Consider the following 44,710-nt stretch of genomic DNA (forward strand, 5'->3'; position numbering starts at 1 on the left):
GAAACCAATATCTCAAGCAACTCGCTAAACGCCCCTGAAAGCAAAACTTTCATTCAACACATCCAAACTTGCCAGTCCGGTGTCAAGCAGCCTTTCCCCATGAAATGCGAAGAACCAAAAAAAAGCCGGGCAGGGCCCGGCCGTACGGATTCAGCCTGTCAGGCGTGAGCGAAGCTTGCGGGGTAGGCGAGAGACGCCTGGGCATTCTGTATGTCGCTGAGCGCCTGTCGAACGACCTGCTTGGCGACGCAAGCGCATTTTCCGCATTGACTGGCCACGCCGGTCGTTTCACGGACTTCACGGTAGCTGCAGCAGCTTCATAGATGGCCTCGCGGAGCTGACCGTCGGTGACGCCCTGGCAAAGACAGACGTACATAAGCACTACCCGTTGAGTTCTTTGATGTTTTGGATGCTAATCTGAATGAGAATAATTGTCAAAGATACTTCGTCGGGTCGCGCGGCATATTCCCTAGATGGCTAGCGGTGATGGCATGTGGCCATAATTCACGCGTAAACTGTGCGCTCTTTTCTTCTCCCAATAGAGCTGCGTCATGCAGTTGAGCATTCCTACCCTGACGCTGGTGGATATCTACGTGCTGCTCTTGCTCGGCACGCTGATGTTCTTTGCCTGGCGTAGCGGGCGACGGGACCCGACGCTCGGCTATACCTCCTTGATGCTGCTGCTCGGTGGTATCTCGACGGTGCTGGGGTGTCTGCGTGGCATGGGAATCGATGCCGTGCCCATCGTTCTCGGCAATGTCGCCCTGCAACTCGCCCTGGCCATGAACTGGACGGCGATGCGGGTGTTCGCCGGGCGGCCTGCTCATTTGCCTGGGATCGTTGCCGGCGCGCTGCTGTGGAGCGCCCTGTGCCTGGTGCCATGGTTCTATCAGTCGTTACCGGCCCGGTTGCTGCTCGCGTCGGCGCTGACGATCGGCTACACCGCGCTGGCCGTTTTCGAGTTGTGGCGAAGCCGGCATCTGATAGCCGTGTCACTGCGCCCGGCGTTGGTGCTGATGCTGTTCCATATGGGGTTCTACCTGCTGCGCATGGCGGTGGATCGCGGCCAGCCTTTCGCCGATCCGGAGCAGATGAGCTTCTTCGCGTTCTTGATCTTCGAGACCTTGCTCTACGCCATTGGCATCTCCTTCGTCACCCTGGCCATGGTCCGCGAACGCGCCGAGCTGCAGTATCGACAGGCCTCTCTCAGCGATCCGCTCACCGGTATCGGCAACCGGCGCTCGTTCATCGAGGCGGGGCAGGCGCTGCTGCGGCGCTCCGATGCCGGCGGCCAGCCGGTGACCCTGCTGCTGTGCGATCTGGACTTCTTCAAGCGGCTCAACGACACCTTCGGTCACCAGGCCGGCGACCGCGCGCTGGTCGGCTTCGGCCAGGTGATCGCGCAGCGGATGCGCCGCCGGGACGTCTTCGGGCGGATCGGTGGCGAAGAATTCGCCTGCCTGCTGGCCGATGCCGATGCGGCGATTGGTCTGGATGTGGCCGAGCGCATCCGTGGCGAATGTGCGGCGGTGCCTTTCGTCGAGCAGGGGCGGCTGAGCGTCAGCATCGGCGTGGCGACCACTGCCTCGGCGGGCTACGACCTCGACGAGCTGCTGGCCCAGGCGGATCGGGCGTTGTATGCCGCCAAGGCGGCCGGCCGCGACTGTACGCGGGTGGTCGACGGCGGTGGCGAGGTGCATGCCAGGGCCTGTTGAGTTTCACCTCGGTCGCGCCCGGGCCCGTGCTTTGCGTTAGACTGCCTGCCTTTTTTCGACCAAGAAGCCCGCCCATGGCCCTGCAAGCCACACCGTACAAAGTCGAACTCAATCTCACCGATCTGGATCGCGGGGTCTACGACAACCTGCGCTTCACCGTGGCCCGTCATCCCTCCGAGACCGAGGAACGGCTGGGCGTGCGGCTGATCGCCTATGCGCTCTGGTACAGCGAGCAGCTGGCTTTCGGTCGCGGCCTGTCGGACGTCGACGAGCCGGCGCTGTGGGAAAAGAGCCTGGACGGCCGCGTCCTGCACTGGATCGAGGTCGGCCAGCCGGACGCCGAGCGCCTGACCTGGTGCTCGCGGCGTGCCGAACGCGTCAGCCTGCTGGCCTACGGCAATCTGCGGGTCTGGCAGGGCAAGGTGGTGGAGGCGGTGAAGGGGTTGAAGAACCTTTCCATCGCCGCCGTCGACTCCGAGTCCCTGGCCGCGCTGGTCAAGGACCTGCCGCGCAGCCTGCAATGGGGCGTGATGATCAGCGACGGTACGCTGTTCATCACCGACGAACGCGGCCAGTTCGAGGTTTCCCTGCAGTGGCTGCTCGGCGAACGCTGAGTTCCATTTCATCCGATTTGCCGGCCGAGTGAACATGCGCATAGAACCCCGTCCATTGCCTGCGACACTGCCCGACCTGGGCGATCTGCCGCCGCTGCTCACGCGCCTGTACGCCGCCCGTGGCGTGCTCTCGGCGGCCGAGCTGGACAAGGGCCTGGCGCGGCTGATCCCCTACGACCGGCTCAAGGGCATCGATACCGCGGTGGCGCTGCTGGTCGAGGCGCTGGAGAAGCGCCAGCGCATCCTCTTCGTCGGCGATTTCGATGCCGATGGCGCCACGGCGAGCACGGTCGGCGTGCTTGGCCTGCGCCAGCTGGGTGCGGCGCACGTCGACTACCTGGTGCCCAACCGTTTCGAATACGGCTACGGGCTGACCCCGGAAATCGTCGCCGTGGCGCTGCAGCGCGAGCCCGACCTGCTGGTTACCGTGGACAACGGCATCTCCAGCGTCGACGGCGTGGCAGCGGCCAGGGCCGCCGGGCTCAAGGTGCTGGTAACCGACCATCACCTGCCGGGCCACGAACTGCCGGCGGCCGATACCATCGTCAACCCGAACCAGCCGGAATGCGCCTTCCCCAGCAAGTGCATCGCCGGGGTCGGGGTCATCTTCTACGTGCTGCTGGCCCTGCGCGCGCGGCTGCGCGACCTCGGCTGGTTCGCCCGTCAGGGCTGGGCCGAGCCGAATCTGGCCGAGCTGCTCGATCTGGTGGCGCTGGGCAGCGTCGCCGACGTGGTGCCGCTGGATGCCAACAACCGCATCCTCGTCCATCAGGGCCTGGCGCGGATTCGCGCGGGGCGGGCTCGGCCGGGGCTGCGGGCGATCCTCGAGGTGGCCGGGCGCGACCACCGGCGCATCACCTCCACCGACCTGGGCTTCATCCTCGGCCCGCGGCTGAACGCGGCCGGCCGGCTGGATGACATGTCGCTGGGCATCGAATGCCTGCTCTGCGAGGACGAGGCACTGGCGCGCGACATGGCGACCCAGCTCGACCAGCTCAACCAGGACCGCAAGAGCATCGAGCAGGGCATGCAGCGCGAGGCGCTGGCCCAGCTCAAGGACCTGCCGCTGGAGGACCTGCCGTTCGGCCTGTGCCTGTTCGAGCCGGACTGGCACCAGGGCGTGATCGGCATCCTCGCCTCGCGCCTCAAGGAGCGCTACCACCGCCCGACCATCGCCTTCGCCGATGCGGGCGACGGGTTGCTCAAAGGGTCGGCGCGCTCGGTGCCGGGCTTTCATATCCGCGATGCGCTGGATGCGGTCGCCGCCAAGCATCCCGGCCTGATCAGCAAGTTCGGCGGGCACGCCATGGCGGCCGGGCTGTCACTGCCCCAGGCCAACTTCGGCGCCTTCGCCGCGGCCTTCGATGCGAGGTGCGCCGCCAGCTGTGCGAGGACGACCTCACCGGGCGGCTGCTGAGCGACGGCCAGCTCAGCGTCGAGGAATTCCACCTGGAGCTGGCGCGCGCGCTGCGCAATGCCGGGCCCTGGGGCCAGCATTTCCCCGAGCCGATGTTCCATGGCGTGTTCCAGTTGGTGCAGCAGCGTATCGTCGGCGAACGCCATCTGAAGCTGGTGCTCAGGAGCGAATGCGGCTCGCTGACCCTGGACGGCATCGCCTTCAACATCGACCGCGAGATCTGGCCGAACCCGACGGTGCGCTGGGCGGAGCTGGCCTACAAGCTGGACGTCAACGAGTACCGCGGCCAGGAAAGCGTGCAGCTGATGGTGGCGCATATCGCCCCGCGCTGACCTGTTCGTGCCGGCCGACGATAGGCCGGCTGAATCGGCTGGCATTTCCCGGCGGGACGTTCGATTGTTGCCCGCCGTCGTGGCGCCTAGAGTGGCGGGACAACAACAGCGCCATGCGGGAAGCCGAAATGAGCGACACGACCGTCCATCACCGTGCCTGTCACCTGTGCGAAGCCATCTGCGGCCTGACCATCCAGACCGAAGGCGAGCGCATCCTCTCGATCAAGGGTGATCCCCTCGACCGCTTCAGCCGCGGCCATATCTGCCCGAAGGCGGTGGCTCTGCAGGACATCCAGAATGACCCCGATCGCCTGCGCCAGCCGATGCGCCGTTGCGGCGACGAATGGCAGGCGATTGGCTGGGACGAGGCCTTCGAGCTGGTTGCCGAGCGCTTGGCCGACATTCGCGAGCGCCACGGCGCCAATGCGGTGGCCATCTACCAGGGCAACCCGAGCGTGCACAACTACGCTGATGACCCATAGCAACTATTTCCTCGGGTTGCTGAAGACGCGCAATCGCTTCTCGGCCACTTCGGTCGACCAGCTGCCGCACCATCTGACCAGCCACCTGATGTACGGTCATGGCTTGCTGCTGCCGGTGCCGGACATCGATCACACCGATTTCATGTTGATCCTCGGCGGCAACCCGCTGGCCTCCAACGGCAGCATCATGACCGTGCCCGACGTGGAGAAACGGCTGAAGGCGATCCGCGCCCGCGGCGGCAGGCTGGTGGTGGTCGATCCGCGACGCAGCGAGACCGCCGCGATCGCCGATCAGCACCTGTTCGTGCGTCCCGGACAGGACGCGGCGCTGCTGTTCGGCCTGCTCAACACCCTTTTTGAAGAAGGCCTGACGCGTACCAGCGAACTGCCGCTGGACGGCATCGAGGAGGTGCGCACGGCAATCGCCGCCTTCAGCGCCGAAGCGATGAGTGCCCGCTGCGGGGTTCCGGCCGAGCAGATCCGCCAGCTGGCGCGGGATTTCGCCGCGGCGGACAAGGCCGTCTGCTACGGACGCATGGGTGTCTCGACCCAGGCCTTCGGCACGCTCTGCCAGTGGCTGGTGCAACTGATCAACCTGGTCACCGGCAATCTCGACCGGGTCGGCGGCGCGCTGTGCACCGAACCCGCGGCGGACCTGGTGGAAACCACCTCCGGCGGGCATTTCGCCGCCTGGCGCAGCGGGTATCGCAATTGCCGGAGTACGGTGGCGAACTGCCGGTGGCGGCGCTGGCCGAGGAGATGCTCGAGCCGGGAGAAGGCAGGTGCGAGCGCTGATCACCGTGGCCGGCAACCCGGTGCTGTCCACGCCCAATGGACGCAAGCTGGAGCAGGCGCTGGATGGTCTGGCGTTCATGCTCAGCGTGGACTTCTACATCAACGAGACGACCCGCTACGCCGACCTCATCCTGCCGCCGACCGCGCCGCTGGAACACGACCATTACGACGCGACGTTCAACCTGCTGGCGGTGCGCAATGTCACCCGCTTCAACCAGCCGCTGTTGCCCAAGCCCGAGGGCGCACTGCACGACTGGGAAATCTTCATCGGGCTGGCCAAGGCCTATTCGGCACGGGTCGGCGTCGAGCTCAAGCCGACCCTGCCGCCGCAGCAGATGATGGACCTGGCGCTGCGCCACGGCCCCTATGGCGAGCGCTCCGAGCGCAAGCTCAGCCTGGCGGCGCTGGAGGACTATCCGCATGGGCTGGATCTCGGGCCGCTCAAGCCTAATCTGGCGCGGCGCCTGAAGACCCCGAACAAGCGCATCCAGGCCGCGCCGGCATTGATGCTGGAAGACCTGCAGCGCTTCGCCGCCGAACCACAGGCCAAGGGCGGCGAGCTGCTGCTGATCGGTCGCCGCCACGTGCGCAGCAACAATTCCTGGATGCACAACTATCAGCGTCTGGTGAAGGGCAAGCCGCGCCATCAACTGCTGATGCACCCGGCCGACATGGCGGCGCGCGCGCTGCAGGATGGCCAGCGCGTGCGGGTGCATTCGCGGGTCGGCGTGGTCGAGGTGGAGGCGCTGGCCAGCGAGGAGATGATGCCCGGCGTGGTCAGCCTGCCGCACGGCTGGGGCCATGCCCGGCCGGGTGTGCAGCTGGATATCGCGCAGCAGCAGCCCGGCGCCAGTTGCAACGACCTGACCGACGAGCGGGCGCTGGACGTCTCCGGCAATGCCGCGCTCAACGGCGTCGCGGTGCAGGTCAGCGCCGCCTGACGCGCAACTTCGCCAATCGCGGGCTGGGCATGCGCGCGGAAACGGTCTCTACTGAAGGCTGTCCAACCCGCATTCACGACAGTAGAGGCCGTCATGTCCCAGCTCTTCCAGCCGCTCACCCTGCGCCAACTTACCTTGCCCAACCGCATCACCGTGTCGCCGATGTGCCAGTACTCGGCCAAGGCCGGCATGGCCAACGACTGGCACTTGGTGCACCTGGGCAGTCGCGCCGTCGGTGGCGCCGGGCTGGTGATCATCGAGGCGACGGCGGTCAGCCCCGATGGGCGCATCTCGCCGGAAGACCTCGGCATCTGGTCCGACGAGCATGTCGAGCCGCTGCGGCGTATCACCCGCTTCATCGAGGCGCAGGGCTCGCTCGCCGGCGTGCAGCTGGCCCATGCCGGGCGCAAGGCCAGCACCTGGCGACCTTGGCTCGGCAAGCATGGCAGCGTACCAATCGCCGCTGGCGGCTGGACGCCGGTCGGCCCGTCCGCCATTGCCTTCTCGCCGGAGCACGCGGTGCCGACGGCGCTGGACGAGGCTGGCATCGCGGCCGTGGTGCAGGCTTTCGTCGAGGCGGCCGAGCGTTCGCTGGCGGCCGGTTTCAAGATCGCCGAGGTGCATGCGGCCCACGGCTACCTGCTGCATCAGTTCCTCTCGCCGCTGTCCAACCAGCGCCAGGATCGCTACGGCGGCTCGTTCGACAATCGCATCCGCCTGCTGCTGGAGGTGACGACTGCGGTACGTGCGGTCTGGCCCGAAGAGTTGCCGCTGTTCGTCCGGCTGTCGGCCACCGACTGGGTCGAGGATGGCTGGAACGCCGACGAAACCGTCGAGCTGGCGCGCCGGCTGAAGGAGATCGGCGTCGACCTGATCGATGTGTCCTCCGGTGGCACTGCGGCCAGTGCCGAAATTCCGGTCGGGCCCGGCTATCAGACCCAGTTCGCCGAGCGTGTGCGCAAGGAGGCGGGCATCGCCACCGGCACGGTGGGCATGATCACCGAGGCGGTGCAGGCCGAGCACATCCTGCGCACCGGGCAGGCCGACCTGATCCTGCTCGCCCGCGAACTGCTGCGCGACCCGTACTGGCCGCTGCATGCCGCCGAATACCTGCGCGACAACTCCGTGCCCTGGCCGGCGCAATACGTGCGCGCCGCCCACCGCGATACGCCGATCCGCCAGGAAAGCGAGCCGCTCGACTGAGCCTCCTCCTCATCAATAGGTGCTTCGATGAAAACCAGTGGCCTTCTCGATCAATTGCTCAAGTCCGGCCAGGACCTGCTGCAAAAGCAGCCGTCGTCCACGGTCGGCGGTAAACCCTCGGCGGGTAGCTCGGCGATCTGCTTTCCGGCGCCGGCGGTGGGGTGCTCGGCAGCGCCTTGTCGGGAGCCGGGGGCAGTGCATTGGCCGCCGGCGCCATGGGCTTGCTGCTGGGCAACCGCAAGGTGCGCAAGCTCGGTGGCAAGGCGGTCACCTACGGCGGCCTGGCGGCGCTGGGTGTGCTCGCCTACAAGGCCTACAGCAACTGGCAGGCGCAGCAGGCCGATACGCCGCAACAGGCGCCGCAAACGCTCGATCGCCTGCCGCCGGCGCAGGTCGAGGAGCACAGCCAGGGCATCCTCGAGGCACTGGTGGCGGCGGCCAAGGCCGACGGCCACGTGGACGCACGCGAACGCCAGTTGATCGAGGCCGAGCTGGCCAAGCTGACCGGCGACAGCGATCTGCGGCACTGGCTGGAGGCGGAACTGAACAAGCCGCTCGATCCGGCCGAAGTGGCTGCCGCCGCGAAGACGCCGGAAATGGCCGCCGAGATGTACCTGGCCAGCGTGCTGGTAGTCGACGAGGAGCATTTCATGGAGCGCGCCTACCTCGACGAACTGGCGCGTCGGCTGGCGCTCGATCCGCAGCTCAAGGCCGAGCTGGAAAGCCAGGTACGCGGCGTGACCGGCTGAGCCTCCCGGCCAGCATGGCGATGCATCTGCGGTCCGATCGCCTGACGGCTCGTCCTGGCGGGCTGTCAGCGCGGGCTGTCAGCGCGGGCCTGCTGCGTTATAATCGCCGGCTTTTCGAATCGTCCGATTGAGAGTGCCGACCATCATGGAAATCAACCCGATCCTCAACAGCATCAAGGATCTGTCCGAACGCACCCAGTCAATTCGGGGGTATCTTTGACTACGATCAGAAGCATGATCGTCTCGTCGAAGTAAACCGCGAACTCGAAGACCCGAACGTCTGGAACAACCCTGAATACGCCCAGAACCTGGGCCGCGAGCGTGCCACCCTGGCGCAGATCGTCGAGACCCTGGACGACCTGAACGGCGGCCTCGCCGACTCCCGCGACCTGCTCGACATGGCCGTCGAAGAGAACGACGAAGGCGCTGTGAACGACGTCGTCGTCGAAGTCGAGCGCCTGCGCGAGATCCTCGAGAAGCTCGAGTTCCGCCGCATGTTCAGTGGCGAGATGGACGCCAACAACTGCTACCTGGACATCCAGGCCGGCTCCGGCGGCACCGAGGCCCAGGACTGGGCCAACATGCTGCTGCGCATGTACCTGCGCTGGGCCGACAAGCACGGTTTCGATGCCGAGATCGTCGAACTGTCCGAGGGTGAAGTCGCCGGCATCAAGGGCGCCACCATCCATATCAAGGGCGAATATGCCTTCGGCTGGCTGCGTACCGAGATCGGTGTGCACCGCCTGGTGCGCAAGAGCCCGTTCGACTCCGGCAACCGCCGCCACACCTCGTTCACCGCGGTGTTCGTCTCGCCGGAGATCGACGACAACATCGAGATCGAGATCAACCCGTCCGACCTGCGCATCGACACCTACCGCTCCTCCGGGGCCGGTGGCCAGCACGTCAACACCACCGACTCGGCGGTGCGTATCACCCACGTGCCGACCAATACCGTGGTGGCGTGCCAGAACGAGCGTTCCCAGCACGCCAACAAGGACACCGCCATGAAGATGTTGCGGGCCCGGTTGTACGAGCAGGAGATACAGAAACGCAACGCCGCCTCGCAGGCACTGGAAGACTCCAAGTCCGACATCGGCTGGGGCCACCAGATCCGCTCCTACGTGCTCGACCAGTCGCGCATCAAGGACCTGCGTACCGGCGTCGAGCGTAGCGACTGCGACAAGGTGCTGGACGGGGATCTAGACGAGTACCTCGAAGCCAGCCTCAAACAGGGACTCTGAGAGCAGCCGCAAGCCTCAAGCCGCAAGCACCCCATTGAAACGATTTGACCGGGACGACCCGCAATGAGCGAACAACCGCTGAACCAGCACGCCATCCAAGAGGAAGAAAACAAGCTGATTGCCCAGCGCAAGGAAAAGCTTGCTGCCGTGCGCGAGCAGGGCAATGCCTTCCCCAATGACTTCCGTCGCGACAGCTATGCAGGCGACCTGCAGAAACAGTACGCCGAGAAGACCAAGGAGGAGCTGGAAGCGGCCGCCATCCCGGTCAAGGTCGCCGGACGCATCATGCTCAACCGTGGCGCGTTCATGGTCATCCAGGACATGAGCGGGCGCATTCAGGTCTACGTCGATCGCAAGACCCTGCCGGCCGAGCAGCTGGAGGCGGTCAAGCACTTCGACCTGGGCGACATCATCGCCGCCGAAGGCACCCTGGCACGCTCCGGCAAGGGCGACCTGTACGTCTACATGAGCAGCGTGCGCCTGCTGACCAAGTCGCTGCGCCCGTTGCCGGACAAGTTCCACGGCCTGACCGACACCGAGCAGCGCTACCGCCAGCGTTACGTCGACCTGATCATGAACGACGAAGTGCGCGAGACCTTCCGCGTGCGTTCCCAGGTCATTGCGCACATTCGCAAGTTCCTCGCCGAGCGTGACTTCCTCGAAGTGGAAACGCCGATGCTGCAGACCATCCCCGGCGGCGCCGCGGCCAAGCCGTTCGAGACGCACCACAACGCGCTGGACATGCCGATGTTCCTGCGTATCGCGCCGGAGCTGTACTTGAAGCGCCTGGTGGTCGGCGGTTTCGAGCGGGTGTTCGAGATCAACCGCAACTTCCGCAACGAAGGCGTCTCGACCCGGCACAACCCCGAGTTCACCATGCTCGAGTTCTACCAGGCCTACGCCGACTACGAAGACAACATGGACCTCACCGAGGCGCTGTTCCGCGAGCTGGCCCAGGCCGTGCTCGGCAGCACCGACGTGCCGTATGGCGACAAGGTGTTCCACTTCGGCGAGCCGTTCGCGCGGCTGTCGGTGTTCGACTCGATCCTCGCATTCAACCCGGAGATCTCGGCCGCCGACCTCAACGACCTGGAAACGGCTCGCGCCATCGCCAGGAAGGCCGGCGCCAAGCTGCTCGGCCACGAAGGCCTGGGCAAGCTGCAGGTGATGATCTTCGAGGAACTGGTCGAGCACAAACTGGAACAGCCGACCTTCATCACCGAGTACCCGTTCGAGGTCTCGCCGCTGGCGCGGCGCAACGATCGCAACCCCAGCGTCACCGACCGTTTCGAGCTGTTCATTGGCGGCCGCGAGATCGCCAACGCCTATTCCGAGCTCAACGATGCCGAGGACCAGGCCGAACGCTTCCACGCCCAGGTGGCCGACAAGGATGCCGGCGACGACGAGGCCATGCACTTCGACGCCGACTTCGTCCGCGCGCTGGAATACGGCATGCCGCCGACTGCCGGCGAGGGCATCGGCATCGACCGCCTGGTGATGCTGCTGACCAACTCGCCGTCGATCCGCGACGTGATCCTCTTCCCGCACATGCGTCCGGAGCTGTGATCGACGCGTTGGGCTTCGCTTCGCTCGCCCCAGGTTCACCCAACCTACATGTACCGTAGGTTGGGCCGAGCAATGCGAAGCCCAACACAGGATTGGCACGGGACCCACGGTAAGCTCCGTGCACCCTGGGCAGCCCGCTGGTGTATAACCCCGAGGGGTTACGGATCATTCGTGAAGAGGGACCGATGAACACCCGCAACAACCTGGACGAATACCAGAGCACCGTGCGCGCCTTGTCCGACCGCATCGTCGAGGCGCAGACCCCGGTACGGGTGCTGGATGCGGTCAAATGGGACGAGAGCATCCGCCAGGGCTTCCTCGAAGCGAAGGGACGCAAGCTGCCGCAGGTCGATCGCAGCTACTACGAGGGCCGCCCGCTGGCCTTCGACCCCAGCGCGAAGAAGCAGGAATTCCAGGACATCGAACGCGATATCACCCGCCAGCTCGGCCAGTTCAACCCGGTCGGGCAGATCATGCGGCGCATGTGCAAGGAATACCGCATGGTCATCCGCATGCTCGAGGCGCGCGGCACGCCGGACTTCGGCATGATCTCTCAGGAGCTCTACGGCGCGGCGTCCGATGCCTTCCACGCTGGCGACCCGACCCTGGCCGACCTCGGCCTGATGCTCTCCGACTACCTGAACAACATTGCCGATCGCGGCGACCTGCGCGACGAGCCGAAGAACCTCACCGCGCCGCAGGCCGTCGAGCTGCTGCAGAAGCGCCTGGATGTGGTGTTCGGCGAAGGCGAGGGGGTGATCCGCGTCTTCGAGTCCGACGGCATCCTCGCCGATGCGGCGGCCGGCGCCGACTACATCAAGATCCGCAGCGACGCGCTGTTCAACGAACGTGACGTGCGTGCGCTGGAAGTGCACGAAGGGCTGGTGCACGTCGGCACCACGCTCAACGGGCAGAACCAGCCGATCTGCACCTTCCTCGCCAAGGGCCCGCCGTCGTCCACCGTGACCCAGGAAGGCCTGGCGATCCTGATGGAAGTGATCGCCTTCGCCTCCTATCCGACGCGCCTGCGCAAGCTGACCAACCGCACCCGCGCCATCCACATGGCCGAGGAGGGCGCCGACTTCCTCGAGGTCTTCGCCTTCTTCCGCGAGCAGGGCTACGCCGCCGACGATTGCTACAGCAACGCCAGCCGCGTGTTCCGCGGCTCGACGCCCGATGGCCTGCCCTTCACCAAGGACCTGTCCTACCTGAAGGGCTTCATCATGATCTACAACTACATCCAGCTCGCCGTGCGCAAAGGGCAGCTGGAGCAGATTCCGCTGCTGTTCTGCGGCAAGACCACGCTGGAGGACATGCGCACCCTGCGCCAGCTGGTGGACGAGGGCATGGTGGTGCCGCCCAAGTACCTGCCGCAGCAGTTCCAGGACCTCAACGCGTTGTCGGCCTGGATGTGCTTCTCCAACTTCCTCAACCATCTGAGCCTGGATCGCATCGAAGCCGACTACGCCAACATCCTCTGAGCCGACCCGGCGCAGACCACGAATCAACCATCACGCAAGGAAGCGTAACGCCATGGAAAACTCCGTCTTCGCCCGCCGGTCCAGCCCGCTGGAGCGCACCCTCTCGGCGGCTGCCTACAATCTTGTCATTGGCCTGACCCTGTGCTGGGGTTTCTGGGTCAACTGGTGGATGGTCGGCAACATCCCGGTCGAGTCCATTCGCAGCATCCATCCCTGGCTGTTCTTCGGCGGCTACTTCGCCAGTTGCCTGGCCGGCGCCTGGCTGTTCCATAGCTCGAACAAGCCCTGGGTGAGTTTCCTCGGCTACAACCTGGTGGTGGTGCCGTTCGGGCTGATCGTCAACCTGGTGGTGAGCCGCTACGACACTGCGCTGGTGCACGAGGCCATCCGCATCACCGCGCTGGTAACCCTGGGCATGATGCTGCTCGGCACGCTGTTCCCGCGCTTTTTCGCCAGTATCGCCAGTGCGCTGACGGTGGCGCTGCTGCTGGTGATCGTGGTCGAACTGGTCGAGCTGTTCATCCTCGGCATCCACCACGGTGTGATCGACTGGATCGTGGTGCTGATCTTCTGTGGCTATGTCGGCGTCGACTGGGGGCGGGCGAACCAGATTCCCAAGACCCTGGACAATGCCATCGACAGCGCCGCCGCGCTCTATATGGACATCATCAACCTGTTCCTGCGTATCCTGCGCATTCTCGGGCGCAAGTAAGCGAGGGCAGGCCGCAGCCGTCCTCGTCGCGCTGCAATCACAGGATCAGGAGTTGCCGATGCCCAGCCATCAACTCGAGTACGAAATCCTCGGCCAGTCCGCGCAGAGCGTGGAGATCATCCTCGACCCGGGCGAGACGGTGATCGCCGAGGCCGGGGCGATGAACTACATGACCGACGGCGTGCGTTTCGAGGCGCGCATGGGCGATGGCTCGGCGAGCGGGGTGCTCGGCAAGCTGTGGGGCATGGGCAAGCGGATGATCACCGGCGAGTCGCTGTTCCTCACCCACTTCAGCAATCAGGGCCGGGGCCGGGCGCGGGTCGCTTTCGCCGCGCCGTATCCCGGCACGGTGGTGCCGGTGGATCTCGCGGCGCTGGGCGGCCAGCTGATCTGCCAGAAGGACGCCTTTCTCTGCGCGGCCTACGGCACGCGCATCGGCATCAGTTTCAGCAAGCGCATCGGCGCCGGTTTCTTCGGCGGCGAGGGCTTCATCCTGCAGCACCTGGAGGGCGATGGCCTGGCCTTCGTGCATGCCGGCGGCGCGGTGATCCGCAAGGAGCTGAACGACGAGACCCTGCGCCTGGATACCGGCTGCCTGGTGGCCTTCACCCCAGGCATCGACTACGACATCCAGCTGGCGGGCGGCCTCAAGAGCATGCTGTTCGGCGGCGAAGGACTGCTGCTGACGACGCTCAAGGGCACCGGCAGCGTGTGGATCCAGAGCCTGCCGTTCTCGCGGCTGGCCGAGCGGGTCTACGAGGCGACCTACCAGGCACGGGGGGAAACCCGCGCCGGCGGCAACTGAATTCCCGCCAGGCGACCTGAAGTTGTTCAGATAAGCACGGAGAGTACTTTGTAGGAGCGCGCCATGCGCGCGAATTGCGGGCGTGGCCCGCTCCTATATCTGATCCGGCATCCAGCTTGAGTCGTCGAGTGGACAGCATTACGCCAGGCGACCCGAATTTGCCACAATGCGCTTCTTTACCCAGGCGAGATCGTCCATGTCCGAACGCAACCCCATTCCGCTGATCCTCACCGCCATCGGCAGCATCATCGGTACCGTCGCCGTGCTGAGCTATTACGGCTACGCGCACATCGCCAAGCCCGAGGATGCGTTGCTGCTGGCCGACTACACGATGCTCAAGACCATCCCCGGCGAGGATTACCGGGTCTCGCTCAAGCCCGCCGAGCAGGTCGCGCAGTGCATCGATGGCGTGGTGGTGTTGTTCGACACCCAGCAGAAGGGGCTTTCCGGCGTGCTGGTGGATAACAAGAAGCGGGCCGTACGCTGCATGGAAGAGCGCGCGCCGGCCGGCCTCTTGCAATAACGGTACGGTGCGTCGCCCCGAGTAGGCGCGCGACTCATGCCGTTGTGCTTCTCTGCTCCGCCTGGCGGGCCTGCTGGCCACTGAAGCGCTCCACCAGCGCATGCATGGCACGCGCGGTCTGGTCCAGTTCGCTGCCGGCCTGGGCGGATTCCTCGGCCAGCCCGGCGTTGACATCGGAGGCGTCGGCGATGCGGGTGATCTGCCGGGAGATGTCCTCGGCCACATGAGCCTGTTGTTCGGACGCGGCAGCCATCTGCTGGCTCATGCCGTGGATCAGTTCGATGGCATCGCCGACATGCTGCAGTGCCTGTTGGGTGCTGACGACCTGGCGCACGCCGTCCTCGGCTTCCAGCGTACCGCTGCGGGCAATCTCCACCGCATTCGCCGCTCGCGCCTGCAGCGTCTCGATGATGCCCTGGATGGTCGCGGTGGAATCGCGCGTCTTCGAGGCCAGCGCCCGTACCTCGTCCGCCACCACGGCGAAGCCGCGGCCTTGTTCGCCGGCCCGCGCCGCCTCGATGGCGGCGTTCAGGGCCAACAGGTTGGTCTGCTCGGCGATCGCGCGGATCATGTCGGCGGCCTGCTGGATGGTCTGGGTGTCCTGCGCCAGTTCTTCCACCGAGGCGCTGATGCCCGCCACGCTGTGCGCCAACCGTTCGATCACCTCGCGGGTCCTGCCGGCTTCCGTCGAGCCGCTATCGGCCAGTGCCTGATCCGGCTGGCTTCATCGGCAGTGCGCTGGATATGGCGCGTCACCTCGGCGATCGATGCGGCCATTTCGTGGATCGCGGTCGCGGTCATGTCCGCTTCCTTTCGTTGCTCCTGCAGGGAGGTTTCCGACTGGTTGGTCAGCCGGGCGCTACGCTGGGCCAGCGCCATGCTCTGGCTGGCGAAGTCGCTCAAGCGGCCCAGTAGCGTGCGTAGCCGGGCGCGTTCGCTGAGCAGGCTCATCTGCAGGCGTGCCGGCCTGCCGCTGGCAGCGGTATAGGCGCGGGCGCTGAGCGGGTCGTCGAAGGCGCCGTCGAGCCGGGCCTGCAACTGCCGCAATTGCTGCGCCTGGCGCCAGGCGTTCCAGCCCTGCAGGATCGGCAGCGCTGCCAGGGCGCAGCCGAATCCGGCCAGGGGTGAGGCGTAGCGGTAGGCTGCCAGGGCCAGCAGCGCGGCCACGGCAGGCCAGGTATAGAGCGCTGCCGTGCGCCATACGGGCTGCACCGAGGCGCCCTTCGCGGGGCCCGCGAGGAGCTGCGCATAGAGCTGGCTGGCGCGATGCACCTGCTCGCTCTGCGGCATCACGCGCACCGACTCGTAACCGCTGATGCGACCATCGACGAAGATCGGTGTCACATAGGCATCGACCCAGTAGAAGTCGCCGTTGCGACAGCGGTTCTTGACGATGCCCATCCAGGGTTTGCCGTCCTTGAGGTAGCGCCACATCTGGGCGAATACCGCTGCCGGCATGTCCGGGTGGCGCACGATGTTGTGCGGGCTGCCTACCAGTTGGGCACGCTCGAAACCACTGACCTCGACGAACTCGTCGTTGCAGTAGGTGATGATGCCGCGGGTATCGGTAACGGTGATGAGGCGTACATCAGCGGGGAAACGACGCTCCTGCTGGGTGACAGGCATGTTGAGTCGCATGGCTTTGATCCTTTCCCTGGATTGTGCACATTAAACTTAGCTAAAAGTTACAAAAGCGTATTCATTGTATTTCGCTATCACAGGCGCCCTTGTCGATGCATTTTATGGCAGATTGCCATTATCACTTCGGGCGGCACCCAGCCCGTGGTGGACGGGGATGACCTATGGGCGAGGTGGCGGGCATGCAGGGCCGCCGCTGCGTGAAGGCCCTGCATGCCCGCCACTTGCCTCGATGCAGCCTGCTAGCGCATCGACGAGCGCGGTGCCACCGGCTTGTTATCGTCCGAGATGGTGACTTCCACCCGGCGGTTCATCGCCCGCCCCGACGAGGTGGCATTGCTGGCTACCGGATATTCCTTGCCATAGCCCTGGGCGACGATACGCGCCGGGTCCACGCCCATCTTGATCAGCGCCATGCGCACGGCATCGGCGCGGCGCTCGGAGAGGCGCTGGTTGTAGTCGGCCGAGCCGGTGCTGTCGGTGTAGCCCTCGACGATCACCTTGCGCTCGGCGTTCTCGTTGAGGAAGTCGGCGAGCGTCTGCATGCTGCGCATACCGCCGGGCTTGAGCTCGGCACGGTCGTAATCGAACAGCACGTCGCCGAAGGTCACCAGCGTGCCGCGCTCGGTCTGCTTGGCCTGCATCTCCTCCTGCAGCTTGCGAATCTGTGCGTCACGGGCTTCCAGGCGTGCCTCGGCGCGCTGGGCGGAGGCCTTGTTCAGATCCTGTTCGGCCGTGCGCAGGGCGATGGTCTGTTCGGCCAGTTCGATGCGGCGCTTGGTCAGGTAGGCCAGCTGGTCCACCGTCTCTTCGTCGGCGTCGTCCAGATAGGCCTTGTTGGCCTTGTCCAGCATGTTGCTGGCATCCTGGGTTTCCAGGGCCGCGAGCTGGCTGGAGCGGGCGTCGCTCTGCAGCGCCGAGAAGCTGCTGCGCGCCTCCTCGAGATTGGGGTTGGGTTGGGATGCGCAGGCCACCAGGCCGATACTCAGGGCCAGCAGGGTGGGGAAGGTTACGAGCTTGTGCATGACGGAATCATCCTTTGGCAATGTTGGAACGACGGTCTGGGCGGGCTCACCGGACGCTGCGCATGCCTTCTTCGCGCAGTTCGCGGACGCCCTCCTGGGCGTCCTGGACGGCCTTCTGGGCCTTGGCCGCCTCGGCCTTGCGCTCGGCAACGCGGGCGTCCCACTCGGCCTGTTCGGCCAGCCTGCGGGCCTCGTCGTAGTTTTCCTTCTGCATGGCCAGCTCGGCCTGCTTCCACTTTTCTTGCGCGGCGCGCATTTCCACTGCGGCATATTCCGTACCGCCGGCACTGACGGCACTGCGCACGGCCGACTCGGTCACGGCGAACTGCTCCTTCGGCGGGTTGCCGGCGCAGGCGCTCAGCAACAGGCCGCCAAGTGCAACGGCCGCCAGCTTGGGCAGCTGAAGTCTGGATGCGGGCGTTTCGACAGCTTTGTTCATGGTCACTCTCCAGTACGAATCTGACTGACGGATACCAATGGCGTCCCGGGGCAGGCAGTGCTGCACAAGCGCGCTGTCAAGGGACATATTTTTGTGAGGACGAACGGCGCCAATCGTTCAGTCGAAATTGCCGCGCTAGAGCCTGCGACCGGGAAATGACGGGCAGCCGCGGGTGGCCGCCGGGGCTGGTGGGGAGGTTTCAGCCCGTATTGCAGGAGAGGAAAACGGCCTGTGCCGTTGCCGCGCTACCGGCCGGTCCGGATGCGCGAGCGCTATCCGCCGGCTCGATCGTACCGCTCAGGCCGTGGTGGGGGCCTTCTGCTCGTCGAGCATCCGCTGCAGATGCTGGCGCGACAGTTCGAGAAAGCGTGGCGTCGGGCCAACGTCCTCGTAGATCGGATCGCCTTGCTCGTCGGTGGCGATCACCTGCGTGCCGCGCACATAGGGCAGGCTGGTCTCGACGGCTTCGAGTGCGGCGCCGACCAGCTCGCCGAGCAGCGCCTCGGTGCTGCGCTTGGGGTACATCTCGGCCAGTGCGGCCAGGCGTGCCGCGCTCTCGACATCGAGCGGGATGGTATAGCGGGTCTGGCTCATACGGCCCTTGGCGTCCCGTTCCCAGTGGCTGACAAGCTCGGAAATTCTCATGATCGCTCCTCTGCTCGCGGTAACGAGCGCAGATGACAGGAAAAGCCCGCCGCGTCCTGGCGTTGTGCGCCGCCGCCAATGACGCCTTGTCATGGCCGAGCGCGGTGGGCACTCTGGTTGGAGGTAATTTCAGCGTAGCCGTTCAGGATTCTTTTCCCAGCGGCGCGCTTGGTCGGGATGTCCGCGGGGCGGCCGGGGCACGCTGCGCCACCGCTCGCGACGCCTGCTCGGCAGCACTGGCGGAAGGAACAGGGTCATGGCGAAAATCATCGATGCGCGCCTGCGCGACAACGTACACCTGCTGGGGGAACTGCTCGGCAACACCATCCGTGCGCAGCACGGCGATCTGTTCTTCGACAAGATCGAACGCATCCGCAAGGGTGCCAAGGCGGCGCGGCGCGGGTCCGAGGAGGGCGCGCAACTGCTGGCCGAGACGCTGGACAGCCTCGACGAGCACGAACTGCTGCCGATGACCCGTGCGTTCAACCAGTTCCTCAACCTGGCCAACATCGCCGAGCAGTACCATCAGGTTCGCCGCCGCGGTGCCGGGGAGGCCGCGCCGTTCGAGGCCGGCGTGCTTCCCGACCTGCTCGAGCGCCTCAAGGCCGCCGGGCACGACGAAGAATTCCTGGCGCGCCAGGTCGGCCGGCTGGAAATCGAGCTGGTCCTGACCGCCCACCCCACCGAGGTTTCCCGGCGCACCCTGATCCAGAAGTACGACGCCATCGCCGAGCAGTTGGCGGCGCGCGACCATACCGACCTGTCGGCGGCCGAGCGTGCCGGCATCGAGCTGCAGCTGCAGCGGCTGATCGCCGAGGTCTGGCACACCGAGGAAATCCGCCGCAACCGCCCGACCCCGGTGGAAGAGGCCAAGTGGGGCTTTGCCGCCATCGAGAACTCGCTGTGGCGAGCCGTGCCCAACGTGTTGCGCCAGGCGGATGCGACGCTCGCGCGCGCGACCGGCCTGCACCTGCCGCTGGAGGCCGCGCCGATCCGCTTCGCCTCCTGGATGGGCGGTGATCGCGATGGCAACCCGAACGTCACCGCCATGGTGTCCCGCGAGGTGCTGCTGACGGCGCGCCAGGTGGCGGCCGAGCTCTATCTCCGGGAGATCGAAGGCTGATCACCGCCTTGTCGATGAGCGCCGCCAGCGACGAGCTGCTGCAGCAGACCGGCGCGTCGGCCGAACCCTATCGGGTCCTGCTCAAGCCCTTGCGCAACCGCCTGCGCGCCACCCGCGACTGGGCGCGCGCGGCCATCGAGCACGGCCAGCCGGCGCCGGCCGAAGTGCTGCAGGAGTGCGAAGAGCTGCGCCGGCCGCTGGAGCTTTGCTACCGCTCGCTGCATGCCTGCGGCATGGACGTGATCGCCGATGGCGCGCTGCTCGATTGCCTGCGCCGGCTGGCGGTGTTCGGGCTGTTCCTGGTGCGCCTCGACATTCGCCAGGATGCCGCGCGACACGCCGCTGCGCTGGCGGAAATCACCGACTACCTCGGCCTCGGCGATTACCAGCAGTGGGACGAGCAGCGCCGGCTGGACTTCCTCCAGCACGAGCTGAACAGCCGTCGGCCGTTGCTGCCCATGCATTACCAGCCTTCGGCCGACACCGCCGAGGTGCTCGCCACCTGCGCGGTGATCGCCGAGGCGCCTGCCGCTTCGCTGGGCTCCTACGTCATCTCCATGGCCCATGCCGCATCCGATGTGCTCGCCGTGCAATTGCTGCTCAAGGAGGCTGGCCTGCAGCGGCCGATGCGCGTGGTGCCACTGTTCGAGACCCTCGACGATCTCAACAACGCGGCGCCGACCATCGAGCGCCTGCTCGCGCTGCCGGGCTATCGCCAGCGCCTGCAAGGTCCGCAGGAAGTGATGATCGGCTACTCCGACTCGGCCAAGGATGCCGGCACCACGGCCGCCGCCTGGGCCCAGTACCGCGCCCAGGAGCGCCTGGTGGAGGTGTGCCGCGCACATGGCGTCGAGTTGCTGCTGTTCCATGGCCGCGGCGGCACCGTGGGGCGTGGCGGCGGCCCGGCCCACGCGGCCATTCTCTCGCAGCCGCCGGGGTCGGTGGCGGGGCGTTTCCGCACCACCGAGCAGGGCGAGATGATCCGCTTCAAGTTCGGCCTGCCGGACATCGCCGAACAGAACCTCAACCTCTACCTGGCCGCCGTGCTCGAGGCGACGCTGCTGCCGCCGCCGATGCCCGAGCCGGACTGGCGCGAGACCATGGACCGGCTCGCCGCCGATGGCGTGGCGGCGTACCGGGGCGTGGTGCGTGAGCACCCGCAGTTCGTCGAGTATTTCCGCCAGGCGACCCCCGAACTCGAGCTGGGCCGGCTACCGCTGGGCAGCCGGCCCGCCAAGCGCCGCGAGGGTGGGGTGGAAAGCCTGCGGGCGATTCCCTGGATCTTCGCCTGGACCCAGACGCGGCTGATGCTGCCGGCCTGGCTGGGCTGGGAACAGGCCCTGCAATGCGCGCTGGCGCGCGGCGAGGGCGAACGGCTGGCGACGATGCGCGCGCACTGGCCGTTCTTCTCCACGCGCATCGACATGCTGGAAATGGTGCTGGCCAAGGCCGATGCCGACATTGCCCGGCGTTACGACGAGCGCCTGGTGCAGTCGCAACTGCTGGCGCTGGGCAGTGATCTGCGTGACCGATTGTCGCAGGTGGTCGGCGCCGTGCTGGCGCTGACCGGGCAGATCGACCTGCTGGACCACAGCCCGCACACCCAGGAAGCCTTCAGCCTGCGCAACACCTATCTCGATCCGCTGCATCTGATGCAGATCGAGCTGCTGGCGCGCTCCAGGCAGCGCCAGGGCCCGCCGGAGAGCCCTCTGGAACAGGCCTTGCTGGTCAGCGTGGCGGGCATCGCGGCGGGCCTGCGCAATACCGGCTGAGCGCGCCACGACAATATCCGCGCCGCGCGCGGCAGCCGCTCCGGCCATCGCGAGCGGCGCCGGGGCATAGGCTTCGTGAGCAGTACCGGACACATCCGGGACGGCTTGTGCCGCCCCGGTGCGCTGTGTATCGTGTTCAACCTTTTGTCGCATGGCGGCAAACCAGATTTTTTGATTCGCCAGCGATGAGCCGCAATCGGCCCGCTGGCGGATTCCCCCTATTCAAGAAACTCGAGGACTCATCCATGCGTGTGATTCTGCTGGGAGCGCCCGGTGCCGGCAAAGGTACCCAGGCTGGCTTCATTACCAAAAAATTCGGTATTCCGCAGATCTCCACTGGCGACATGCTGCGCGCAGCGGTCAAGGCCGGCACCGAGCTGGGCCTGAAAGCCAAGAGCGTGATGGATGCAGGCGGCCTGGTGTCCGATGACCTGATCATCAACCTGGTCAAGGAGCGCATCGCCCAGCCCGATTGCGCCAATGGCTTCCTCTTCGACGGCTTCCCGCGCACCATTCCCCAGGCCGAAGCCCTGAAGGACGCCGACGTGCGCATCGACCACGTGGTCGAGATCGCCGTCGACGACGAGGAAATCGTCGGCCGTATCGCCGGTCGTCGCGTGCATCCGGCTTCCGGTCGCGTCTATCACACCGAGCACAACCCGCCGCGCGTCGCCGGTAAGGACGACGAGACCGGCGAGGAACTGATCCAGCGCGAGGACGACAAGGAAGAGACCGTGCGTCGTCGCCTGGCCGTCTACCATTCGCAGACCAAGCCGCTGGTGGACTTCTACCAGAGCCTCGCGGCTGCCGAAGGCACGCCGAAGTACAGCCGTATCGAGGGCGTCGGTTCGGTGGAAGAGATCACCGCCAAGGTGTTCGCCGCGCTGAGCTGATCGATACCGCGCAGCCCCGCAGAAATGCCCGTATCGCAGGATACGGGCATTTTTTATGGCTATGTCCCCGTTAGGTGTTGCAGGGTCTTGCCGGAAGTGTCTGGCTCGGATTTCTTGCAGCAGCCGATGTTCGAGCGATCGAGCGCTCGCGGGTAGATTGGCGCTGAGCGCAGCGAAGCCCAACGGGGACCGGCACGAACCTGTTGGGCTTCGTCGCTGCGCTCCTCAACCCAACCGTACGGCGTACGGCGCCCATGCAACGCACAAGTGGGACATAGCCTTTTTTATTCGGGAGGCGCTGGGCAGGGCGGGCCGGCAATCTTCAGACTTCGGCTTTTTGGCAGGCCTGCGGCCCGCATCGCCCCGGGGTCGGGCCTCCCACAAAAGCAGCGAGCGCATACCGGACCTTGTGGGCGCGCCTTCGCGGCGATGCTTTCAAGCTTCAGGCTTCAGGTTCGCCTGCCTCGGCCCCATGCAACATCGAACCCGCCGCCTCGAATACGCTAGAATCTGCGCCTTTTGACCGACCCGGAACGACCCGATGACCACTCTGCTGGCCCTGGATACCGCCACCGAAGCCTGCTCCGTCGCCCTGCTGCATGACGGCAGGGTGCTGAGCCACTACGAGGTCATCCCGCGCCTGCATGCCCAGCGTCTGCTGCCGATGATCCAGACCCTGATCGGCGAGGCGGGCATCGCGCTGTCGGCGGTGGACGCCATCGCCTTCGGCCGTGGGCCGGGCGCGTTCACCGGCGTGCGGATCGCCGTCGGCGTGGTGCAGGGTCTGGCGTTCGCGCTGCAGCGCCCGGTATTGCCGGTTTCCACCCTGGCGACCATCGCCCAGCGCGCCTGCCGCGAGCATGGCGCCACGCAGGTGGCGGCCGCCATCGATGCGCGCATGGACGAGGTCTACTGGGGATGCTACCGCGAGCATGAGGGCGAAATGCGGCTGCTCGGCAGCGAGGCGGTACTACCGCCCGAGCAGGCCGGCCTGCCGCGGGGTGCCGACGGCGAATGGTTCGGTGCCGGTACCGGCTGGGGCTATGCCGAGCGGATTCCGCTGAGCGTAAAGGGTGCGGACGCCGGTATGCTGCCGCATGCCGAGGACCTGCTGCGGCTGGCAACGTTCGCCTGGCTGCGCGGCGAAGCGCTGGAAGCCGACCAGGCCCAGCCGGTGTATCTGCGCGACAACGTCGCCACGCCGAAAAAAGGGATCGAATGAGGCTAGCCGTTGCCAAAGCTCCGGGCGGCCGTTAGAGTCGCCAGGCTCCTGAACGAGTAACAAGATGCGCGTCGAAGGCTCCTATCCGATTCCCTATACCACCGATCGCTCCGCCCGTACCGGCAGGGCGGCGGACGGCTATGGCGAAAGCCAGCGCGTGGCCCAGGCCCAGCGCGGGATAGACAGTCGCGATGGGCAGGACTACCAGCCGCAGGCCGAACGTCCGCAGCAGCGGGTCAACGAGAGCGCCCTGGTCGAGCGCTACGCCGCGTTCCGCTATGACGATGCCCGGCCCGAGCGCTCGCTGCCCAACCATGTCGCCCAGGCGCTGGCCAGCTACACCACCACCGCGAGCTTCAGCGCCGATCTCGATGCCAACGAGGTGCTCGGCCTCGATCTCTACGCCTGAGGCCGGTCGGCCCGGTGAGCATTCCGTACTTCCTCGGTTGTCCTTCCTGGAACGAAAGCGCCTGGCTGGGTTCGTTGTACCCGCCGGGAACGCCTTCCACGCACTTCCTGGCGCAGTACTGCGCGATGTTCAACAGCGTCGAGGGCAACACCACGCTCTATGCCTGGCCCTCGGCGGAGAAGATCCAGCGCTGGGCGAGCCAGATGCCCGAGGGCTTTCGCTTCTGCGCCAAGCTGCCGCGGGAAATCAGCCAGGCCGATGACCTATATGCCGCGCTGGAGCTGGCGCTGGCCTTTCGCAAACTGCTGGCGCCGCTGGGCCAGCGGGTCACGCCGTTCTGGCTGCAGCTGCCGGCCAGCGTCGGGCCGACGCGCCTCGGCGAGCTGGCCGGGCTGATCGACGGCTTCGGCGCGCCGCTGGCGGTGGAGGTGCGACACCCGGGGTTCTTCGACAAGGGCGAAGGCGAGCGGGCGCTGAACCGCCTGCTGCTCGATCGCGGCGTCGAACGCATCTGCCTGGATTCGCGGGCACTGTTCAGCTGCCGCGCGCGCGATCCGGCACTGCTGCATGCGCAGAGCAAGAAGCCGCGGTTGCCGGTGCGCCCGGCGGCCTTCAGCGACTCGCCGCAGCTGCGTTTCATCGGCCATCCGCAGCTGGAGGCGAACGATCCGTTCATGGCGCCCTGGCTGGACAAGGTCGCCGGCTGGATCGAGGCCGGCAAGGCGCCGCACGTCTACCTGCATACGCCGGACAACCACCGCGCGCCGGAGCTGGCCCAGCGCTTCCATGCGCAACTCGCCGAGCGCCTGCCGGGGCTGCCGCCCTTGCGTCCGCTGCAGAGCGCGTCACAGCTCTCGCTGCTGGGGGATTAGCGCGGAGGCTTCTGCCCGCGATAGTTCGCGGGGCCGGGTTCGCGAGCATGGCTCGCTCCTAGCAGAAGACTCGCTGCAGCGTGGTTCGCGATGAAACGGGAACAGCCCCTAAGCAACGCTTTCTGGCCGGCCGACCAGCCTGGTAACACTTCGCGTCCAACTTCGGCGCTCCGCCGTTGCCCATAGAGCATGACCTTCGGCCGATTCATCCTGCTCGTGCTGGTGCTGCTGGCGGGTTTCGCCCTGGCAGTGCGGCAGCAGCTCGTCGAGATCCCGCCGCGCTGGAATCCCTGGGCGCCGCTGGACATCCGCGAGCCGCCGAACCTGCTCACCTCGCTCAAGCTGCGCCGGTTGCAGAATGATCGTGAGCTCTGCGAGCAGGTGCTGGCGACCGCATCGCTGCGCTACACGGCCGTGCCGGACAGCACGCCCGAACCCGGTTGCCCGGTGGAGAACAGCGTGCGCGTGCAGGGTTCTGACGTGCGCTTCAACGGCGCCTTCCTCGCCACCTGCCCGTTGGCGGCGGCCTATGCGCTGTTCGAACGCCACGGCCTGCAGCCGGCGGCGCAGGCGGTGTTCAGCCAGCCGGTGGTGCGCGTCGATCACTTCGGCAGCTTCGCCTGTCGCAATATCGCCCGCAGCAACCGGCGCAGCCAGCATGCCAGCGCCAATGCGCTGGACCTGGCCGGTTTCCATCTGCGCGACGGTACCCGCATCACCGTCGCCCGCGACTGGAAGGGCGACGGCGACAAGGCGCGCTTCCTGCGCCAGGTGCACGAGGCCGCCTGCGCGGCCTTCAACGTCACGCTCGGGCCGGAATACAACGCGGCCCATCACGATCATTTCCACGTCGACATGGGTGGCTTCGGCATGTGCCGCTGACAGGGGCGAATGTCCGCGCGCTCTGGCACAATGCGCCGTTTTCCGCCTCGCCGAGTCGTCCATGTCTGCCAGCAAGCCCAAGGTCCGGGTCGAACCGCTCGCCCCGCAATTCGCCATCGCGGCCGCCGAATGGGCCCGGCGCCTGGGGTTGCCGGAGCAGGGCGAGGATGCCGAATTCGCGTTGCAGCTCGGCGAGGGCGGCCTGCAACTGCAGTTGCTCGAGGCGCAGGCGCCCGGACCGGTACGGGTGGACTTCGTCGAAGGCGCCGCCGCGCACCGGCGACAGTTTGGCGGCGGCAGCGGGCAGATGATCGCCAAGGCCGTGGGCATCCAGCCCTGCGTCCGCCCGCAGGTGCTGGACGCCACCGCGGGGCTCGGCCGCGACGCCTTCGTGCTGGCCACGCTGGGCTGCGAAGTGCAGCTGATCGAACGCCAGCCGCTGATCGCCGCCTTGCTGGACGATGGCCTGACGCGGGCGCGTCGGGATGCGACGTGGCGGCGATCGCCGCTCGGATGACGCTGCTTCAGGGCAACGCCATCGAACTGATGGAGCGCTGGCAGGGCGAGCCGCCGCAGGTGATCTATCTCGACCCGATGTTCCCCCACCGTGACAAGAGTGCCCTGGTGAAGAAGGAGATGCGCCTGTTCCGCCCGTTCGTCGGCGACGACCTGGATGCCCCGGCGCTGCTGGCCGCCGCGCTGCGCCTGGCCAGCCACCGGGTGGTGGTCAAGCGCCCGCGCAAGGCGCCGGCCATCGAGGGCGGCAAGCCCGGCTACGGCCTGGAAGGCAAGTCCAGCCGCTACGATATCTATCCGAAGAAGAAGCTAGAAGCTAGAAGCTAGAGCGATGTTAGCGAGCCTTGGCGTCTGGCGTCTGGCGTCTGGCTTCAAGCTTCGGCAGTCCTTCGGTCTGCATCGCCGCGAGAGCGCGCCACACAGGGTTCGGTGTGCACTCTGCTGCTTTCGTGGGAGGCCCGACCTCGGGGCGATGCTTTTAGGCTTCCAGCTTCAGGCTTTCAAGGCATAGGCACGCAGAAACAGCTGTACGGCGTCCTCTACGTGGCGTTCGGCGGCCTCGTCATCCGGCGCCTCGGTGTAGCCGATCAGCAGCCGGAAATGCTGCACGCCCTTGACCAGCGAACAGAAGTGTTCCGCCGCGTGCAGCGGCTCAGCGATGTCGAGTAGACCGCGCGCGTCGGCCTGGGTGAACAGCTGTTGCAGGTCGAGCAGCAGCTGTTGGGGCCCGGCGTCGAAGAACATCCGCACCAGCGCTGGATTCTGGGTGGCCATGGCCACCATCACCCGATGCAGGCCGATGGATTCCGGGCTGTTGACCAGGGCGAGGAAGGCGCGGCCGATGGCCAGCAGCAGCTCTTCGATCCGGCAGCCGTCCTCCAGCTGGAACAGCCGACGTGGCAGGCGGGTCTCGCAGATCGCCTTCACCGCGGCGCAGAATAGCGCTTCCTTGTCCTTGAAATGGCTGTACAGCGTCAGTTTGGATACGCCGGCTTCGGTGGCGATGGCGTCCATGCTGCTGCCCTCGTAGCCGTTGCTGAGGAACAGCACCTGGGCGGCACTGAGGATCGCCTGGCGCTTGGCGGGGTCTTTCGGGCGGCCGGGACCGGGCGTCGTGGAATGATTCTCTATCATGGGTACTTAATAGTGGACTGGCTGGTACGCTATTTTTACTATACCCGGCAGTATAAGTATTCCAACCCGCCCCGCGACAGAGAGACTTCATCGTGTCCCGACATGCCCTGCCCATCCTCTGTACTTTCGGTTGTGCGTTGTTGCTGGCCGCCTGCGGCAACGGCGCGCCCGAACAGTTGCCACCACGCCCGGTCATGGTGGTGCATCCGCAACCGGCCAGCGAGGCGCGTGAGAGCTACCCCGGCGAGGTGCATGCGCGTTACGAGCCCGAACTGGCTTTCCGCATCGGCGGCAAGGTCGTCGAGCGCCTGGTCGAGGCCGGCGACCGGGTGCGCAAGGACCAGCCACTGGCGCGGCTCGATCCGCAGGACGTACGCCTGCAGCTCGACGGCATGCGCGCCCAGGTGGCCGCCGCCGAAGCCAACCTGCGCGTGGCCAGGGCCGAATACGATCGCTACCGGGCGCTGCTGGGCCGGCAGCTGGTCAGCCAGTCGCAATTCGACAGTGCCGACAATGCCTATCGGGCTGCCTCCGCGCGCCTGCAGCAGGCTCGCGCCGAGTTCGACGTGGCCAGCAACCAGGTCGACTACGCGGTGCTGCGCGCGACCCGTGACGGGCTGGTCACCCAGCGCCGCATCGAGGTCGGCCAGGTGGTCGCCGCCGGGCAGACCGCCTTCATCCTGGCGGCCGACGGCGAGCGCGAGGTGGCCATCGACCTGCCCGAGCAGTCGCTGGAGCGCTACCACATCGGCCAGCAGGTCGAGGTCGAGCTGTGGTCGCAACCGGGGCGGCAGTATTCCGGCAAGATCCGCGAACTGTCGCCCGCCGCCGATGCGCAGTCGCGCACCTATTCGGCGCGGGTGGCCTTCAGCGATCAGGAGGTGGCGGCCGAGTTGGGGCAGAGCGCACTGGTGAGCATTCGCCGCAACGGCGAGGTGCCGCTGGCGGTGCCGCTGTCGGCGATCAGCGCCGAGCGCGGCCAGGCGCATGTCTGGCGGCTCAAGGCCGATTCCACCGTGGAGCGCGTCGAGGTGCGCACCGGGGCGTTCGGCGAGCGGCTGGTGCCGGTGCTCGACGGGCTCGCGGCCGATGACTGGGTGGTCCTCGCCGGGGTGCAGATGCTCAACGAGAACCAGCCGGTACGCCCGGTGGATCGTGACAATCGCCCCATCGAGCTGGCCGCCCAGGAGTAAACGCGATGCGCTTCAATCTTTCCGCCTGGGCGCTGCACAACCGGCAGATCGTTGTCTACCTGATGCTGCTGCTGGCGGTCGTGGGCGCGCTGTCGTACAGCAAGCTCGGGCAGAGCGAGGACCCGCCCTTCACCTTCAAGGCCATGGTCATCCAGACCCAATGGCCGGGGCTACCGCCGAGGAAGTGTCGCGCCAGGTCACCGAGCGCATCGAGAAGAAGCTGATGGAGACCGGCGAATACGAGCGCATCGTCTCCTTCTCGCGGCCGGGCGAATCCAATGTCACCTTCATGGCCCGTGATGCCTTGCGCTCGAAGGACATCCCCGAACTCTGGTACCAGATCCGCAAGAAGATCGGCGACATCCGCCACACCCTGCCGCCGGGCGTCCAGGGGCCGTTCTTCAACGACGAGTTCGGCACCACCTTCGGCAACATCTATGCACTGACCGGCGAGGGCTTCGACTACGCCGTGCTCAAGGACTATGCCGACCGCATCCAGCTGCAGTTGCAGCGAGTGAAGAGCGTCGGCAAGGTCGAGCTGATCGGCCTGCAGGACGAGAAGGTCTGGATCGAGCTGTCCAACGTCAAGCTGGCCACCCTCGGCGTGCCGCTGGAGGCCGTGCGCCAGGCGCTGGAAGCGCAGAACGCGGTAACCGCCGCGGGCTTCGTCGAGACCGTCAGCGACCGCGTGCAACTGCGCGTCAGCGGCAGTTTCGAGACCGTCGAGCAGATTCGCGACTTCCCCATTCGCGTCGCCGGGCGCACCTTCCGCATCGGCGACGTCGCCGAGGTCCATCGCGGCTTCAACGACCCGCCGGCGCCGCGCATGCGCTTCATGGGCGAGCCGGCGCTGGGCCTGGCGGTATCGATGAAGAGCGGCGGCGACATCCTGCTGCTCGGCGAGGCGCTGCAGCAGGAGTTCGCCCGCCTGCAGCAGGACCTGCCGGCCGGCATGCAGCTGCGCAAGGTGTCCGACCAGCCGGCCGCGGTGAAGAGCAGCGTCGGCGAGTTCGTCCGGGTGCTGGTCGAGGCGCTGGCGATCGTGCTGCTGGTCAGCTTCTTCTCGCTCGGCGTGCGCACTGGGCTGGTGGTGGCGTTGTCGATACCGCTGGTGCTGGCGATGACCTTCGCGGTGATGAACTACCTGGACATCGGCCTGCACAAGATTTCCCTCGGCGCCTGGTGCTGGCGCTGGGGCTGTTGGTGGACGACGCGATCATCGCCGTGGAGATGATGGCGATCAAGATGGAGCAGGGCTACGACCGGCTCAAGGCCGCCAGCTTCGCCTGGACCAGCACGGCCTTCCCGATGCTCACCGGCACCCTGATCACCGCCGCCGGCTTCCTGCCGATCGCCACCGCCAACTCCAGTACCGGCGAGTACACCCGCTCGATCTTCCAGGTGGTGACCATCTCGCTGATCGCCTCCTGGGTCGCCGCAGTGATGTTCGTGCCGTTGCTCGGCGAGAAACTGCTGCCGGATATGGCCAAGCGCGCCGCGCAGAAATACGGCGGCAGCAGCGAGGGCCACGATCCGTATTCCACGGCCTTCTATCAGCGTGTGCGCCATGTGGTGACGTTCTGCGTGCGCCACCGCAAGACCGTCATCGTGCTGACCCTGGCGGCGTTCGTCGCCGCGGTGATGTTGTTCCGCCTGGTGCCGCAGCAGTTCTTCCCGGCCTCCGGCCGTCTGGAGCTGATGGTGGATCTCAAGCTGGCCGAGGGCGCATCGCTGAAGGCCACCGAAGCCGAGGTGCTGCGCCTGGAGGGAATGCTCAAGGAGCGCGTCGGCATCGACAACTACGTCGCCTATGTCGGCACCGGTTCTCCGCGCTTCTATTTGCCGCTGGACCAGCAACTGCCCGCCACCAGCTTCGCCCAGTTCGTCGTGCTGGCCGAGAGCATCGAGCGCGCGAAGAGCTGCGCCGCTGGCTGATCGAGCGCCTGCGCGAGGACTTCAGCAGCCTGCGCGGCCGTGTGACCCGCCTCGAGAACGGCCCGCCGGTGGGCTATCCGGTGCAGTTCCGGGTCACCGGCGAGCATATCGACGTGGTGCGCGGCCTGGCCCGCCAGGTGGCGGCCAAGGTGAGCGAAAACCCCTATGTGGCCAACGTGCACCTGGACTGGCAGGAGCCGAGCAAGGTGGTCTGGCTCGACGTCGACCAGGATCGCGCACGGGCGCTGGGAGTGAGCACGGCTGCGCTGTCGGGCTTCCTGCGGCGTACCTTCACCGGCAGCAGCGTCAGCCAGTTCCGCGAGGACAACGAGCTGATCGAGATCCTCCTGCGCGGCACCGAGCGCGAGCGCCTGGAGCTGTCCATGCTGCCGAGCCTGGCGATACCCACCGACAGCGGGCGCAGCGTGCCGCTGTCGCAGGTGGCGACGCTGGAGTACGGCTTCGAGGAGGGCGTGATCTGGCACCGCAACCGCCTGCCGACGGTGACCGTGCGCGCGGATGTCTATGGCGATCAGCAGCCGGCATCGCTGGTCCGGCAGATCGAGCCGACCCTGGGCGACATCCGGGCGCAACTGCCCGGCGGCTACCTGCTGGAGGTCGGTGGCACCGTCGAGGACTCCGAGCGCGGGCAGCGCTCGGTGAACGCCGGGCTGCCGCTGTTCGTCATCGTGGTGATGACGCTGCTGATGGTGCAGCTCAAGAGCTTCTCGCGCTCGGCCATGGTGTTCCTGACCGCGCCGCTGGGCATCATCGGCGTCACCCTGTTCCTGCTGATGCTCGGCCAGCCGTTCGGCTTCGTCGCCATGCTCGGCACCATCGCGCTATCGGGGATGATCATGCGCAACTCGGTGATCTTGGTCGACCAGATCGAGCAGGACATTGGTGCCGGCCATGAGCGCTTCCGCGCCATCGTCGACGCCACCGTGCGGCGCTTCCGGCCCATCGTGCTCACCGCGCTGGCCTCGGTGCTGGCGATGATCCCGCTGTCGCGCAGCATCTTCTTCGGCCCGATGGCGGTGGCGATCATGGGCGGGCTGATCGTCGCCACGGCACTGACTTTGCTGTTCCTGCCGGCGCTGTATGCCGCCTGGTTCAGGGTCCGGGAAGGGGAGTGAGCCGCTGCGGGTGGGCGTGATCCGACTGTCGGCCGGGTCCGCTCAGATGCCGGCGGCTTCGAGCAGCACTTCGGCGGCGGCCTTGGCATCCAGCGCCTGCTCGCCGGGGCCTTCGATGTGCGCCATGCTCATCGCCCCTTCGAGCAGATATTGCAGTTGCCGCGCCAGCTGCTGCGGCTGCGGTGCCTGCAGGCGTTCCAGCAGCTCGCGCAGGTAGGCCTGCAATTGGCCCTTGTAGGCGGCCGAACTGCGGTGGATCGGGTGGTCATGCGCCTGGTATTCGGCCGCGGCGTTGATGAACAGGCAGCCACAGAAGGTCCCGCTGCCGATCATGCTGTGCAAGCCGTCGAACATCCCCAGCAGCGCTTCGCGTGGCGGCAGCCTGGCTGCGCGCTGGCGCAGGCGCTCGAGCATCGCCCGCTGGCGCGTTTCCAGCACGGCGAGGATCAGCTCGTCCTTGGACTTGAAGTGCTTGTACAGCGTCATTTTGGCCACGCCGGACTCGTTCAGGATCCGGTCGATGCCCGTCGCATGGTAACCCTCGCGGTAGAACAGCTGTTCGGCGGTGTCGATCAGCTGGTCGCGTTTGCTCGATGCCATAGATGCCTCCTCGGGGCGGCCATTATGCGGGAGTGATCCCGTTCCCTCCAACCGGCGGTCCCCTGGATGTATTCGTGCTTGAAGTGTACAGACAAGTCTGTCTATTATCCAGGCGTGCCAATCAATCCCGAGGGCGACGCAATGAAACTGTACGACCTGACGCTATCCGGCAACTGCTACAAGATCCGCCTGTTCCTGAGCCTGATCGACCAGCCGGTCGAGCTGGTGCCGGTGAACCTGTTCGAGGGCGAGCACAAGCAGGCCCAGTTCCTGGCGATCAATCCCCGCGGTCAGGTGCCGGCGCTGGAGGATGGTGCGTTTCGCCTGGGCGATTCCCAGGCGATCCTCGTCTACCTGGCGCGGCGTTATGCCGACTCCGCCTGGTCTCCGCTGGACGCGCAAACCCAGGGGCGCATCGCCGGCTGGCTGAGCTTCGCCGCCAACGAGATTCATCACGGCCCGGCCACGGCGCGGCTAGGCAAGCTGTTCGGCCGGCCTGTCGACCAGGCGCTGGCGGAATCCCGCGCACTGAGCGCGCTGAAAGTGCTGGAGCGCCACCTGGCCCGCCACGCCTGGCTGGCCGAGGGTACGGCGCCGACCATTGCCGATATCGCGGTGTACCCCTGCGTGGCGCTTGCCGCCGAGGGCGGTATCGACCTGGCGCCTTACCCGGCGTTGCAGGCCTGGTTCGGCCGCATCCGCGCGCTACCCGGCTACATCGGCATGCCGGGGCTGTGATGAACGCCCGTCCGCTTGATGGCTATCCGCAGGCGCCTGTCCCCCGGACCGGCAGACGTCCATGCCGTGGTTTTCCCGGTCCGGCAGAGGAGGGTGAGCCATGAAGGTGCTCGGAATCTTCACCTGGATGCTGCTCGGCTTCGCCGGCAGCGTACTGGCGGCCGACGAGCTGCGCTTCAGCCTGGTCAGGACGGCGCAGACCCTGACCCAGGGCGAATACACCTGGCGCAATGGCGGCTGGCAGCTGCCACCGCCGGTCGACCACATCGCCGTACTGGTCGAATACCGGGGTGACCGGTTGCTGTTCGGTACCGGCCTGGGACGGCAGATCGATGCGCAGTGGGATGCCGAGATGCCCTGGCGGATCAAGCGCTATGGGCCGGTACGGGCGGTGCGCGATCAACTGGAGCGCGATGGCCTGGGGATCGATCGCATCCTGCTCGGCTGTGCGCGCTGGGAACATGCCTCGGGGCTGGCCGACTATCCGGAGGTGCCGGTGCTCGCCGGGGCCGAGAGCCTGCGCTACCTGCGCGCCGCCACGCCGCCGGCGGTGCTGTCGAGCCAGTTCCGGCATGCGGTGAAGTGGCAGCCGTTGCGCTTCGCGGCGCAACCTTACCTGGGCTACGCCGAGAGCCTCGACCTGTTCGGCGATGGCCGGATGGTGCTGGTGCCCTTGCCGGGAAATGGCGCGCTTGGCCTGTTCCTGACGTTGGCCGACGGCCGCCGCTTCTTCTTCCGTGGCGATACGCTCGGGCAGCCGGGGACCCCGTACGCGCAACCGGGCATCGTGCAGGTGCGCGCCGCCCGCAGCCCGGGCTCGCTCGCTTTCTACCCGGCCTGGGTGCAGTGAGCGAAGCGTTTGGCCGTGGCAGGGACGCCGCCGTCCGTCAGCTGCGCTCCAGCCAGGCGCTGGCGTCGGCTTCCTGGTGCAGGTCGAAGGCCTTCACCGTCAGGCCGGGGATCACTGCGCCCTCCAGCTCGCTGGCCTTGCGCAGCCAGTCCTTGTCGCTGAGGACCGCGCAACGGTCGAAGCGGCGGATGAAGCGGAACAGCTGGGGCAGGCGTGACAGCTCGACGCCTACCGCGCCCAGGGTGGGCAGGTCGAATTCGCCGATGCGATAGAGCATGCGGCCGTGCTCGATGCCTTCGGACTTGAACAGCAGGTCGTCCAGCGCGGCGCGCATGGCGTCGCTGTCGAGCTTGCCGGAGAAATCGATGTCGATGCGGTTTTCGCCTCTTCGCGCTACCTGGAACATGGCTATCTCCCGTCAGTGCTCTGTTCAGGATAGGCCCGATATGGCGAAGTGCGAGTGCCGAGCGAAGGCGTCCCCGCGTCGTTGCGCGGGGACGCGGGGACGCGGGGGATCAGTCTTCGCGGCTGGTGACTTCCAGCAGGTGGTAGCCGAACTGGGTCTTCACCGGGCCCTGCACGACGTTGAGCGGCGCGCTGAACACCACCGTGTCGAATTCCCTGACCATCTGGCCGGGGCCGAAGGAGCCGAGGTTGCCGCCGTCACGGCTGGACGGGCAGCTGGAATGCTCCTTGGCGACCTGGGCGAAGTCGGCGCCACCTTCGATAGCGGCTTTCAGTTCGTTGCACTTGGCTTCGGTGGAAACCAGGATGTGGCGGGCGGTAGCTCGAGCATGGGAAACACTCCTCTTCAGATAGGCCGCCGAGGCTACCGCACTCGGCCGGGCTTGGCGAGCAGCATGCCAGAGGCGCAATGAAGGCCCCGCGCGCCTGTGCTTTTGGGTATCCTCGCGCACTTTTTCACCGGAGCCGGATACTCACATGCTTGAAACGACCCTCGCTCAACTGGAACGCGTCATCGCCGACCTGCTGCAACAGAACCAGTCCATGCGCGATACCTGCGCGCTGCTCGAGCAGCAACTGCAGCAGGCCCGCGAGGATAACGACAACCTGCAACTGGCCGCGCTCGAGCAGGAGGAGAAGCAGGGCGCGATGCTCGCTCGCCTGCAGGCACTGCTCGAACGCGCCGGCGCCAGTCACGCCGCATGAAGGACGCTGATGTCCGTGTCCTGAAGATTCTCGGGCGCGATTACTCATTCAGGGCCACGGACAGCCAGGACGCGCTGCTGCAGGATGCCGCCGCGTTGTTGCAGGAGCATCTGGCGCAGAGCCAGCGGCAGTTTCCCAGCGCCACCAGCGACAAGCTGCTGGTACTGACCGCGCTCAACCTCTGCGTGCCGCTGCTGCAACATGGCGAGCAGCTGCAGGACGTGCAACGGCGCCTCGCCGCCAGCGTCGAGCGGATCAGCCGGCAACTGCGCTAGCGGCGCGGGCACTAGTCCTCGGCCCAGCCCCGGGTACGCTCGACCGCCTTCAGCCAGCCCTTGTAGAGCGCGTCGCGGCGTTCGTCGCTGCAGGCCGGCTCGAATACGCGGTCGATGGCGCACGTGCCGCGCAGCTCATCGAGATCGCTCCAGAAACCGGTCGCCAGTCCTGCCAGATAGGCGGCGCCGAGGGCCGTGGTTTCCCTCATCTGCGGGCGCTCGACCGGCGTGCCGAGCAGGTCGGCCTGGAACTGCATGAGGAAATTGTTGGCCACCGCGCCGCCGTCCACGCGCAGTGCGCGCAGGCACTGGCCCGCATCGCGCTGCATGGCGTCGAGCACGTCGCGGGTCTGGTAGGCGATGGACTCCAGTGCGGCGCGGATCAGGTGTTCCACCTTCACGCCACGGGTCAGGCCGAACAGCGCGCCGCGTGCGCGCGGGTCCCAGTAGGGCGCACCGAGGCCGGTGAACGCCGGCACCAGGTAGACGCCGTTGCTGTCCGCGACCTTGCAGGCGAAGTACTCCGAATCCAGCGACTCGTTGAGGACCTTCAGCTCGTCGCGCAGCCACTGCACCGTGGAGCCGCCATTGAAGATCGCGCCTTCCAGCGCATAGTTGACCTCGCCGCGCGGGCCGCAGGCGAGGGTGGTCAGCAGGCCGTGCTCGGATCGCACGGCCTGGGTGCCGGTGTTCATCAGCAGGAAACAACCGGTGCCGTAGGTGTTCTTGGCCTGGCCCGGCTCGACGCACATCTGTCCGAACAGCGCGGCCTGCTGGTCGCCGGCGATCCCGGCAATGGGAATCCCGGTGCTCTGGCCGGACGCGATATAGGCGTGGCCGTAGATTTCCGACGAGGGCCGCACCTGCGGCAGCATCGCCCGCGGGATGTCCAGCGCCTCGAGCATGAGCGGGTCCCAGTCCAGCGTGTGGATGTCGAACAGCAGGGTGCGCGAGGCGTTGGTGTAGTCGGTGACGTGGGCCTTGCCCTGGGTCATCCTCCAGATCAGCCAGCTGTCCACGGTGCCGAACAGCAACTGGCCGCGGCGGGCGCGTTCGCGGCTGCCCTCGACGTGATCGAGAATCCACTTGATCTTGGTGCCGGAGAAATACGGGTCGATCACCAGGCCGGTGGTGTTGCGGATGTGCGCCTGCAGGCCGTCACGCTCGAGCTGGTCGCAGATCGGCGTGCTCTGCCGGCTCTGCCAGACGATGGCGTTGTAGATCGGCCGGCCGCTGGCCTTGTCCCAGACGATGGTGGTTTCGCGCTGGTTGGTGATACCGATCGCCGCCACCTGGTCGTTGGTGATATCGGCCTGCGCCAGCGCCTCGACGAATACCCCGCTCTGGGTGGCCCATATTTCCATCGGGTCGTGCTCGACCCAACTCGGCTGCGGATAGATCTGCGCGAACTCGCGCTGGGCGACGCTCACCACGTTGGCGTTGCGGTCCAGCACGATGGCGCGGGAACTGGTGGTGCCCTGGTCGAGGGCGACGACGAACTGCTTGTGCGAGAGGGACATGGCGACGATTCCTCGACAGGCGCTGCCGCTACGCAACGGCGGCAGCGATACGCAACGCTATGACCGCCAGTAAAGGCCATCTCGCCCCGCTCGGCGAGCCTGCCCGCCGTCGGGGCCGGCGCCTACCCGCCGGCCCCGAGTGCGTTTCAGTGGCGCTTGCGCCATAGCGCCCAGCCCAGGTGCAGGTCGTCCCACATCGGCACGAGAGCGAGCACCAGCAGCAGTGCGGCCAGCGGCACCGTGGAAAGGAAGCCGAAGTGCTTGAAGCCCAGCGCGCCGCTGATGCCGCCGAGGAAGAAGCTGCAGACCAGCAGGGCATTGACGCGCAGGCGCTCGCGGTCGGCGCGTACCTGCGCATGGCCGCTGCGGGGCTGGCGGTTGAGATAGAGCAGTTTGCCCAGCTCGATGCCGATGTCGGTGACCATCCCGGTGATGTGCGTGGTACGGACTTCGGCGTTGGAGAGCTTGGTGACGATGGCGTTCTGCAAGCCCATGATGAAGCACAGCAGCATCACCGTCAGCGGCACGAACAGGCCCTGCACGTCCATCAGCCGCGCGCCCAGCACACCGAAGCACAGCAGCAGCGCCGCTTCCAGCGCCAGCGGCAGGGCGTACTGGCTGTGCAGCCTGCGCCGGCGCGAGAAGTTGATCATGATCGTCGAGCACATCGCCCCGACGACGAAGGACACCAATGCGCCGAGCCCGCCCAGCGCCAGGTCGGTCGCCCCCAGTGCCAGGTTGTCCGCCATCGAGGAGACGATGCCGGTCATGTGCGAGGTGTATTGCTGCACGGCAAGAAAGCCGCCGGCATTGGCCGCGCCGGCGACGAAGGCCAGGCACAGGCCGAGCTGCCGGTTGCTGTGCTTCGAGCGGCGCCGGTCGGTCAGGCGGCGCGCGTAGTTGATGGGCATGAGGGCCGGGGACTCCAACTGTCCGGGTAAGGCAGGCCGCGGATTATACGACCGCGCCGAGCACAAGGGAGGCCATCTGGGGCTGTTGCCTCAGTGCGGCTCCTGCTCCCGGTCGCGCAGTGCCGGTGTGTCGTGCAACTGGGCGCGCAGGCTCTGTACTTCCCGGGTCAGGCTCTCGACCTGCACCAGCAGCCGGTTCATCACCTCCCGGTCGGCTTGCTGTTCGCGGCTGTCTTCCTCGCTCTTGTCGGCCACGAACAGCGAGCCGATGTAGGCGGCGAAGCTGCCGAACAGGCCGACCCCCGACACCATCAGCATGACGGCGACGATGCGGCCCAGGCTGGTGACGGGATAGAAGTCGCCGTAGCCGACCGTGGTCACCGTGACGAAGGCCCACCAGAGTGCCTCCTCCGGCGTGTTGATCGAGCTTTCCGGGTTGGGGGCCTCGACCAGCAGCATGGTGATCGCGCCGAACGCCACCAGCAGCATGGTCGCCGTGGCAGCGGAGGCGACGATGCCCTCGGCACGGTTGCGGAACAGGATGCGCCAGATCAGCTGCAGCGACTTGATCGCCCGCAGCACGCGCAGGATCTGGAATGCGCGGAACAGCTTGGCGGCCTGCAGGCCGCCAGCCGGCACGCTTGCCAGCAGGTCGATCCAGCCCCAGCGCATGAACTGCAGCTTGTTCTCGGCACGCTGCAAGCGCATCCAGAAATCCAGGAAGAAAAAGAAGCAGACGATATTGTCCAGGTAGCCGAGCAGCGCGGACACGTCCGCGGGGAGGACGAAGAACAGATCGGCGAGCAGCGCGCCGATCACGTAGATCGACAGCACCAGGATGAATATCTGGAAGGGCGTTACCGGACGTTGCTGCATGGAGGGACCGTGGGCGTGGGGAATTGGCCGGAGCAGTGCGCAAGTCTAAAGCACACCGGCGGCGTTGGGGGTGTTCAGCCCACGGCCTGTATGACTGGACGCACGCATGGTCGCGGCGCGCCCGGGTGCTGTCGCGGCGATACGCCGGTGCTCAGCGCGGGATGATGCGCACCCGGCCCGCGGTATTGTCGCGGCGTCCGGCCCTGGCGTTTTCGGCCCGGCCGGGAATCGAGCGACATCCTGGCCGCGCTCGGGCGTCGCCGAGCCGTCCAGCTCACGCTCGTCGACGCTGATGGAGGTGGCGTCCGGATAGCCGGTGGTCAGCGTCTCGGTGCTGGCGGTGACCGGGACCGCATCGTCGGCCCAACGGGCGCTGCGCTCGTCGATGTCGATGGCCCCGTTGCGCGTCATCGCCTGCTCGACGGCGGCCACCCGGGCCTCGTCGTCCAGGCTGACGGTGACCAGGGTCGAGCCGCGGCGGGCGGCTTCCGGGTAGCGCCCGGCATGCGCCGGCGCGGCATCGCCGAAGACCTTGCGGAAGAAACTGGCCACCTTGTCGGCGGGCGTGGCGTCCTCGCCCGGCTCTTCGCCGATCACCTCCACCCGGCTGCTGTCGATTTCCCCCGGATTCATCGACGCCGACAGCTGGATGTCGTCGCTCGGGAATCCCTGTTGCAGAAGCTCGGCCTTGACCTGCCGGGCTTGTTCGTAACGGTCGAATGCTGCGATCAGGATCTGTTTCATGGCTCACCTTTCGTGTCGTGCTCTGATGGTTGGGCGTGCGGTAACGCGGGATGGTTCCAGCGGATTCGCTCATGCGTTCCCGGTGCGTTGGGCTTCGGTTGGCAACGCCGAACGGCGTATTCGTCGTTTTCCGCCACCGACGCGTGGCACGTGCTCTATAACCAGATAGCCGTGCTGGATGAATCGAGAGGAGCCAAGACGATGAACAAGAAGCTGCTACCGCTGGCCTTGGCCGGCCTGTGCGGCGCCGCCGAGGCGGCCGTGGTCAGCAGGCCGGTGGCCTACGAGATCGATGGTGAGGCCTTCGAGGGCATGCTGGTCTACGACGATGCGGCAAGCGGGGCGCGCCCAGGGCTGCTGATGGTGCCCGACTGGCTCGGCGTGACCGAGCGCTCCGCCGAGCAGGCCGCACGCGCCGCAGGTGGCAAGTACGTGGTGCTGATAGCGGACATGTACGGCAAGGCCGTGCGGCCATCCAATGCCGATGAGGCCCGGGCCGCGGCTTCCGCGGTGCGCGCGGACCGGGCGCTGATGCGCAAGCGCGCCCAGGCGGCGGTGGATGTGCTGAAGGCGCAGGGCGGAGCGGTCGCCCTGGACCCGGCCAGGCTCGGCGCCATCGGTTTCTGCTTCGGCGGCGGCACGGTACTCGAACTGGCCCGTTCCGGCGCCGATCTCAAGACCTTCATCTCCTTCCATGGCAATCTGGATACGCCCAACCCGGACGATGCGCGCAACATCAAGGCGCCGGTGCTGGTGCTGCACGGCGCCGACGATCCGTCGGTCAGCAAGGCGCAACTGGACGGCTTCGTCGCCGAGATGAAGGCGGCCGGGGTCGACTGGCAACTGGTCAGCTACGGTGGGGCGGTCCATTCCTTCACCGATCCCCATGCCAATGTGCCGGGGCGCAACGAATACCATCCGCGGGTGGCGCAGCGGGCCTTCCAGGCGATGAACGACCAGTTGGACGAAGTCTTCGCCGCCGAATGAGCGCAGGCTTGGTGGGCAATGGCGAGGCCTTGTCCATGGGGCGGGTGGGCGTGAACGCAGGCCGCGCGTCGTGCTCCGCGATCGCCGGCAAGCCGGCTACGCTCGATGGCGCCGCGCTCAGAGCACCGCATGCTGGCGCAGCAGTTCGATCACGCGTTCGGCCAGGGCTTCGGCGCCGAGGCGGTCGGCCGGCAGTCGCAGTTCTGGCGCCTGCGGGGGTTCGTAGCGGCTGCCGATACCGGTGAAATTGGGCAGTTCGCCGGCGCGGGCCTTCTTGTAGAGGCCCTTGGGGTCGCGTGCCTCGCAGACCTCCAGCGGCGCGTCGACGAATATCTCGAAGAACTCGCCCTCGTCGAGCAGTTCGCGTGCCATGCGGCGCTCGCTGCGAAACGGCGAGATGAAGCTGACCAGGGTGATCAGCCCGGCCTCGACCATCAGCCTGCTTACCTCGCCGATACGGCGGATGTTCTCCACCCGGTCCTCGTCGCTGAAGCCCAGGTCGCGGTTCAGGCCGTGGCGCACGTTGTCGCCGTCCAGCAGCATGGTGCGCTTGCCGAGCGCCTGCAGGCGCTGCTCGACCAGGTCCGCCACGGTCGACTTGCCTGCACCGGAAAGACCGGTGAACCACAGCACGCAGGGTTTCTGTCCGTTGGCCGCGGCGCGGCTGGCCTTGTCGACCTTCATCGCGTGGTGGTGGATGTTGGTGGCCTGGTGCAGCCCGTAGGTCGGCGGGCGCTCGCTGGCGCGGTCGAGCAGCAGGAAGTTGCCGTCGCCGGGCGCGTATGGCCGCGGCGCGAGGCGTGGGGAAGTGGAACGAACCATCGTCAGGCCCTCGCAGGCTGGGTGTACATGGCGGGCGAGTAGCCGAAGCGCGCCGCCACCGGCCGGGTGATCGTCTCGATCAGGGCCAGCTCGTCGTCGTTGAATTTCGGCCGGTAGTAGGTCGGCGCGTGCAGGCCGGCCGCTGCCCGTTCCAGTGCCGCCGGCTCCAGCTCCAGTTGGTTGTGGGCGAACACCTGTTGCAAGATCTCGCGCGGCTGGGCGCAGAGGTCTTCATAACGCACCAGCAGGCTGGCTTCGCGCAGCAGCGGGTCGCGTCCAGGGTGTCCGCCAGGTAGCGATAGATATGCGCCCAGTAATGCGCCCAACCCTCCACCTCGTGGCCGGCGCGCCACAGCTCGGCGATCCGGGCGATCATGCATCGTCGCCGACGTTGATCGGACGGCGGTCCAGGCCGAATTCGTAATGCCCGACCCGGCGCATGTGTTCCAGCGCGCGCGGCTCGGCGCGTTCGCCGGCGACGAAGAGCCGCTGCTGCTTGATCAGCGAGGCGATGTGCCAGACCGGGTCGCGGATCGCCAGGACGAAGCGCGCATCCGGATACAGGCGCTGCAGGTAGCCCAGGCGCACCAGGTTGTAGTTGCCTTGGCCACATAGCGCTGGCGTTGGCGCACCGCGAGCAGCTTGCGCAGGTGCTCGTCGTAGAAGCGTTCGAACGCGGGGTGGCTGTCATCGCGGCCGAGCACCGAGCTGCGGCCGGGGTCATGGGTGTCGGGGAAGAACGACATCCACAGCACTTCCTCGAAGGCCTCCGGGCTTTGCGAGGTGACCAGGATGCCGTCCTTGTGCACGCGCTCCTGGCCGCTTTCCTCGGCCTTGGGCACCAGCGCCAGCCAGCGATTCCACCAGTAGGGCGTCAGCACCGGGGGGAAGTCCACGTAGCGGTGGCTGACCACGTCCGGGTGCGCGGCCAGTTGCTCGAGCAGGATGGTGGTGCCCGAGCGGGCCAGGCCGGCGACGTATACCGGGCGCTCCACGCGCAGATCGGCGATGGCATCCTCCACCAGCCTGGTTTCCAGGTTGCCGAGCCTGATCCAGGTCGCCGGGCTGCGCTGCACCCAGCCGCCCAGCAGGTGCATCCAGGTCGGTACGCGAAAGCCCGGGTCGGCGGCGCCCTGCGCCTTGCTCGCGCCACTCATTGGATACGCGCCCAGCGGTAGGTGAGCAGCGACACCAGCATCATGCACGGCAGCAGCAGCGCCAGCCAGGTGCGCATCCAGGGTGGGCCGAACGGGAGATAGGAGCGCTCGGGCAGGCCGATCTCGACCCGCTGCACCGGCTTGTCGTCGGGCAGGTAGCCCAGCGGATTGGCGATCAGCCAGTGCCACCAGCGGCGCTGCTCGATCACCGGCACCGGCACGGTGACGGCGATGTCCAGCGCATCGTCCTCCTCGGGCGAGCCGATGCGCACGAAGGGGATGCCGCCATCGACGATCCATTCGGCGAAGGAGGTGTCCGGTACCACACGCACATGGGGCGGCTCGCTGTCGTCGGGGTAGTCGTGGCTGTAGTGCTGGTCGAGCCACGCCAGCAGGGCGATCAGCGGCAGCATCGACACCAGCGTCGGCAGGATGACCAGCCCCAGGTGCCTGAAGGCGGCGGCGAACTGGCCGCGGATCAGCGGCCCGGCATCGCTCATCTCGCCGTCGAATGCGCTCAGCCGGCGGCGCGCCTCGCGGGCCTCGCGCTTGGCCCGGCCGATGGCCGTCTGCGGCGACAGCAGGCGATAGAGCAACAGCGTGCCGGCACCGGCGAACATGGCCCAGAACACCAGGCGCAAGGCCGGCGGCAAGAGCAGGGCCATGCCGTTGTCGAGGGCGGCGAACAGCGGCGCGGGCAGGTCCAGTAGTCCCATGGAAGCCTCGAGGATGCGCGGCTCGACCGGGCAGGCCGGCCGAGGGATGGATGGTGGCAGGCCGCTTGCTTATGGCCGGACCGAATCGCTGTCCTTGGCGCGCTCGGCCGGCGCACCCGGTGTGCCGGCGGCATCGGTTGGCACCTGCCGGGCCTGGACCACCGGCGAGTCGGCACGGGCGGCCGCAGCGCTGCGTTCGGCCTTGCGCTGGCGGCGCATGCGGCGGATCGGCCACATCACCACGTAGAACACCGCGACGCCCACCGCCGCGACCAGCCCCCAGAGCGCGGCCAGCAGCCCGAGCCCGGCGCCCGGGCCGACGTAGGCATGGGCGGCGAGTGGCAGGCTGGCGCCAAGGGCGAGGAGGAGGAAACGGGCGTGTCGCTTGGAATCGGGGCGCATGACATTCACCTTTCGTTGTCGATCAGGTTGCGGAATTCCGTGTCGAGTGCTCCGTAGGGGATACGTTGTCCGGACGAGACGATGGGGATGTAGCGATCGTCTTCACCGCCGCGAACGGGATTGATGAATTCCCAGGCAATCTCACCGCTGGGCGTTACTTCGAAGAGCCGGCCTCCATCGGATTCGGTGATGATCCGATTGCCGTTGGGCAATGTTTCGGCTGAGCTGCGGACATAGCTTTCGAAGGGGTGCTCATCGGTTCCTTCGTAGCTCCAGACAACCTCATGGTTGCCGGGGTTCACTTCCAGCACCCGGGAAATGTTGCGCTCCCGATAGTTGGCGGCGTTGTCGAACAGGCTGAGGTTGCCGTTGGGCAGCACCCGCGCGTCGTGCTGGACCAGCCATGGCCCGCGGGTCGCCCAGGTCAGGGCGCCGGATTGCGGGTCGACCAGGGCGAGGGTGCCGATGTTGCGAAACGAGACCAGTACCTGCCCCGGATTGCCCCGCGCCGGGGCGAAGGCGGCGCTGCGCGCCTCGTCCAGGTATTCCACGCTGTTGGCGTGCAGCGGGTCGGCGGTGGCGTAGCTCGGCGTCTGGTAGAGCGGCTCGGCGTAGCGCGAATCGAGGAGTGCGCGGGCCAGCGACACCTTGCTCAGCTCGGCGCCGGTCTCGCCGTCGAGCACCACCAGGAAGTCGTCCAGCCAGGGCCGCTCCAGGGCGTGCAGGCCGGGGATGTCCTCCTCGCTGAAACCGTGGGTGAGGGTGACGATGCGCCTGTCCGGAGTGACGACCAGATCGTGGTGGGCCGCCCCGTGATAGGCCCAGACTAGCTTCGAGTCGCGGTCGATGCGGATCAGCCCGTAGCCCCAGGGGGTGTCGTTGTCGGCGGTGATCACCACCAGCAGGTCGCCGTTGGGCAGCAGCCGGACCTTGTCCCAGTAGATGCGATCCTGCGGGCGTGGCGCGCGGCCTTCCGGATTCTTGTCCCAGATGTCGCGGTAGGGCAGCTCCCAGCGATGCACGACCTTGCCGTCCAGGTCGATCAGGTTGGCGTAGCTGCCGTCGCCGGAGGTGTAGAGGGTCAGCCCCGGATAGGCCAGTTCGGTGTTGTTCACGGTCACGCCGCGATCGTCCCGGCGCGCCTCGCGCCACAGGTGCGTCTCGGTATGCAGGTTGGTGGCCGACAGCTGGCCGAAGGTTGCCTGCGCCGCCTTGTAGGCGTCGTTGAAGTAGCTATAGGGGAACGATTTGGAAAGCACCACGAAGGCGCCGCCGACGAAGGCGAGGAAAACCATTGCTGCGCAGAAAAGGGCAAAACCGGCGCGATCCGCCTTGTCCATCCGACCTCCTGATGCTGTTCGAGCGGGCACGCGGCTGCGTTGGCCTGCCGTCGCCGTTGCGTTGGAAAGCAAGAGGTGGGACCCTGTTTGGCCCGTGGCGTTCGCTGAGAGTCAGGGTGGCAGGTGCGAATCGGTATCAGGATGCTGCGGATGATCGCTGAGGCTTAGCCTCGCCCCGAGGTCGGGCAATCC

37 protein-coding genes and 9 pseudogenes are annotated in these 44,710 nt (G+C 66.8%); 26 read left to right on the forward strand and 20 right to left on the reverse strand.

Annotation, left to right across the window (positions count from 1 at the left end; genetic code table 11):
* Positions 1 to 158: 158 nt before the first annotated feature.
* Positions 159 to 376: pseudogene (locus BAY1663_RS23725) on the reverse strand (bacterioferritin-associated ferredoxin).
* A 175-nt stretch (positions 377 to 551) separates the two neighbouring features.
* On the opposite strand from BAY1663_RS23725, the gene BAY1663_RS10900 reads away from it, so the two are divergent.
* The 12 genes and pseudogenes from BAY1663_RS10900 to BAY1663_RS10955 all read left to right on the forward strand — a co-directional run bounded on the left by BAY1663_RS10900 (position 552) and on the right by BAY1663_RS10955 (position 14,576).
* A complete protein-coding gene (locus BAY1663_RS10900; RefSeq protein ID WP_037040509.1) occupies positions 552 to 1,715 on the forward strand; it encodes a GGDEF domain-containing protein in 1,164 nt (387 codons plus the stop codon).
* Positions 1,716 to 1,789: 74 nt separating this feature from the next.
* Positions 1,790 to 2,329, forward strand: a complete 540-nt coding sequence (locus tag BAY1663_RS10905; RefSeq protein ID WP_037040513.1) for a YaeQ family protein — start codon at positions 1,790 to 1,792, stop codon at positions 2,327 to 2,329.
* Between the two features lie 34 nt (positions 2,330 to 2,363).
* A pseudogene (gene recJ, locus BAY1663_RS10910) lies at positions 2,364 to 4,078 on the forward strand (single-stranded-DNA-specific exonuclease RecJ).
* 128 nt (positions 4,079 to 4,206) lie between these two features.
* Positions 4,207 to 6,296 (forward strand): annotated as a pseudogene (locus BAY1663_RS10915) (molybdopterin-dependent oxidoreductase).
* A 93-nt stretch (positions 6,297 to 6,389) separates the two neighbouring features.
* Positions 6,390 to 7,499 (forward strand): NADH:flavin oxidoreductase/NADH oxidase, encoded by a 1,110-nt coding sequence (locus tag BAY1663_RS10920; protein WP_037040517.1) that lies wholly within the window; start codon positions 6,390 to 6,392, stop codon positions 7,497 to 7,499.
* A 27-nt stretch (positions 7,500 to 7,526) separates the two neighbouring features.
* A pseudogene (locus tag BAY1663_RS10925) lies at positions 7,527 to 8,248 on the forward strand (tellurite resistance TerB family protein).
* Positions 8,249 to 8,393: 145 nt separating this feature from the next.
* A protein-coding gene (prfB, locus tag BAY1663_RS10930) for a peptide chain release factor 2 (RefSeq protein WP_128576244.1) occupies positions 8,394 to 9,489 on the forward strand; the annotation gives its coding sequence in 2 pieces (ribosomal slippage) (positions 8,394 to 8,465 and positions 8,467 to 9,489; 1,095 coding nt in all).
* 63 nt (positions 9,490 to 9,552) lie between these two features.
* Positions 9,553 to 11,055, forward strand: a complete 1,503-nt coding sequence (lysS, locus tag BAY1663_RS10935) for a lysine--tRNA ligase (protein ID WP_037040519.1) — start codon at positions 9,553 to 9,555, stop codon at positions 11,053 to 11,055.
* A 185-nt stretch (positions 11,056 to 11,240) separates the two neighbouring features.
* Positions 11,241 to 12,536 (forward strand): flavohemoglobin expression-modulating QEGLA motif protein, encoded by a 1,296-nt coding sequence (locus BAY1663_RS10940; RefSeq protein ID WP_037040528.1) that lies wholly within the window; start codon positions 11,241 to 11,243, stop codon positions 12,534 to 12,536.
* Between the two features lie 52 nt (positions 12,537 to 12,588).
* The gene (locus tag BAY1663_RS10945; RefSeq protein WP_037040532.1) at positions 12,589 to 13,248 is read left to right on the forward strand and encodes a Bax inhibitor-1 family protein; all 660 of its coding nucleotides are present in this window, start codon (positions 12,589 to 12,591) and stop codon (positions 13,246 to 13,248) included.
* Positions 13,249 to 13,306: 58 nt separating this feature from the next.
* Positions 13,307 to 14,053, forward strand: a complete 747-nt coding sequence (locus BAY1663_RS10950; RefSeq protein ID WP_037040534.1) for a TIGR00266 family protein — start codon at positions 13,307 to 13,309, stop codon at positions 14,051 to 14,053.
* A gap of 196 nt (positions 14,054 to 14,249) precedes the next feature.
* Positions 14,250 to 14,576: a hypothetical protein gene (locus BAY1663_RS10955; RefSeq protein ID WP_037040537.1), complete on the forward strand. Its 327-nt coding sequence runs from the start codon at positions 14,250 to 14,252 to the stop codon at positions 14,574 to 14,576.
* A gap of 34 nt (positions 14,577 to 14,610) precedes the next feature.
* On the opposite strand, the pseudogene BAY1663_RS25185 reads toward BAY1663_RS10955, so the two are convergent.
* The 4 genes and pseudogenes from BAY1663_RS25185 to BAY1663_RS10975 form a co-directional block, all read right to left on the reverse strand.
* Positions 14,611 to 16,214 (reverse strand): annotated as a pseudogene (locus tag BAY1663_RS25185) (PAS domain-containing methyl-accepting chemotaxis protein).
* A 242-nt stretch (positions 16,215 to 16,456) separates the two neighbouring features.
* Positions 16,457 to 17,239: an OmpA family protein gene (locus BAY1663_RS10965; RefSeq protein ID WP_037040540.1), complete on the reverse strand. Its 783-nt coding sequence runs from the start codon at positions 17,237 to 17,239 to the stop codon at positions 16,457 to 16,459.
* Positions 17,240 to 17,285: 46 nt separating this feature from the next.
* Positions 17,286 to 17,678, reverse strand: coding sequence for a DUF4398 domain-containing protein (locus tag BAY1663_RS10970; RefSeq protein ID WP_037040548.1), 393 nt, complete (start codon positions 17,676 to 17,678; stop codon positions 17,286 to 17,288).
* Positions 17,679 to 17,975: 297 nt separating this feature from the next.
* Positions 17,976 to 18,323: a hypothetical protein gene (locus tag BAY1663_RS10975; protein ID WP_037040552.1), complete on the reverse strand. Its 348-nt coding sequence runs from the start codon at positions 18,321 to 18,323 to the stop codon at positions 17,976 to 17,978.
* 256 nt (positions 18,324 to 18,579) lie between these two features.
* On the opposite strand from BAY1663_RS10975, the pseudogene ppc reads away from it, so the two are divergent.
* From ppc to BAY1663_RS11010, 7 genes and pseudogenes are all read left to right on the forward strand, one after another.
* Positions 18,580 to 21,218 (forward strand): annotated as a pseudogene (gene ppc, locus BAY1663_RS10980) (phosphoenolpyruvate carboxylase).
* A gap of 245 nt (positions 21,219 to 21,463) precedes the next feature.
* Positions 21,464 to 22,111, forward strand: coding sequence for an adenylate kinase (adk, locus tag BAY1663_RS10985; RefSeq protein WP_037040554.1), 648 nt, complete (start codon positions 21,464 to 21,466; stop codon positions 22,109 to 22,111).
* A 541-nt stretch (positions 22,112 to 22,652) separates the two neighbouring features.
* Entirely contained in the window at positions 22,653 to 23,333 is a 681-nt protein-coding gene (gene tsaB, locus BAY1663_RS10990; protein ID WP_037040556.1) for a tRNA (adenosine(37)-N6)-threonylcarbamoyltransferase complex dimerization subunit type 1 TsaB, read from the forward strand.
* A gap of 64 nt (positions 23,334 to 23,397) precedes the next feature.
* Positions 23,398 to 23,742: a hypothetical protein gene (locus BAY1663_RS10995; RefSeq protein ID WP_037040559.1), complete on the forward strand. Its 345-nt coding sequence runs from the start codon at positions 23,398 to 23,400 to the stop codon at positions 23,740 to 23,742.
* A gap of 65 nt (positions 23,743 to 23,807) precedes the next feature.
* Complete coding sequence (locus BAY1663_RS11000; RefSeq protein ID WP_371257611.1) at positions 23,808 to 24,614, forward strand: DUF72 domain-containing protein; 807 nt, start codon at positions 23,808 to 23,810, stop codon at positions 24,612 to 24,614.
* 189 nt (positions 24,615 to 24,803) lie between these two features.
* Positions 24,804 to 25,496, forward strand: a complete 693-nt coding sequence (locus tag BAY1663_RS11005) for an extensin family protein (protein WP_037040572.1) — start codon at positions 24,804 to 24,806, stop codon at positions 25,494 to 25,496.
* 61 nt (positions 25,497 to 25,557) lie between these two features.
* Positions 25,558 to 26,339: pseudogene (locus BAY1663_RS11010) on the forward strand (class I SAM-dependent methyltransferase).
* Positions 26,340 to 26,504: 165 nt separating this feature from the next.
* On the opposite strand, the gene BAY1663_RS11015 reads toward BAY1663_RS11010, so the two are convergent.
* Positions 26,505 to 27,146, reverse strand: a complete 642-nt coding sequence (locus tag BAY1663_RS11015; protein ID WP_037040575.1) for a TetR/AcrR family transcriptional regulator — start codon at positions 27,144 to 27,146, stop codon at positions 26,505 to 26,507.
* Between the two features lie 92 nt (positions 27,147 to 27,238).
* Between BAY1663_RS11015 and BAY1663_RS11020 the strand changes: the two genes are divergently transcribed.
* Together BAY1663_RS11020 and BAY1663_RS11025 are read left to right on the forward strand one after the other, a co-directional pair.
* Entirely contained in the window at positions 27,239 to 28,339 is a 1,101-nt protein-coding gene (locus tag BAY1663_RS11020) for an efflux RND transporter periplasmic adaptor subunit (protein ID WP_037040576.1), read from the forward strand.
* 5 nt (positions 28,340 to 28,344) lie between these two features.
* Positions 28,345 to 31,410: pseudogene (locus tag BAY1663_RS11025) on the forward strand (efflux RND transporter permease subunit).
* Positions 31,411 to 31,452: 42 nt separating this feature from the next.
* Here the strand turns inward: BAY1663_RS11025 and BAY1663_RS11030 are convergent.
* Complete coding sequence (locus BAY1663_RS11030) at positions 31,453 to 32,010, reverse strand: TetR/AcrR family transcriptional regulator (RefSeq protein ID WP_037040582.1); 558 nt, start codon at positions 32,008 to 32,010, stop codon at positions 31,453 to 31,455.
* 141 nt (positions 32,011 to 32,151) lie between these two features.
* Between BAY1663_RS11030 and BAY1663_RS11035 the strand changes: the two genes are divergently transcribed.
* Positions 32,152 to 32,748, forward strand: coding sequence for a glutathione S-transferase family protein (locus BAY1663_RS11035; RefSeq protein WP_037040583.1), 597 nt, complete (start codon positions 32,152 to 32,154; stop codon positions 32,746 to 32,748).
* A gap of 100 nt (positions 32,749 to 32,848) precedes the next feature.
* On the forward strand, positions 32,849 to 33,598 hold the full coding sequence (locus BAY1663_RS11040; RefSeq protein ID WP_037040589.1) for a Zn-dependent hydrolase: 750 nt from the start codon (positions 32,849 to 32,851) through the stop codon (positions 33,596 to 33,598).
* 37 nt (positions 33,599 to 33,635) lie between these two features.
* Here BAY1663_RS11040 and BAY1663_RS11045 read toward each other — a convergent pair whose 3' ends face one another.
* Together BAY1663_RS11045 and BAY1663_RS11050 are read right to left on the reverse strand one after the other, a co-directional pair.
* Positions 33,636 to 34,004 carry an STAS/SEC14 domain-containing protein gene (locus BAY1663_RS11045; protein ID WP_037040592.1) on the reverse strand — a complete coding sequence of 123 codons (369 nt, stop codon included), beginning with the start codon at positions 34,002 to 34,004 and terminating at the stop codon, positions 33,636 to 33,638.
* A gap of 109 nt (positions 34,005 to 34,113) precedes the next feature.
* A complete protein-coding gene (locus BAY1663_RS11050) occupies positions 34,114 to 34,413 on the reverse strand; it encodes a peptidylprolyl isomerase (RefSeq protein ID WP_037040614.1) in 300 nt (99 codons plus the stop codon).
* A gap of 127 nt (positions 34,414 to 34,540) precedes the next feature.
* Here BAY1663_RS11050 and BAY1663_RS11055 point away from each other — a divergent pair, with 127 nt between their 5' ends.
* Together BAY1663_RS11055 and BAY1663_RS11060 are read left to right on the forward strand one after the other, a co-directional pair.
* On the forward strand, positions 34,541 to 34,768 hold the full coding sequence (locus tag BAY1663_RS11055) for a hypothetical protein (protein WP_037040595.1): 228 nt from the start codon (positions 34,541 to 34,543) through the stop codon (positions 34,766 to 34,768).
* A complete protein-coding gene (locus BAY1663_RS11060) occupies positions 34,765 to 35,043 on the forward strand; it encodes a cell division protein ZapA (protein ID WP_037040597.1) in 279 nt (92 codons plus the stop codon). The genes BAY1663_RS11055 and BAY1663_RS11060 overlap by 4 nt, the downstream gene beginning before the upstream one ends.
* A gap of 11 nt (positions 35,044 to 35,054) precedes the next feature.
* Here BAY1663_RS11060 and glpK read toward each other — a convergent pair whose 3' ends face one another.
* The 4 genes and pseudogenes from glpK to BAY1663_RS11080 all read right to left on the reverse strand — a co-directional run bounded on the left by glpK (position 35,055) and on the right by BAY1663_RS11080 (position 39,094).
* Entirely contained in the window at positions 35,055 to 36,563 is a 1,509-nt protein-coding gene (gene glpK, locus BAY1663_RS11065) for a glycerol kinase GlpK (protein ID WP_037040600.1), read from the reverse strand.
* 146 nt (positions 36,564 to 36,709) lie between these two features.
* The gene (locus BAY1663_RS11070) at positions 36,710 to 37,474 is read right to left on the reverse strand and encodes a YoaK family protein (RefSeq protein ID WP_037040603.1); all 765 of its coding nucleotides are present in this window, start codon (positions 37,472 to 37,474) and stop codon (positions 36,710 to 36,712) included.
* Positions 37,475 to 37,564: 90 nt separating this feature from the next.
* Positions 37,565 to 38,350, reverse strand: coding sequence for an ion transporter (locus tag BAY1663_RS11075; protein ID WP_051497126.1), 786 nt, complete (start codon positions 38,348 to 38,350; stop codon positions 37,565 to 37,567).
* A gap of 151 nt (positions 38,351 to 38,501) precedes the next feature.
* A pseudogene (locus BAY1663_RS11080) lies at positions 38,502 to 39,094 on the reverse strand (hypothetical protein).
* A gap of 201 nt (positions 39,095 to 39,295) precedes the next feature.
* On the opposite strand from BAY1663_RS11080, the gene BAY1663_RS11085 reads away from it, so the two are divergent.
* A complete protein-coding gene (locus BAY1663_RS11085) occupies positions 39,296 to 40,081 on the forward strand; it encodes a dienelactone hydrolase family protein (RefSeq protein ID WP_037040608.1) in 786 nt (261 codons plus the stop codon).
* Positions 40,082 to 40,198: 117 nt separating this feature from the next.
* Here BAY1663_RS11085 and cysC read toward each other — a convergent pair whose 3' ends face one another.
* From cysC to BAY1663_RS11110, 7 genes are all read right to left on the reverse strand, one after another.
* Positions 40,199 to 40,903 (reverse strand): adenylyl-sulfate kinase, encoded by a 705-nt coding sequence (gene cysC, locus BAY1663_RS11090; protein WP_051497127.1) that lies wholly within the window; start codon positions 40,901 to 40,903, stop codon positions 40,199 to 40,201.
* A gap of 2 nt (positions 40,904 to 40,905) precedes the next feature.
* A complete protein-coding gene (locus tag BAY1663_RS24765; RefSeq protein WP_218186658.1) occupies positions 40,906 to 41,229 on the reverse strand; it encodes a hypothetical protein in 324 nt (107 codons plus the stop codon).
* A 46-nt stretch (positions 41,230 to 41,275) separates the two neighbouring features.
* Positions 41,276 to 41,491 carry a sulfotransferase gene (locus BAY1663_RS24770; protein ID WP_256206685.1) on the reverse strand — a complete coding sequence of 72 codons (216 nt, stop codon included), beginning with the start codon at positions 41,489 to 41,491 and terminating at the stop codon, positions 41,276 to 41,278.
* Entirely contained in the window at positions 41,404 to 42,060 is a 657-nt protein-coding gene (locus tag BAY1663_RS25190) for a sulfotransferase (protein WP_256206686.1), read from the reverse strand. Before BAY1663_RS25190 ends, BAY1663_RS24770 begins: the two co-directional genes overlap by 88 nt.
* On the reverse strand, positions 42,057 to 42,776 hold the full coding sequence (locus tag BAY1663_RS11100) for a hypothetical protein (protein WP_037040613.1): 720 nt from the start codon (positions 42,774 to 42,776) through the stop codon (positions 42,057 to 42,059). The genes BAY1663_RS25190 and BAY1663_RS11100 overlap by 4 nt, the downstream gene beginning before the upstream one ends.
* Positions 42,777 to 42,845: 69 nt before the next feature.
* Entirely contained in the window at positions 42,846 to 43,178 is a 333-nt protein-coding gene (locus tag BAY1663_RS23740) for a hypothetical protein (RefSeq protein ID WP_102895023.1), read from the reverse strand.
* A 5-nt stretch (positions 43,179 to 43,183) separates the two neighbouring features.
* Positions 43,184 to 44,518, reverse strand: coding sequence for an arylsulfotransferase family protein (locus BAY1663_RS11110; protein ID WP_051497128.1), 1,335 nt, complete (start codon positions 44,516 to 44,518; stop codon positions 43,184 to 43,186).
* Positions 44,519 to 44,710: the final 192 nt, after the last annotated feature.

The sequence above is a fragment of the Pseudomonas sp. BAY1663 genome, assembly GCF_000582595.1.
Taxonomy (GTDB): Bacteria; Pseudomonadota; Gammaproteobacteria; order Pseudomonadales; family Pseudomonadaceae; genus Stutzerimonas; species Stutzerimonas stutzeri_AF.

What these genes read in the sequence shown, in the direction of transcription:
- BAY1663_RS10920 (WP_037040517.1), top strand. Translation starts at nt 6,390, where the DNA reads ATGTCCCAGCTCTTCCAGCCGCTCACCCTGCGCCAACTTACCTTGCCC.
- lysS (WP_037040519.1), top strand. Translation starts at nt 9,553, where the DNA reads ATGAGCGAACAACCGCTGAACCAGCACGCCATCCAAGAGGAAGAAAAC.
- BAY1663_RS11075 (WP_051497126.1), bottom strand. Translation starts at nt 38,350, where the DNA reads ATGCAGCAACGTCCGGTAACGCCCTTCCAGATATTCATCCTGGTGCTG.
- BAY1663_RS11045 (WP_037040592.1), bottom strand. Translation starts at nt 34,004, where the DNA reads ATGTTCCAGGTAGCGCGAAGAGGCGAAAACCGCATCGACATCGATTTC.
- BAY1663_RS11055 (WP_037040595.1), top strand. Translation starts at nt 34,541, where the DNA reads ATGCTTGAAACGACCCTCGCTCAACTGGAACGCGTCATCGCCGACCTG.
- tsaB (WP_037040556.1), top strand. Translation starts at nt 22,653, where the DNA reads ATGACCACTCTGCTGGCCCTGGATACCGCCACCGAAGCCTGCTCCGTC.
- BAY1663_RS11110 (WP_051497128.1), bottom strand. Translation starts at nt 44,518, where the DNA reads ATGGACAAGGCGGATCGCGCCGGTTTTGCCCTTTTCTGCGCAGCAATG.
- cysC (WP_051497127.1), bottom strand. Translation starts at nt 40,903, where the DNA reads ATGGTTCGTTCCACTTCCCCACGCCTCGCGCCGCGGCCATACGCGCCC.
- BAY1663_RS10900 (WP_037040509.1), top strand. Translation starts at nt 552, where the DNA reads ATGCAGTTGAGCATTCCTACCCTGACGCTGGTGGATATCTACGTGCTG.
- BAY1663_RS11085 (WP_037040608.1), top strand. Translation starts at nt 39,296, where the DNA reads ATGAACAAGAAGCTGCTACCGCTGGCCTTGGCCGGCCTGTGCGGCGCC.
- adk (WP_037040554.1), top strand. Translation starts at nt 21,464, where the DNA reads ATGCGTGTGATTCTGCTGGGAGCGCCCGGTGCCGGCAAAGGTACCCAG.
- BAY1663_RS10995 (WP_037040559.1), top strand. Translation starts at nt 23,398, where the DNA reads ATGCGCGTCGAAGGCTCCTATCCGATTCCCTATACCACCGATCGCTCC.
- BAY1663_RS10970 (WP_037040548.1), bottom strand. Translation starts at nt 17,678, where the DNA reads ATGAACAAAGCTGTCGAAACGCCCGCATCCAGACTTCAGCTGCCCAAG.
- BAY1663_RS10940 (WP_037040528.1), top strand. Translation starts at nt 11,241, where the DNA reads ATGAACACCCGCAACAACCTGGACGAATACCAGAGCACCGTGCGCGCC.
- BAY1663_RS11100 (WP_037040613.1), bottom strand. Translation starts at nt 42,776, where the DNA reads ATGGGACTACTGGACCTGCCCGCGCCGCTGTTCGCCGCCCTCGACAAC.
- BAY1663_RS10965 (WP_037040540.1), bottom strand. Translation starts at nt 17,239, where the DNA reads ATGCACAAGCTCGTAACCTTCCCCACCCTGCTGGCCCTGAGTATCGGC.
- BAY1663_RS11030 (WP_037040582.1), bottom strand. Translation starts at nt 32,010, where the DNA reads ATGGCATCGAGCAAACGCGACCAGCTGATCGACACCGCCGAACAGCTG.
- BAY1663_RS11035 (WP_037040583.1), top strand. Translation starts at nt 32,152, where the DNA reads ATGAAACTGTACGACCTGACGCTATCCGGCAACTGCTACAAGATCCGC.
- BAY1663_RS11070 (WP_037040603.1), bottom strand. Translation starts at nt 37,474, where the DNA reads ATGCCCATCAACTACGCGCGCCGCCTGACCGACCGGCGCCGCTCGAAG.
- glpK (WP_037040600.1), bottom strand. Translation starts at nt 36,563, where the DNA reads ATGTCCCTCTCGCACAAGCAGTTCGTCGTCGCCCTCGACCAGGGCACC.
- BAY1663_RS23740 (WP_102895023.1), bottom strand. Translation starts at nt 43,178, where the DNA reads ATGCGCCCCGATTCCAAGCGACACGCCCGTTTCCTCCTCCTCGCCCTT.
- BAY1663_RS10975 (WP_037040552.1), bottom strand. Translation starts at nt 18,323, where the DNA reads ATGAGAATTTCCGAGCTTGTCAGCCACTGGGAACGGGACGCCAAGGGC.
- BAY1663_RS10955 (WP_037040537.1), top strand. Translation starts at nt 14,250, where the DNA reads ATGTCCGAACGCAACCCCATTCCGCTGATCCTCACCGCCATCGGCAGC.
- BAY1663_RS25190 (WP_256206686.1), bottom strand. Translation starts at nt 42,060, where the DNA reads ATGAGTGGCGCGAGCAAGGCGCAGGGCGCCGCCGACCCGGGCTTTCGC.
- BAY1663_RS11060 (WP_037040597.1), top strand. Translation starts at nt 34,765, where the DNA reads ATGAAGGACGCTGATGTCCGTGTCCTGAAGATTCTCGGGCGCGATTAC.
- BAY1663_RS11005 (WP_037040572.1), top strand. Translation starts at nt 24,804, where the DNA reads ATGACCTTCGGCCGATTCATCCTGCTCGTGCTGGTGCTGCTGGCGGGT.
- BAY1663_RS10950 (WP_037040534.1), top strand. Translation starts at nt 13,307, where the DNA reads ATGCCCAGCCATCAACTCGAGTACGAAATCCTCGGCCAGTCCGCGCAG.
- BAY1663_RS11040 (WP_037040589.1), top strand. Translation starts at nt 32,849, where the DNA reads ATGAAGGTGCTCGGAATCTTCACCTGGATGCTGCTCGGCTTCGCCGGC.
- BAY1663_RS10945 (WP_037040532.1), top strand. Translation starts at nt 12,589, where the DNA reads ATGGAAAACTCCGTCTTCGCCCGCCGGTCCAGCCCGCTGGAGCGCACC.
- BAY1663_RS10905 (WP_037040513.1), top strand. Translation starts at nt 1,790, where the DNA reads ATGGCCCTGCAAGCCACACCGTACAAAGTCGAACTCAATCTCACCGAT.
- BAY1663_RS11015 (WP_037040575.1), bottom strand. Translation starts at nt 27,146, where the DNA reads ATGATAGAGAATCATTCCACGACGCCCGGTCCCGGCCGCCCGAAAGAC.